This window comes from Flammeovirga sp. EKP202 (assembly GCF_014534745.1).
Taxonomy (GTDB): domain Bacteria; phylum Bacteroidota; class Bacteroidia; order Cytophagales; family Flammeovirgaceae; genus Flammeovirga.
Map to the genome: position 1 here is coordinate 1 of NZ_JACVVP010000041.1, position 57,671 is coordinate 57,671.

The window sequence follows — 57,671 nt, forward strand, 5'->3', positions numbered from 1 at the left end:
ATCACACTACATAGCATTTATGAGTATGTTTTTGAGAAACCGATTAAAAGTTAACTTTAATTTTTAAATGACTTCATAAAAATATCGCATAACTTCCATTATAAATTGAAGAGCGATTGTAATGTTGATAAACTAATGTCCTGATCAAGTGAAATTCATCAACATAAGCAATCATTTTTTGATATATCAATAAGTAATTATTCTTGAAAATGGATTGGAATAGGAATTCTATTTAAGTGTTTAAATCTGTTAAAAATAGACAAAAAGTGTATTTTGTACATGAATTTTGGTAAATAAGTATAGGTATGCTAAATAAGTATATTTAATTGCATTCTAATTTTTATCAGAAATACAGAAGTACTTATTCATTTTTATGAAAATATCAGAATTATCCTGTCCAAAATGTGAGAGTAATAGCTTTATTAAGAGCGGTTTTGTGAAAGGCAAACAACGTTATAAATGCAAGAATTGTAATTATAACTTTTCGGTAGCCAAAAAGGGAAGAGAAGTAGATCGGAAATATGTAATCAAAGCTTTACAGTTATATTTGGAGGGCGTGAGTTACCGAGAAATTGAGCGAATTTTAGGTGTCAGTCATGTTTCAGTGATGAATTGGGTAAAGAAATATAATATTCCACGATTAGAGACAGAAGCCTATGCTCCTTCTTATCAACTCATGAATCACAGTGAATTATTGACCTATATTATCAATAGGGAAAATTTAAAAACAAGCTCTTCTGTCATTACTCAAGTAGGGGATAAGTATATGGTGATTTCATGGCAAAGTAAAAAGTAACTATATCAAATTACCATAAGTATACATAAATCTCTTTTTTTTATTTCTCAGTCTCTATATTCAAATTCGAAAACTTCAGTAATATTTTTAAACACTTAGACTTTAGAGTTAATGTATTTGTGCACTATAATAATGCAAATACATATAGTCTATTACTCAAACTTTTACGACACTAATGATTAGCAGAATTAACAACTTGGAAGACTACGCTGTAGCCTATAGACGCAGTGTGAGCGAACCTGAACGCTTTTGGTCAGAAGTAGCGGAACAATTTGTATGGAGAAAGAAATGGGACAAAACTGTCGAATTTGATTTCGATAATTACAATGTCAGTTGGTTTACAAATGGTAAACTCAACATCACCGAAAACTGCTTGGACCGTCACTTACTTTCTAGAGGTGACAAGACAGCCATTCATTGGGTAGCCAATGATCCTCATGAAAAAGACAGAATTTTCTCTTATCGTGAACTACACGAGCAAGTATGTCTTTTTGCCAATGTTTTAAAGAGAAATGGCGTTGGGAAAGGTGACAGAGTTTGTCTTTACATGCCGATGGTACCAGAATTGGCAATTGCTGTATTGGCATGTGCTAGAATCGGAGCTATTCACTCTGTAATTTTTGGTGGATTCTCAGCTCAAGCATTAGCAGATAGAATCAATGATGCAGGTGCAAAAATCTTGATTACTGCAGACCAAGGTCCTCGTGGTAACAAATTAGTAGAGCTAAAACAAATCGCTGATGAAGCTTTATTCCAATGTCCAGACGTAGACAAAGTAATTGTTTACCAACGTACTGGCGGAGATGTAAAAATGGATCCAGAACGCGATGTATACTGGCATGATGAAATCAAGTCGGTTCCTTCAGTTTGTGATCCAGAAGTAATGGATTCGGAAGATCCGCTATTTATTCTTTATACATCAGGTTCTACCGGTAAACCAAAAGGTGTCGTTCACTCAACAGGTGGCTACATGGTTTATACTTGGTACTCATTCAGAAATGTATTCCAATATCAAGAAAATGATGTGTATTGGTGTACTGCCGATATTGGTTGGATTACAGGTCACTCTTACATTGTGTACGGACCTTTATTGGAAGGTGCAACTTCAGTAATGTTTGAAGGTGTTCCTACTTTCCCTGATGCAGGCCGTTTTTGGAGAGTCGTAGATCGATTAAAAGTAAACATTTTCTACACTGCACCAACAGCAATCAGAGCATTGATGGCACAAGGGCTAGAATATGTTGAATTATATAAATTAGATAGCTTGAGAGTTTTGGGTACGGTAGGGGAACCTATCAACCGTGAAGCTTGGGAGTGGTATCACCAACATATTGGTAAAGGAAGATGCCCGATTGTAGATACATGGTGGCAGACGGAAACGGGTGGAATCATGATATCACCTATAGCAGGCGTTATTCCTACCAAACCTACTTACGCAACTCTTCCATTGCCAGGTATTCAGCCAGTATTGGTGGATGGTGAAGGTAATGAGATTGAAGGAAAAGGTGTAGAAGGAAATCTTTGTGTGAAATACCCTTGGCCTTCAATGTTGAGAACTACTTGGGGTGATCACGAGCGTTGTAAGTCAACTTACTTCTCTACTTTCAAAGGTTTATACTTCACGGGTGATGGCTGTCGTCGTGATGAAGACGGTTACTACAGAATTCTTGGTCGTGTGGATGATGTAATGAACGTGTCAGGTCACAGATTAGGTACTGCAGAAGTAGAAAATGCCATCAACATGCACAATGCAGTGGTAGAATCTGCAGTAGTGGGTTATCCTCACGATATCAAAGGTCAAGGTATCTACGCTTATGTAGTTTGTGATTCAGCAGAATTGGAAGTAAGTACAATTACAGAACTGAAAGAGCAAATTCTTGAAGTTGTAATTGATAAGATCGGTAAGATCGCGAGACCTGATAAGGTACAAATCGTAAGAGGTTTACCAAAGACAAGATCAGGTAAAATTATGCGTCGTATTTTAAGAAAAGTTGCTGAAGGTCAGACTGACAACTTTGGTGATACTTCTACTTTACTAGATCCTTCAATTGTGGAAGCAATTAAAGAGGGTGTAGTAAAAGACGATGGCGTAAAAGCTTAATGTTTGAATACTAAATACGAATATATAATTTTAAGGATCGAGCAGTTTGTTGCTCGATCCTTTTTTGTTATTGTATTATAAGTAGTAAGTAGAGTTGAATTATTATTTTTGATAATAACTTTGATAAGTTTTACTTTGTGGGTGTAAAATTGAACTTAATGATAAAGGTATGGCTAACAGGAATTTGATTCGATTTGATTGGGCAATGAAACGCCTTTTGAGAAATAAAGCTGATTATACTGTATTAGAAGGTTTTCTTTCTGAATTAATGAAAGAAGATATAGTAATTGAGAGTATTCTTGAAAGTGAGAGTAATCAACAAATCGAAATCGATAAATACAATAGAGTCGATATTCTTGTGAAGAATGCCAAGGGAGAACTTGTTATCATTGAGGTGCAAAACCAATTGGAATATGATTATTTCCAACGTATGATTTATGGTTCCTCTAAAGCTGTAACTGAATATATTTCTTTAGGTGAATCTTATAAACAAGTCAAAAAAGTATATTCTGTAAATATTGTCTATTTTGATCTAGGTCAAGGTGAAGATTATGTTTATCATGGAAAAACGCATTTTTTAGGCATTCATAAAAAGGATAGCTTGGAATTGTCAGCAAAACAAAAAATGCTAATGGGAAGCAACGTAACACCTTCTGATCTATTTCCAGAGTATTATGTTATCAAAGTAAATCAGTTTGATGACGTGGCTCGAGATACTTTGGATGAGTGGATTTACTATTTCAAAAACAACGAAATTAAAGAAGAATTCAAGGCTAAAGGGTTACTTCAAGCAAAAGAATTACTTCGTGTAGATCAATTATCAGAAGAAGAACAAGCAAAATATAAACTGCATTTAAAGAATTTAAGAGATGAGGCAAGTCGTCTTTTTACTTTGAAAGCCGATGCCGAATTTAAGCTAATTGAAGAACGAAATATCGCTATTGCAAAAGGGTTAAAGAAAGATGGAGTTCCTTATGAAATAATAGCTAAAAATACGGGATTAACAATTCCTCAAATTGAATCACTTTAATTAAAAAAAATCCCCATCATTAAAAAAAAATAGATTTAATGATGGGGAATGCATTATAAAACACTAAAACTCTTACTCACCAACAAATTCCCCTCTTCATCAAAAGCACTCATTTTATACTCCCCCTCAATCAATTCCTCTTCACTTTCAAAGTGCCATCCCAAGAAAATATTAGAATTACTTAATCCATTTTGCCACCATAAAGTTTGAGCGTAAGAAATTTTTCCATTCTCATCTTTAATTGGGTGATCAATGCGAACCATATGCTGACAAATCTTCGGAGCCTTATCATGATTTTTTACTGTAAATCGTAAACCGATATACTGATTGATTTTAGCTGAAATTTGGTCAGTTTCTTCTAATAGAACAGGCTCATTCGCTGTTTTACGCTCTCCTCCTTCATCAGTATTTCCCAGCATTTTGTAAATGCCAAAATCAACAATAACGTATTCAATGACCTTCTCTTTCAATTGATATTTTTCAATCAGCATCTTTACATGTTCTTTGATTTTAGCAGAGCCACTATTTTCCAAAGAAATGATATATTGATAGTACTTAGGAAGGTGGGCCATGATGGAAAGCATCGGGAGTTTAATCTCTGTTTTTTCACTTTCGATTAATGGAGCACCATCTGTTTGTTTGAATATCTGTAGATAAATATTCGGATTGGAGAGTTTGGTTTGAGATAAAAAGTATCTGAAAATAGTAGAATAGTTCACCTTACTCATTTCTAGTAATTCGAAGTATTCTTGAGGTGATTTTTTTAAGTTAAGAACCAAAGCTTCCTCTGAAATACAGCCTAGTAAATAGAGTACTCTTTTTTGTAAAGCATCGGGAAGGTGGTCAAAAAGATCTTTAATTGAAGTTTCTGAGTAATCATCCTCTTGATTAAATCTCCATTTATCAATTCCATATTGACTTATCAGTTCCACTTTTTCTTTGTCTCCACCGTAAAGTAAAAATGACTTGATACTGTTTCTCCATAGCTCTTCATGATTGAATCGCATTTCAGAAGAAAGTAATTCCTTCAGATAATCAGAAGGACAATTTTGGTCTATGATTATACAATGCGTGTGAGCATAATAAATATTCTCTTGATCAAACCCTTGTTGCAATAATGATAGTACTCGCTCACCATAAATAGGAGTGTATTGATCTCCATTTTTTTGAAGAACAATATATCGCCATCCTTTGATCTTCCACAATTCCTCTTTAGCCTCTTTTGGATTGAGCTCTTCCTCATGTTCAACTTTGATATCTTTTATAATGGTTTGCAACTCCTCCTCATGATGTTGCCAAGTGTCCCATTTGATGTATTCACAAAAGATATTTTCTCCTTCAAGTCTATTCTTAAAATAGATAGGATAGTCCTCTAAAATGAACTCCTTTTGAAGTTTACGATCAAAATAATCGACAATCGACTTTTTATAATTTACCTCTAAAGGAGCATCTCCAATCACCTTCTTTGCCTCAGATAATAATTTGTTTTGAAGTCTAAACGGTAGTTTTTGAATACCTTGAGTTAGGTTAGATTGATGGGGTGTACATTCACATTTTATACTAAAAGCCATGTTTCTTGTACCTTGCCAAATACACAACATTTCTTTGTACTCAATACTATCTTCAGGATTTGAAGAATGGTAAAACTGTTCCATTGCATAGCCCCAATACCCCTCTTCTGTCAAACCAAATTGGAGGAATAGATCAAGCATACTCAAAAACTGCAGAGGAGCATCATGTCGGTAAGGATGTTCTTTGTAAACCTTATCTAGGAAATGTACTGTTTTTACTGGGGCAATTTGAAAGGCTGATTTCAACACAAATCGTAAAGCTTTAATTTGATGGATTTCTTCTTCAAAAATATAATGAATAGCCACTAATAACTTTTGCGTTTTATCAGAAAAATTATCCATCCAATCAATATGAGGTTGCTCTTTAGAAATAGGGCTGTCTTCATCAGTTTTTAGATGCTTTTCCAACAATTGGGAAGTCTCAATACCTAAATTTTCAGACTTTAAATGATCAATAAAACGGTGATAATCATTTGCTAAAACTTCATATTCTAGTCTTTCTTTTTCTTGATAGTAATCAGGTGCTTTTTGAACTTCTCCTTTTTTAATAATCAAATCAGAAAAAGTCATTGAACGTATTAAATCACTCACTACAGATTCATATAAATGCTTGTTTATGAATTCAATAGCATCTATAGTCAACTCATCTTGATATTTCTTTTTTCTATCACTGTTGACTAAATAAGAAGCAAGAACTAATACTTCTACATTTCCATAACTTTTATGTGAGCGACTTTTTTTCTGATGAAATAATGATTGATTTAAAAGTGAAATAGCCTCTTGACGGTTTTCTTCAATTAATAAATAACCTTTTTCAAGTTGTTCTCTCGTTACAGTACTCGAATATCCACCAAATTCATTTAATACAAACTCTAGTTCTGAAAACCAATGGGCTTTATATCTCGATTGAAACGCTGTCACAGAACAAATCTGATGCTTTGCTAAAATTGTTTGTGTATCATTTTCAAAAGGCTTTCTATTTAACCATCTAAAAATAAGGTCTAAGAGTCGAAGAGCCATTTGTTTTTCAGCGTTTTTGATGTTTCCTTTTTTTCTCCAATCAATAAAGTGCCCCTGTAATACTCGATCAAGGTCTTCATATAAATCACCATTACTATGAATGTATTCTTGCTCAAAAAGTAAGATCAAATCAGAGTCATGAGTATCGATTTTTTGATACAGATCAATGGCTTCAACTTCAGAAAAATCAAACAACTGTTCCCCCGTTTTGATATAGTTCCAAATTTGTATTCCATTAGAAAAGGAGTCTATGATAAAAGGTTTCCAACATTCTTCCAAATCAGTTTTAGGTGCACGTTTTTCTTTGATGGATTGAAGGTATACAACGTATTCTTTGTGACTAGGGACAATAGGTTGCTGATTAACTTCTTCAATGTATTGTGTGATTTCATCAATTTCCTCTCTTGCAGATTTATGGATAAAAGTGTTCTCTAGGTATTCTAATTCATCAAAATCATCTCCCTCTTCTGGATGATGAACCATTAGGAGTTCAATGACGATTTCCTTGATTGGATTTTCAATATAATAGCGTTCATCATCGGTATGTTGTAAAAAAGGAAGAGCCTTAAATCTCTCTGCTAATGTCTTCTTGAAAAATTCATAAGAGGAAGGATCATTTCTGAAATGAGTGATTAAATCAAAATGACAATCCACCTTTTCAAAAGAATAACCATAGATATCAAATCCGAGCATCACCTTTCTTGCAGAACTGTTGTCGCAGTAACAGTAAGCTTTGATGGTATCTAAATTAATTCCGAATTGATTACTCCATGAAGAAAGTGATTCAAGTGAATCAGGCATATGTTCATCATCCCAATAAGGAATAAAAAAGCTTCCCAACAGATAACCGTATTTTGGATAAACCGTGGTAAATAACGTCAACCATTCTAAAGCAAAAGGCTCTTCACAATTGATCCACATTTCAGAAGAATCATTCGTTTCTCTTGAGAAAGTTACTACATCTTCGGCTACTGATTTTACAACTTCTTCAAGTTCTGAAAATCGTAACGCATTGGCAAAGAAAAGCGTCTCGGTCAACATACTCTCTTCTAAGTTCTCAGTTGTTGTACCGTACTTAGACTTTACAAGTTTATTCAATTCGACATGTTCCACAAATACATCTTTTGTAATTGCTTCTGAAGGCTTGAATTGAATAACACAATAGTCGTCCCTAAATCCTCTTTTTGAAAGGATTAAGTTTGCATACTTTTTTGATGCCTCAATGATAGATTCTATTTCATTTGGATTATAATCTAGGACATATTTTGCCTCGTATTCTTCGTACATTTTAATGGAGTAATAATTAGGAGAAGTATGGAAATCGTCCCCTTGATTAGAATTTAGTTTATTTATTTCGATGGTACGTATGACGTTTTACTAAAAACGTCCCTACAGTGGTTTTTAATTAATACACCCTGCATTCCATATCTTCTTTAGAGCTTTCACTGACTCTCAAACCATGAAGTGCTTCTTCTGACATAAAAAAGCTGTAAAGATCATTTTCATTACGAAAGAAATGGATTTCGTCTAGTTCAGGTTTTCTTTCAAGAATAAAAGTATTTTCATTAGAACCATCAGATTGTAAATTGTCTTCAGAAAGACTGAAATTCATATAGGCATGACTTACTGTATCAACAATATCACCTTCTCTATCTTCCACTTTGGCAGGGGTGAGTTCACAACCAACATAGAAGTGGATATTCTGCTTTAACCTTCCATAATCAAATACAAAAAGGTTGATGTACGGAGTAAAATTGATCAACATTTCAGGCTCACAACCAAACATTCTTTGCGTTGCATCATCATAGAAATTGAACCAGTTCTCTTTATTTATTTTGATTAATTTTCTCATTTCGATATTTAGTTTGATGTTACTTCTTCTAGTTTTTCTATGATTTCCAAACCAACGATTTCTTGTAGTTCATCTCGGATCACTTTCTTAAATATTAAATTGGAAGTTTGATTTTCTATAGTGAAAATGAGTGTGTTTTGATGAACTTGAGTTTCCCCCGAAGTGAAATAAATAGTGGGTTTAATAAGGTAATAAGGAATCGATTTACCATCCGAAGCATTGATGACAGCAGGAATGAAGAAACACCCAAATGGATGATGTTTTCCAATTGCTTTTACTACTTTTTCAGATGCCAAAACATAATCACAAATAATGATATCATTAAGATCACTTTCTATTACTCCATAACCATCAAATTGAACAGCTTTATAAGGCACAATAGGTTGGTTATTTCTTAACAATTGTTCTCCTTCCTCTATAACAATTCCCTCTGTTTTTGGACTACTGAAAGTGTAGTAACCATCACTTTGCTCTTCCTCATTATGATCTTGTTTTAGTTGAGTAAGCACTTCAGATTCTATTAAGAATGACTTTTCAGCGATAAGATTTCTTCGCCAATCATAGATTTTAAAACTATACTCACCAGAGATTAATTCATCTGCGGTCTCAAAAGTCCAACCTGCAAAAATTGCTTGTCCTTTTTGCCCTTGTTGTGTCCATTCACTCTTTTCTGAAGTCTTGATCCCATCTTTTATAACAGGATGTTGGACATATACCGTATGATTAATAATGTCTCTGTCATCATTTTCGCCAACGACAAAGCGAAGACCGAACGTAGTTCCTATTTTGGCGACAATCTTATCAGTTTGATTCTGAAGTTTTATCTCTAAGGCAGAATAATCATATATCCCAAAGTCATAAAGGTTTTCACACTTCTCTTCATCAGGTTCTTGTATCTTGATTTTCTGAAGAATATGACGTGCTTTATCTTTGATTTTTCTAGAAGAATCATTTTTGAAAAGACCAATAAGCTGTTCTGTTCCAGATTGGTTTTCAAAATGATCGATCAGACTGTTCTTTCTAGATTTGTTCAATTCAGAAACTATACCATCCAACTCACCTCTTCTTCCAAGTTTACCTAAATAATCACCATAAGCTTTTTCATTTTGATCAATACAGTATTTAATCAAACGGATTTTATCAGCTCCTAACGAGAAAACCCTATTAATAAAGTAGTCATGTGCTTGCTCTATTAATTCATCATCTTTAAAGTCAGGATCAATGATATCCTTGAATTTAAGTTTTCCTTCTCTCACTAACTTTTCTTTATAACCTCTTTCTAAACCATTAAAGAGAATGGAGAAAGAGGCAGAAGTACCATTTGATAATAATTTGATTAGGCGATCTTGTTTACTTTCGTGAAGTCCCCAGAAAAATTGTTCAAAAGAATAAGATTTATAGCTGTCCACATAAATATGGAACCTTTTGCCTTTAATTTTTGACCAGAAAAGAGGAGCAAAAGTATCGTGATCCAAATTGCCTTCTAAGTAGTCTATCATTTTTGCGACCATATCAGAAATGCCTTCTTTGGAATCGTCTTTCCAGTTTAATGTGAAAAAGACATGCAGATAATCATGAAATAAGCCTTCCGTTTCCTTTTCAAAATTATACTCTTCATCAGAAACTGACAGATCACGATGGAATTGAACTACATTAATATCATCTGCAGATTTTAAGCCCTCTTTCAATTGTTCCACTCTGTACTGAAACATCTCGAACATTGCATCATTTTTATCCATTTTCTGAGCCATCTTGAATGCATTTATCCAAGGTAAATATCTTTTGAGGTCTTTTACAGTTCCTTTCCCATAGTTATTCTGAGATTTGACAATTTCAAAAGCAAACAGGAGAGAATCGGGAACGCCGACTTCAGAGAGAGATTGGAAGAATGTTTTTTCTTTTTGAGAGGATTCAAATTCAAAATCACCATAGGAGGAGGATGCTGTTTTAAGTATTTTATTCAAGACCCAAAAAGGCGAAAGTGCCAACATCAAATTCCAAAATCTTTTGGCTCTTGGGTCATCTTTGGAGTGCGAAAGTGTTTGTGCCCAGAAAGAGAAAATTAGAACCTTTGATATATTGTCATCGAATCTTAAAATGTAATAGCTTCTTTGTGTCTTTGAAAAATGGTGGACTCTAGCTCCATTATGCTCTTCTTCATAAGGAACAAGTGTATCATTTAACAGTGTCATCATTTCCTCTTGACTTAGTAGAGGAGTATCTACAGAAGTGATATAATTGTTGATTTTCTCTTTGGTATCTTCAGAAATAGGATCTGAAAAACGATCCCTTTCAGTAAAAATAGAAGCTACTTTTTCCCATTGAAACGCTTGTAAATATTCCTTTAGTTGTAGGGTGTATTGATCTTCTATACCATTTTGCTCATCCGTTTTTAGCATATAGCTTGCAAGGGCTATATCACCTGCATTATGCTTCCCTAAATGATCGGTATTATAACATCCTCTTGATGTAGAAAGACAATAATCTAGTTTTTTTAATAGATCAGTATCAATTGAATCTCTATCATAAGGAGTGGAGAACTCTTCCACAATAGAGGCCATTTGTTTCACCAAAAGCGGAGGTAATTTTCCATTTTCTGCATAATTTTCCTCGCTATATCGATTATAAAACTCGGCGGTGGAGAGACAATACTCTTCCTTATCTTCAATGATACGTTCACATAAATCATCCACAAAAGTGGGTTTACCTAATAACACATAGAAGACATCCAACACTCTGAGTAGTTGCTGATATCTTACTTCACCTCTATGCTCAGGGAGTGGATTGAATGCTTGAGGGATATCATCTGCGTAAAGAGATTCATCATTAAATAAAGTAAGATCATCAATGATTTCTCTTAAGCAGTGATCCATTTCATCAACCAGCCCTTTATTTTTATTCAATGGGTTACAATCATCTTCAAGATCTACACCAGGGAGGTGATAACTGATTTTGTGATAAAGTGCAGGACTACTTTTCAATGCCAATCCCATCACATCCACTGTTTCAAATGAATTAATAAGCTCAGCATTCTCTCCATTCTCCACATACTGCCATATTTGATCACCATTTTCTAAGGCCATCACAAATGCCCTAAAATCCATAATACCTTCCCCAGGGGTATAGGTATCTTTATCAGTATATTGTCTTGCTTCTTTTTCTAGTTCTCCCTCACCATCCAATCGCATTAATGGTTGGTCGGTACTATTAAGGATAGAATTGTAAAGATCTGTAGCTTCGTTTTCAATGGTGTCAGAAATGAAGAATTCTGAGATAAATTCCTCCTCATCATCATGGATAGCATCTACACTTCCATTTAATGTATAATAAAGGCTTAGAACGGGATTTTCACTATCGTCTTCCCCTTTATAATAGAGCATTGGTTCATCTAATAACCTATCTTTTATGCTCTCTTTGAACCATGTATATTCTTCTTGGTTTTCTTTTAAGAAATTAAATAAAGTAGGATTTTCATCTTGTGGGAGATTGCCATGATAATACCCTACTCTCATCATTCCAGCCCTGAAATTAGGGTTGTCACAATACAAATAGGCTTTGATTAATGGACGAGTCCAGCCGTGTTGTTTCACGAATTCAAAGAGGTAGCAATCATAGTCACATGTATAGCGTTCATCCCAATACGGAATAAGATATTGGGCCAATATATAAGTATAATTGATGTCATTACAGGCTAAAATATACAAAGCCACCGCACCATAAGCATTAGCATTGAAGGTCCACATGGACTCACTATTGTTATAATGACGACTGATTTCTGCAATTCCTTTTGCTGTTTTTATTACCTCTTCTTTGAGTTCTTCGTGTTCCAAAGCAAGGGAAAACAATAGAGGTTCAGAGAGGAGTGAAGCTTCAAAGTCATCTCTATAAGAGTCCTCTTGTTTCATTTGATCAAAAGAAGGGCTTCGTACAGCAAAGGCTTTTTTAAAGGTTTCGAAATCCTTAATATCTGATGTTTTCAGGTTTCTTGGTTCATCACCAGAGTTTTCCATAAATTTCACATCCATTTCCATGTGAAATCCTTTGTTTGAGATTGCCGTTCGGTTATTTAGTACTACTTGATATTTTTGTAGAGCATTTCTGATTGATTCAACGTTATCTTTCTGTAAATAGATAACTTGGTTTTTGGTGTATTCTCCCACTGTAATTTATTTTTCAGATGTTATTTATTTTAATATTAGGGGTGAATTTATAATGTTATGTGCAAGTGTTGAATTATAATTGATAAGTGTATTTTAAAAATTGATAAGTGCGTTGAAGACCTAATTAATGTTAGTAGAAAAAGCTTTTGGATGTATTTAAACATTTAGAAATAATGAAAGTTTAATCCAGTTGAGTTTTCAATAAGACATGTCTATTAAAAAAATAGAAGCTGTAACTTTTTTTTGATCTGTGATAGCTAAAAATGAATACCTTTTCAATCAAACACCTACTTTTTCTGCCATAATAAAGCACTTAATAAAGTCTAATGTCAATAACTCATAACATATTTTTTAATCAAAAATAAGCCTGTGATATTAGTTGATGAAGTACAACTAACTACAGATACGACTGAAGATCTAAATTATATATGAGAATTTTTTTAACTGTATTGCAAATGTGTTTTGTATTGAGTCTTTCAGGACAAACACTAAGTGATTCTCAATTTGATACACTAAATGATTTAATCCGTAAAGGATCAGCTGATGGAACTGTCGTTCATAAAATTGACAGTCTATTTAAAAATAATGAGAATACAGAACTTGATAAAGCAAGATTGTATTATTTAAAGGCAATCTATTATGCTGATATTGAAAATTCACATGAAGCAATTATACTTTTCAAAAAGTCACTCAATTATTTTATAAAAGAGGGAGACTTGACGTTTGAAGCGAGGATACGTTTAGGCTTGTCAAGAATTTATGCTGATGATAATCTCTTTGTTGAGTCAAGTACGGAACTGTTTAAAGCAAGAAAAAATGCAATTGAAGTAGATGATAAAGTATTGACCGCTAAAATTATTGAAAGCCTTGCCCATTTATATTATAAAAAGGGAGATTTGACACATGCTTTAATTGAATTGGAAAAGGTGATTCCTTATTATGTGGAGTTTGATGATAGTGTGAAACTTTCTAGAGTCTGTAATAACCTGGCTGTATTGTATAAAAATGAAGGGTCTTACCAAAAAGCAATTGCTTATAATGTAAGGTCACTAGAGTACGGAATATCTTACAGCAACAAATGGGAGATCTCTCAGTCTTATAATAATATTGGGACCAATTACCTCAATATGTTTTTAGAGACGGATAGTTTGTACTATGCAGATATTGCAATTTGGTATTATAATAAATCCGCAAAATTAAAAAAGTTATATCCTCACAAATGGAATAATGCACTGGCGAACTTGGAAGAAGTTTACAATGCGATGGGGGAGGGAGATCTTGCAGTGAAGTATGATAAGGAATTAATTAAACATACTTACAATTCTCCAAAATACATGAAAGTGATCTATGAGAAGAGTTTGAAATATGCTATTCAGAACAAGCAGACAAAGAAAGCTTTAATGTATTATTCTAAGTTGGATTCTGTAGAAAATATTCTGAAAGAAAAGATTTCCTATGATTTTGAACAGATGTTGAATACACAAGACCAACTTTTTAAATCGGAAAGAGAGAAAGAGAAAATCAAGCAAGAAGAAGAGGAAAAGCGATTAGAGGCAGAAAGAGAATTTGAGCGAATTATTCTAACATTAACGGCGGTAACTGTCATGGTCATAATTTTGTTCTTACTGTTCCTGCTTTATTACAAGAATATTCAGCATAAAAATGAGCAAGAACGTACTCAGTTGAAAAATACAATATTGAGGAATCAGATGAATCCACATTTTATATTTAATGTGCTTACTGCAATACAAAATACATTATTTGATAATGACCCTTTGACTACTTCTTCGTATATCTCACGTTTTTCAAAGTTGATTAGGCAAAATTTTGATTTGACACACAAAGAAAAAATCTCTTTATCAGAGGATTTGAGTGCATTGACCAATTATATCGAAACGCAACGGATTCGTTTTGGGCATAAATTTAATTATAGAATCTCAGTAGAAGAGCAAGTGGATTTAGAGCATTCAGAAATACCGCCAATGATGCTTCAGCCACTTTGTGAAAATGCCATTGAACACGGACTTCGTAAGATCAAAAAAGATGGATTTTTAGAGGTGAAAGTGACTAAAAAGGAGGAGAAATTAAATTTTGAAGTCATTGATAATGGCATTGGTCTTCAAGGGGTTTCTGATGATAAAAAAGAACATTCACTTTCTGTTTTAAAAGCTCGATTGGCCATTATGGGGAATGGTGATGAGCATACACTTTCCATAAATAATAGAGATGACAGTACTGGAGCTGTTGTCAGCTTTTCACTCACACTAAACTAAAGGACATGTATAAAATAGTAATCATAGAAGATGAGTTCAACGCTCAGGAGGCATTAAGTAAAATGCTCAAACTACTTTATCAATCTATTGAAATTATAGGAATCTTTCCTTCCATTCAGGAAGGTGTTGTTTTCTTAAATCAAAATAAAGATGTAGATCTTATTTTTTTAGATGTTGAGCTTGAAGATGGGAATAGTTTTGAGTTGTTGAACCAGTTGTCTTCTATTGATTTTAAAATCATTTTTACCACTGGATTGGAAAATTATGCTATTGATGCCATCAAGCGAAACGCCGTAGATTACTTACTAAAACCAATTGATCCCAATGAATTGAAAATTGCTGTCGATAAGGCTTTTCATCAGATTGAAGAACAGAAAAAAGCAACTGCCATTATCTCTAAGTTTGAAGAAGAACAGAAGGAAAAAGAACAAAAAATTATCGTTAAAACAGCCGATAATACCCATTTTATTGAAGTTAATTCTATTATACTATTTGAATCAGAAGGGGCTTACACCAAGATTGTTTGTCAAGATCAGACCATACTAGCGTCGAAGCATTTAAAGTATTTTGAGAACATAGAAGAGTTACATTCATTTATTAGAGTTCATCATTCTTTCTTGATTAACCCGTCTCATGTGATCACAATCTCCAAATCAGGGTTAGCTCTTACAGATGGTCATTCTGCTAAAGTATCTACACGAAAGTATACCCAAGTTGTACAGCAGTTAAAAACATCGTAATTGAAGGTTAAATGCTATCTCGTCAATTATTAATTATACCTCTGCATTTATCAATTGTTTTTGGGAACAAATAAATAGACTGCCAAATTCGTGACATCATTAAATACTAATAACAAGTTTACTACTAAATATAAATTATGATTAAGAAATACTTTTTGTTGATATTTTTTTTCATTTCAACTTTAAATATAAATGCCAAAAACCAACCCAATCAGCTTTTAGAAAATATACCATCAGAAGGCCTATCATTCTTATTTTATTATGATGCGGAAAGACTAGCTGAAAGAGAATACTTACAGGATGTATTAGCTTCAGATCTTAAAGAGATTTTTGAGATCAGCAAAGAGGCAGTAGTTTATACACAGGATATTGATGCCTATTTTGGATTGACGGTAAGGTTTAAATTAAATGACGGAGTAGGTTTTAATAAAATCGAGGATATCATTGATCAATCTGAATTTGAGGTAAGTAGTGTAAAAGGAAATTTTATTTACATAAAAGAGGTAAAAGATAAAGTGCGTTTTGGATATGTGATGAATGGCCAAGATTATCTCATCGTAAAGATATTTTTCCAAAAGACAATGATTGATAAAAAATATCAAGAACAGTTTCAAGATGTATTGAGTGATTATCAATTCGATAAAATCAGTTATGAACAGTTTAATGTGTTAAGGGACTCTATTAATAAATTAGATGAAAAGAATATTGCTCCTTATTTCGAAAAATTAATAGCGAATGATGAAAAAGCCATCCTCTCTGATAAAGCGTTGAAGAATAAAACTGAGATTCCAACGGATATTAACGGGAAGCCTTTTATACTTTATTTCAATGAAAAAAGCTTTTTCTCGCTGGCTCATATCTTTGGTTATAGAACTTCAGTAATGGATTTTATTTTGAAGGGGTCACACAATCAAATGTCTGAAATGCTGAGTGATATTCAGAAGATGCAGTGGAATGAATCGACATGGTATGGTGGGGAATTTGGAGAAAAGAAAGCAGAGGTGATTAGTGTGATGACATCAAAAGAAGAATCTCAAAATATAGGGATTGATCAAACATTATTACAATATATGCCTGAACAAGTGACAAGTTTCATGGCATATGGTGTAGACATGGAAGTAATGAAAAATCAGATCATTGACCATATTAGCTATGAACATGAAGAGGTCCTTACTCAAATGAAATTGGGGTTGTTGCTAATGGATGATGACTTTATGAACTTTTTTCAAAGTGGTTTCCTTGCAGTGAATGTGAAGCCTGAGAATAATTCAGAAGATTATAATTTGAAAATGGCTTTTAGAATGTCTAATGAGAGAAAGGGAAAGCAATTCTTAAGATTGTTTAGCCAACTTGGTTACATAGAGAAAATAGAGGAGAAGGAAGAAAACTATAGAATCACGCATCGTGAATTTAGAGATAAAGCTTATTTAGTAATTGAGGGTGATATCTGGATTTTAGGAACACAATCACCTCAAGAATTAAGACAGAAGCGTAAGAAAATGTTGAAGCAATATCCTGAAATGGGTAAAAGTAAAACGGCATTAGTTTCTAAAATTCAAGGTGACATTTTTGGCCGAGATTCTAAGCTAGGAGAAATTTATTCTATTTCAGAATATATTGATAAAAAGACAATGAAAAATACGATTTCCATTGAATTCAATAAAGAAATATTATAGTGTGTATACTTTGCTATATGTCAATTACCTAATTTTATTAGCCCATTAACATAACTACAGAAGCCACCTGCATATAGGGTGGCTTCTTGCTTTTAGAAGGAAATTGAAATTTATTGAAGAACAATATCGTTTTCTGAAGCCCAAGTAGTGATGTCGTTTTTCTGAATTGCTGCCGCCATCATATCGGGAAATAAATCAGGAGTACAAGCAAAAACAGGGATCTTGTTGTCGGCAAAAAACTTTGCATTTTGTTTATCGTACCAAGGGGTGCCATTGTCATCTAAAGCAAGAAGGCAGATGACTTGAACGCCTGACTCTACAAGTGATAAAGCACGTTTTTTCATTTGTTGTAAATCACCACCTTCACACAAATCAGTGACAAGAACAAGGATAGTGTCATCAGGTTTTTCAACTAAAGATTCACAATATTGTAGTGCTTTATTAATGTCCGTTCCTCCACCAAGTTGCACGCCGAAAAGTAAATCAACAGGATCTTCTAATTCTTCAGTAAGATCAGCAATTTGTGTGTCGAAGACTACCATTTTGGTTTTAACATTTGGAAGTGAGGCCATCACTGCTCCAAAGATTCCCGAGTAAATGACAGATTCACCCATTGAACCACTTTGGTCAAGACATAAAATGATGTCTTTTAATGAGCGTTTTGATTTCTTCCCATAACCCACTTTCACCTCAGGAATGATTGTTTTGTATTCCGGTTGATAGTGTTTAAGGTTCTTTTTAATGGTTGCAGGCCAGTTGATCTCATTGTGTCGAGGTCTGAAACTTCTTGTACTTTTATCTAATGCTCCAGATAAACTTGCAATGGTCTTTTGCTCTAATTTATCCATTAGCTCATCCACTACTTTTTTGACCACCATTCTAGCAGTTTCTTTTGTCTTCTCAGGAATCAATTTACCCATTTCCATCAGTGAAGCGACCAAATGAACATCAGCTTCGGCTTTTTCCAGAATCTCAGGTTCCATGATCATTTTTTCTTTCAGGCGGTCATTTTTCATTGCATCTGCTTGCATGACATTCACCACAGACTGAGGAAAATATTTTCTGATATCACCTAACCACCTTGCTATTGATGGAGTACCCTTTCCTTTGCCGCCTTTTCGATGCAATTGTTTACCGTTAGGGTTATAATCAAAACTCCCTTTACGTTCAAACTCATATAAGGCACTCAAAGTTTGATCTAATTCAGTGAGTTCATCAGACAATTGATGTTCTGTTCCATCCGCCTCTTCACCGCCTAGCATTAATCTCCATCGCTCTAAATTTTGATGTTTGCTTTCAGGAGTATCCATTGTAATAGCTTTATATTGGTCCATGTTTTTTAAATTTAAATACCCATCAATTCACTTAACACGGGTAGGATTTGATCAGCTCTCTCTTGATCGAAATCTCTGTTTTCGTTCTCATCAGTAAACGCTTCAGAAGAAGCTATTCCTCTTTTGGCTTTTTGACCAATTTGAAAACGATCTTCAGGTTCAAATTGTGAAAAAGCTCTCCTTAACATTGGTAACATTTCAACAAAAATAGCCTTTGAAAGAGATCCTACCCAAGTATAAAGTAAGTTCCAAAGATGGTTGTCATAGATAAGAATACTAGCATTTCCTCTTAAGAAACCTTCAATCCAAGACGCTACATTTTGAGGAGGATTACCAATAGATAAAGAAGTGGAAATTTCTTTTTCAGTTACCTCTTGTGAAAGAAATTGAGCATCAGAAAGTAAACGGCAAGTGCAACCTCTAATAATAGGATGAACACCTGATGATTGCATTACTTTATGTAAAGCTTGATACCACTGAGCCGTTAATTCTTTATCTTGATAGATTCTAACAGCATTATTGACATCCAAAATCAAGTTGAACATCTTATTGGAGTTCTCTTCATCCAATTGATAACAAGCATTCGGTAAGTTGATGTAAACCTTGATCAATAAATTCTCAACGATATTACTCAAAACCGTGAGATCAGACTTTCTCACATTACCATACCTACTTAGATCTACTAGTTGTGGTAATGCGGACATCAAATCCTTGACATCAGAAGAAATGGCAGAAAGCTCATTAATTCTACCTAAAGTAAATTCTATGGCTTTGAAAAGTTCAGCGGGAATACATGCTTTGAGTAATGAAGCTGCATTAGAAATCTCTTTGAGTTGTTTAGCCTCTTCAATCACTTTACTTTGAGTAGCCGTTTCAATCGAATTTCCTAAGTAAGCATGTTCAATGATTTTGACCATAATCTCAGGTTTCCATTTTAATAACCAAAGCTCTTTAAATGTACCCTTTGATGCCGCATACGTTTTTTGAGCCCAAGGTACTTCAAGCAATTCTAATCTATGGAAGAAGATACTTTTATTGAGATCATTTTCTTTACGAAGATCCAGTTTTACTTCTTTGGCGAGGTCATTTAATTTCAGTCTGTATTTTTTTACCCACTTCTCAAAATCCTCTTGTAATGGAACTTTTGGAACCGCATCAGGAACTTCACCAATTTTCTCAGCCAGTACTAATTGTTCTTCAATCAATTCCATTTTGATTTCATCTCCCATACACATCACAGACAAAACCGCCTCATCTAAAGCTTGTTTATTGACAAAAGAATGCCCTCTTAAAGCCGCTAATGCTACTGCAAGTTTGTAAGCCTCCATGATATGAGCTGTAGACATATCTATGTCTTTCTTACGGTAGGTATGGGCTACTTTGGTGAGCCAGTTGACTTCAATGTCATTCTTGGTTTCCCATTGATGTTCATACCAACCTGGCGATGTGATACCTGCTCCATACCCCGAAGTGTAGCTCAACCTTGAGTTGGTCCATGGAATCCATGTAGATGAAACTTTGAGCTTACGTTTCGGGACGGTTTTTAGTATTTTATTATCCTTTTTAGAATCAGAGAAATCGTCTTTCAAAGCAGGTGCATGCCAAGCACCACATACTATTGCAATTGTTTGGTGCATTTCGTTTTTGGCTTCGCGAATAATATTTCGCATATAAGCTTCACGGATTTCATTTTCAACCTCCATTGTAGATGGAATACCTTCTTCACGTAAAGCTTCCATTGCATACATTACCGCTTCAAAATGTTCTTCAGATGAACTAGCGTTTTGTTCAAACTGCTGATCCCACCATTCTTCAGAATTAGAATACCCTACAGCATCAGCCAAATAGCTCAATGGATCAGTGACGATTGATTTCGGTTCTTTCTCGAACATTTCATCTTCATTACCCTCCTCCAGTTTTTTAAGAAATTCTTCTTCTTTCTTTTTCTCCATCAAAAAAGAAGCTGCAGCAGGTAGATCCATTGCCCTTACTTCTACATTATTTTTTTGTCCATAATTAATGGTAATCCATTCAGGAGAATAAGAAGCGAAAGGGTAAAAACAAGATTGTTTGGGATCAGCAGTGTTATATACCAGCAAAGCCAATGGAGGTTTGAAAGTTTTTTGATCCACTATTTTAAAGAGTTCACTCACTTCAGGAGGACCTTCTACCAAAATAAGGTCAGGTTGAAGTCTTTCTAACTCCTTTTGTACTTGCTTGGCTGAACCAACACCATGATGTCTTATGCCTAAAATATGTATACTCATCTTATTTCGCATCTAATAATTCTTGCATGTCTGCCATCACTTCTGAAAAAAATACAGGAGGAACATCTTTTAAGGTTAGCATATTTTTGTGCTCTGTTGAATAATAATACTGTCCTTTTCTAGTGAAATAGATATCACCTATAAATGCATCATTTTCAGTATAAAACATAGCAGGTCCCGAGATATTAGGGTGGGCAACCACATCTTCGGTAGAATGTTCTTTTGAAAAGTCTGCAGCACCACCATCTGAAGCTTCTTTTCTCCAAAGTTTCTTTTCTAATCTGCTGATTACAAATGGAGCTCCTTTGGGAACCTTTTTGTCTTTGAATAAGCTTGTCACATTTCCATTCAATTCAGCAGTGTTAGGTTTGAAGACTTTTCTTTCAAGTAGTGGGAAAACGGTTTTGATATCATTCTCATACACTAATGTTTCCCAAGCAGAAAGTTGTTCATCAGATAAATAAATAGGGTGGAGGATACTTATAAAATGATCCTCTTCTAACTCAATTTCTTCACCTTCAGCGTTGTAAAAACACATGTCTTCATCACAATAAAAACTATCTACAAAGGCTCCATTTTTATCAAATACACTCCACAATAACTTATTGGCATACACAAATAAAATAGGGTTATTTAAAAAGTATTCTAACCAATTTTCGCTTTTCCATCTTCTTTCCTCAACTAAATACCTTTCTAGTCGAAGTGTTTGTCCTTTTACAGCTTCTCTAATTCCTTTTTCAATTTCTTTTAATTCTTTTTTGGTTTCAGGTGAAGTTGCTTTTGGAATTGATTTTCTGAATTTGTTGTCTTCATTAAGGAAATTGAGTTTAAAATCTGAATTAATAAAAGCTCTGTATTCTTCTCCTTCAACCTCAAAAGCCTTAAAATTATCTTCAAAATCAAAGTTAGGGATAATCCGATCCGCAAGTTCATCTAATGTTATGTTCAGTTCATTAGCTGCAACAGTGAGTGATTCTTGAGCTACTTTAGAAAGTGCAGGTTTCTTGTTGATCATTTTTCTATATACCTGATCAATAATTCGTAAAGCCTTGTTCGTGCTCACCATAGCTAACGCTCCTAAAATGTATTCGCACATTTTCACACGACGTTCCTTTAAACTTTGATTAAAAAGCGTATTCAAAGTTGAAGTCACAGCATCTCCACCCATTAAGCCTGCAAGAGTAAGATAATACTTTAGTTTAGGATCAGCATTGGTTTCTTTGAAAGTTTGAATTAAAACCTTGGCAAACTTTCCACACTTTTCTTTATCTAAAATTTGAATCAACTGCTTCGCTTCAATATCGGAATTCATTCCTTTTGCTCTTTTAACTCTGTAGAAAAGAAAACGAATGGCATTATTGTCTAACGGTCCTCCATCTTGATAGAATAATTTAGGTAGTTTTTCTTCATCTAAGTATTTTTCAGACCATTTTGATAGTTTTTTACGATTAGAAGCAGCTTCAATCATTTTCTTGACTTCTAGTTTAGTAAATGGAGAATTGAATCTTATATCTTGTATTTTCTCCAAAATGCTATCTCTTGAATCATCGTTTTTTTCAAAATCAACAATACTGGCAAGAGCAATAAATGAATCTTCTCCTTCTACTTTACTAAGAACTTGAACTGCAACAGAGCGTTCTTTGGCTTTTTTGCTTTTTGAAAATTCAATACTCATTGCGACTCCTTTTTGTGATTGCCCAATCAAAGAGCAAATAGATTCTGTCGCATCTTTGAGAGTGGAAGAAAAAGCGAATAGAAATAAATCATCTATTACATCATCAAACTGAAGTTCAGATATTGCTTTAGTGAAATTTACAAAGTAATGCCTTTCATTTTTGTAAGTGTTTTTATCTTTTTTGAGGCCTTCTAAAAGGAGTGGTAGACTCTCTTGTCCAAACTGTTCTTGAATAAATTTGAAGAGATGGCCAGGTAAAAAGGAGCTATCCTTGAAAAAAGTTGAGATGCGTTTTAATGCAGCTTTTTCATCAAGTTTTATTAAATATTCGAAGTAGGTATGAAGTAGAGGTTGAGTAGTACTAGCATAATGATGACGATGTTCTGCACCCTGATATTTAGTAAGTTGATTTGTCAAATAACTTTCACCCAATTGTTGAATTACATGATCATTATTGTAATCCATTAGGTGCTTATTCATTAGTAATACTAAACTAAGTTTTTCAGCAATGTGAATACTGTCATCTTTCAAAAAGAGTTCAATAAATAGATTAGAATAGTAATCTTTATCTATTTTCAAGCATAACGATACAACATCGAATTCAATAATTTGGTCATAATAACTCTCTTTTTTCTTTGAAATATCTTCAATTGAATTTTTTAGTAATGTTGGGAAATAATTTGAAAGAAAATAAGTTAGTTCAACTTTTAGTTTAGAGTTATAGGTTTGTGATAATATAAAATTAATAATATTGTGGATAAGCTCAGTTTTGGGATTTTCCTTAACATACGCCATAATAAGTTTTCCATGATTAGAAAGTGGAATCTTATCATCAATTAAATCATTAATAATTTTTTCATTTTCCATTGAAGTATATTCAAAAAAGAAACAATTTCCATATTTAAAAAATACAGTGTAAAACATTTCATTCTCAGAATATCCTAATGATAACATGTAATTTACTGCTTCCAATGCTTCGTCTGTATTCTTGGAAGAGGTTATATATTGGAAATATTGTCGTATATGATATTCATCAACAAGAAGTTGGACTGTTTTTTTATTAAAAATGGATGATAAAAAGTTATATTGTTGAAGCACCCAATTCAATTCATGTTTTTGAATACTATCACTAATAACATTTCTAACATATCTACGAACTTCATAAGAAGGGTTGAGTTTGAGATCTGAAAAAAACGGCTCTTCCAGTCCTTTATTTTTCAGAATATGATCGGCACATATTTGAATGTTTTTTATTTCTAGATGTTTTTCATAATCATCTTTAAAATGATTATTACTTGCTTTCAATTCTGTTATGAATTGATCTGTAAAGAGGTGGAAATGCTTTTCTAATGTTGTCGTATTATCCATTTTTATATTGATTAATAGTGTTACTTTAAGTTTGATGGGATAAAAATTATAACGACAACTCCTTACAAGCTCTATAAATGTCGCTCCACTCTTTTCTTGGTTTCACAATTACTTCAAGGTATTCATTCCAGACAGTAGCATCTTGAACAGGGTCTTTGACAATGGCACCGATTAAGCCTGATGCAATGTCATGAGCATTTAAAGTTCCATCTCCAAAATGAGCAGCAAGAGATAAACCATTGTTGACAACAGAGATAGCTTCGGCTGTACTAACAGTACTTGTTGGGGTTTTGATTTTTGTGCGACCATCTTCTGTAACACCATTTCGAAGTTCTCTAAAAATACTAACCACCCTCTGAATTTCTTTTAAAGTAGGTTCTGCTGCAGGTAAACCTAAGGATTTGATAGATGAAGAAACCCTGCTTTGAACAATATTGATTTCCTCTTTTGCCGTAGCAGGAACAGGAAGAATAACGGTATTAAAGCGTCTTTTTAAAGCAGAAGAAAGTTCATTCACACCTTTGTCTCTGTTGTTGGCTGTTGCAATGATATTGAATCCGCCTACAGCTTGAATTTCCGTATTCAATTCTGGAATCGGCATTGCTTTTTCTGATAAAACGGTCAGTAAAGTATCTTGAACATCAGAAGGAATACGAGTTAACTCTTCTATTCTTGCAATTTTACCATTTTTCATCGCTCGCATCATTGGAGTTTCGACCAATGCACTTTCTGTAGGTCCTTCTGCAAGTAATTTTGCATAATTCCATCCATAGCGAATGGCTTCTTCTGAAGTTCCAGCAGTACCTTGTATCAACATTGTAGAATCTCCAGTGACTGCCGCCGTAATATGTTCTGATACCCAAGATTTTGCTGTACCAGGAATTCCATATAACAATAAAGCTCTATCTGTCGTCAATGTGGCTACTGCAATTTCCATTAGCCTTTGGTTACCAATATATTTTGGGGTGATTTCAAAACCATTATCTAGTTTTCCTCCCATTAGATATTTTACAACAGCCTGCGGTGATAATTCCCAGTTGGTAGGGCGATGGGCTTTATCTTGATTTCTTAATGCTTCTAATTCTTCTGCAAATTGTTGCTCTGCGTGTTGTCTTAATACTGTACTCATTTTTGTAATATTTTTAGGTTGATTATTATGTCTCAATTATTTTGTAACAAACTCTTTTTCTTCTTCCAAAAGAGCTCGAATTTCAATCACTTCTTTGATGGGAATGTAGATTTTATTTTTCCATACTTGTAAAGACTCTTGGTATCGTCCTTCATCAATTTTATAACTAGGTTTTCTTTGCTCTTCTTTCTTATTAAGAATTTCTAACTCTCCAAGTAGGTCTTTAGAAAGTATCAGCCCCAGTGCATCTGTACTATTTCTATAATTCCATTTTTCAGGTTTACCATGAATTTTCTGAAGTAACTTTTTACTCAAATCATAAGAAAAGTTTAGGTCTGGAATTTCAGAACCATAATTACAGATGAGGTCAATAGTGGTATTGTAAATGTTATTTTTAATGATCAAATCTTCAATACCCTCTGATGAAACTGAGAGTAAAATATCTTTTAACTCATAATCGTTATAATTCCTTTTTTCAATAAAAGCTTGAACAAGCTGGACGGAACTTTTGGTTTTATTAAACTTCACCTTATGAGTGAGTTCATTAATGAAAATAGATTCGGTGCCATCACTGTATCTTACTTTTTGTTGTAGTTCTTTACTATCAAAAAGGCAGTTGATAATATGTGTTTCCTTTGTCTTTAAAGCATCCGCAAAAGCTTGGAACGAAATATATTGAATAAAATAAGCCATCCAGCATTCTTCTTTTGTAGAATGATGATGAGCCATGAACCCATCAGTTCCCAGACCGTATTTTTGCAACATATTTTTCTCATTCCAGAAGCCGTCAAGTTGTTCCTTAGGAAAGTTGAGCTTCCATTTTAGTTTGCTTATTAGAGCTCGTTTAGTAAAAAGAGGAACTAGTTGTTGTAATGTTTCTTGGCTTAATTTTGAGGAAGGGAACATTAATAATATCTTAGAAAGAATAGCTCTACCTTCTCTACGTTTTTCTTTCTCAGTTTCTATAAACTTATATTCTCCATTATAAAGATCTTCTAGGAAAGGAACTAGTTCTTCTGATGGATTTTCATAAATGCTATTCAACAAAGAAACTTTACTGTTCAACGTTTCTTGATGCCAAGTTTCTTCGAGAAGTGCAATGGCTTTTAAAACATCTTCTTCTAAAAGCGTCTCTAAAAAGGCTTTTCGTTGGGTCATTTTTCCCGTATACCATTCTTCCTCACTAATAGGTTGTTGGATCCAGTTATTATTTATTTGGTGGAATTGGACGCAAGCTTTCAGAGAGTTTTTAGAAAGTACTTTTGTGATCTTATCTTTCAATGCAACTCCTTTTCTTTCACCAAACTTGACAAGTTCTTTAAATAAAGGATATCCCACTATTTGCCCCTCATTGATAATACAATCCAACCATAAGTGGATCAATTTGGTCTTCGTAAATGAAGTATCAAGGTTATTAATTCTACTAAAAATTAACTCCATATTATGTGGGATTTCAGGACGGCCTTCTTCTACGAAGTCTGTAACGACATCACCATCATATTTCCGGGCAATTTCACCACTTTCATAATAATATTGCCCTAAAGATAAGGCCATTAGAAAGTAGTTTTCTCTGTCTTCATCATTTACTTTTTCAAGTTGTTTCATTAAGTTTTCAGGAAGCAGTTCTTTTTGAATAGACTTGCGTTCTGTTCCTAAAAATCCCGTTTCTACAAGTTGCTTCCACATTATAATTTCAGGTATTTATGTTGATGAAATAATCCAAGAGGTAATAGTTTGCCATTTCTAAATAAACCTGCGATTTTAGAAGGAGAAGAACCTTCTAAAGCATACCAATTTAACAGCACATCTTCAGGGCATTCCTCTTCAATAGTGATATAGTTTTGAAAAGTATCACAAACTACATTTTCCTTTTTCTGAAGTACTAATTGAACAGACTCTAAACACACCAGTTGTTCCAACTCCCAAGGGTTTTTCTTTAGTGTTTCGGCTCTTTGCTGATACACTTCATTGATATTTTCCATAAAATGAGGTAAACAAACAAGTTCGTTTAAGCTTAACTTTTGCTTTGAAACCACTGCCCTCAAAGGAGTGATGGATGGAAAAAACTTAAGTGCTCCTTCAAACAACATTCCTGTTGAAAGGGAGTGGTCAAAGCTAGAGTAATTGGTTTTAAAGCTAAGGATTAACGCATTTCTGTTAGTCTGTAAACCCAACAACCAACTTTTTTGAGTGGTAATGCCCTCCCTTTCGGAAGTTTCTTGGCCTACTACTAACCAATGATCTTCCACGCTTTCCGCTTCTGGATCATCGATTAACTCTTTGGTCGATTGGTTCCACCCCACTAGCGTTTTAATAGTTTGCTGCCATAATGGGGAAAGTTGATCATAGTTGTTAAATGTTTTAATAAGTAGGAATAACCGGGCTGTAGTTTGCATGGCTTGTTCTCTCCATACCTGTTCGTTGTTAAAATTGAATTCGGCATAAGATCTTACCCAAGCTGATAATCGAGTCGCTTTAGCATCAATCATTCTTTTAGATAATGCAGCTATCTTTTTTCTTTGATGAGGTAATTCTAGAAAACCTATACGAACCATATCTTTCAGCCAAAGTTCAAGTTCTTCAATACCAGATTTAACCTCTTCAAATCGTTTTGCTTCAGTTCTTAGTTTATTATTATTTTTTTTAACTGACTCTTCTTCAGTTACTTCTTTTGTTTCATCTGCTTGACTCTTCTTAATAGAACGCTTATCTAGCCATTCTTTCACCCATTCAGGCTCTTCAGTTTCTTCAATTTTCCCTTCCAATCCCACATATAAAAGCATTAAAGCGATGCCATGTTTACAAGGGAATTGCCTCGAAGGACAAGAGCATTTGTAAGCAAAATCAACAATATCAATTTGAGTTTTATAGGGCTTTTTACCACTTCCTTTTAATTCTCCCCATAGCCCTCTTTCACTTTTACCATAAGACAGCCACTTAGCAGGTATTGATAATTTTTTACCTGCATTGAAAGCTGTTGATGTTGGGGATATGGTTTGAATATATTCTTCAGTTATATTCATTTTTAAGTTGTTTTTGTAATCTGATGGGAAAAATATTCTGTTTCTAAAGGATTACTTTTCGTTTGCTTTAAATCCGTAATTAGTTATTTATGGTATGGCTTATTCGATTACTAAGTACTAAGCCAAAAATAAATCATAGTTAATTCTAATTTATTTTTTGTGAGTACAACGCTAAAAAACGTATTAATAGTGGTTCTATTTAAAGTTTTTTGAAGGAAGTAATCGCAAAACAATAAATAGAATTAGTATTAAATAATTTTGTCTTGGTACTTATTACATTTTATTGATTTAGATTAAGAGTTTAAAATGTACAATCAGATAGTAATAGCATTGGCTAAATACCTGTTTGTTTTTTTGATACTACAAAGTAATAGGAGAAGAACGTAAAGTGATTACGTACTTAAATTTTTTTTGAGAAATTTTTAAAAAGCATCTTCCAAATGCAGAATTTCCAAGACTACATTTCTATCAATTATGATACTTATAATGTCATACCTGACCAATTGAGCTGTACCTTGATACGAGTTTTGGAATTGAATAGAAGCGTCTTGAATGCAGTCGATTTGTTTTTGAGAAACGTGTTCTTCTGGGTTGCCAAATGATTTATTTTTGCGTGTTTTAACTTCAACAAAGACTAAAAAATTATCTTTTTGACAGATAATATCAATCTCATTTCTTTTGTATCTATAATTACGTTTTAGGATTTGGAACCCTTTTTTTATTAAAAAATCAGTGGCTATAATTTCACCTTTTGTTCCAGTTTGCTGTTTTTGAGTTTTAGTTGATGTCATCCATATTGTATTTTTTTAGTAAGCGATGCCAAGAGTCTCTATCAATATTATCCACAATTTCTGAATTGATTTTCTTATACATCTTACTATTTCTAGGCATAAAGAAAGAATAATAGTTTTGCTTAAAGTTGGCAGGAGAGATTTCAAATAAGTTACTGGCACCTCTTTCCTTAATAACGTGACGCATGATAGGCTTATCATGAACAAAAGCTATGATTTCACCATTGTTCAAAGCATCTAATCCTTCGTCAGGGTTCACGAAAGTGGCAGGGTTAATTTGGTGTTTTAATAGGTAACTTTCCGCTCCAGAGTGAGCCGTTACGCCAATTTGACCTTTCATTTTTCTCAAATCAGCAACGGATTTTATTTGTGCTTCTAACTGATTAATCGTTAAAGTTGATGTAATCGTTGCCGTAAAACTTGAAATCAAACTGATGGCAACAAACATCCAAACCATTGAAATGACTCTTCCTAATGTGGTTTTTGGGGTTTTGTCGCCATATCCAACAGTAGTAATTGTAACCGTTGACCACCATATACCATCCATTACACCATCAATTCCATCTCTAAAGTCAGTAGCATTGTACTTTTTTTCAACCCACCAAACCAATGTTCCAAAAAGGAAAACAATGACGATTAAAGTGAAAAAGAGTTTCATAAAGCCTAATGAAAATAGGTTACTAAAGAATAATGTAATCTGATCTTGCTCATTCTTTTTAACAACAACGCCTAATGATGTAGTCATAAAAGGGTAGGTAACATCTAACTGTCGTATTCTAGTAGAACTGACGGGCATTGGATTGGCAGAAATATCGATTTGTCGTCTTGAAAGTGCTAAAATAAGACCAGGCATATGTTTATATTCCACAAATTCATAGACCAAGTGTAAATCTTCAGCAACCATATGCCAAAGGTCAATACTTAAGCCATAGAAAGAACCGTCCACACTTTTGATTACAAAAGGAGGGTCTTCTCTTACGCCAACTCTTAAAATGTGATTTTCAAGGATTTTCTTTCTAGAGCTAAGACCATTTTCTTGAGCGATGGAAGTTGTAGAGAAAAATAAAATAAAAAAAAGTAGAAAATGACGAGTCATTTAGGTGTTTTTAATGATGATTACAGATTGAATAGATCTTACTATTTTAAAGATAGAAAAGTATTTATAAAATATCACCTTTCTAAGTTGTTTTAAGCTCTATTTTTCTCTTCAAAATATAATTTTCATATTCAAAGTTAAATTTGAACTTTATAAACCTGTAAAAGCAATTAAATTCCCATTAACTCAAAAGTAGAATAGGGTGTGAAGTGTTAAATGAACAGTTATAAACTCTCTTTTTATTATGATTAATAATTGATGAACGTACTCTATTCAGAGATGTAAATATTGAGCTACATAAGTGGTTCGATAGAATAATAATATGGAGTATCACTAAAAATTAGGGTGGTTTTTTGAATATCACCTAACAAAAAACGCAATAAAAAAAGGGGGATTTTAAGGAATATTGCTATTTATTCTATGGATTGTTATGAAAATGAAGCAATTAGCTGTAATATTGAGATACTGAATGATAGATTATCTACAACTAGCTTTTTAAATCTTACATTAAATGAACTTTTCTAAATTACACAGGCAAAGTCTGTACTTATTAACCGCAATTATTATGATAACCAGCAATAATATCAATGCGGCAGTTTTTAAACCTAACCCAGGTCAATGGGGAAATAAAGCGACTGCTACTTTTTCAAGTTTAGCAGTTTGGGAAGAGCCAAACAATTGGTTTAACGTTACAGAGGGGAAAGTTTCTGGCTTTCCTGGTGATGATGACGAAGTACAGTTTGGTAGTTCGGCACAATATGGAAACAATGGTATAGTAATTACAGGGTTTGATTTAGCAGACGAGTACACTGGAATTACTTTTAATGCTAATAGTTATCCTTCTGTACTTACAATAGGTAGTGGTGCTACGGTTGACGCTTCTTCTTTGAATGAGAATGGTAATAGAATTACTTTAACCATTAATAGTGGAGGAGAATTAACGGTACATAACACGGCGACATTTACTGCTAATCAAACAAGTATTTACAATTATGGTACGATTAGTTTTAACGATGGTTTAAATATGGTGCATACCGGAAAGAATACTATTGTTAGTTCTGGGGACTTTAATGTCACAGGACAATTTAAAATGTTGGGTACAGGCCTTACAGTAAGTGGAGGTAGTTTTGATGTTTCAGAAGAATGGGTGATTGAGACTGCAGATGGACAATCAAATAATGATTTAGATGTAACCAATGGAGCTTCTTTAAATGTTGGAGGGATTGACTTTTATCAGTATGCTATAGGTCCTGAAGATATTGATATTACAGGAGGTAATGTTACTGTTTCAGGTTCTTGTAATCATGCGGCTGTTTGTGCTGAGATTGAAGCTCAAGGCGGAGACCTTCCCGTTGAACTTATTTCGTTATTCGGTATAAAAACTCCAGAAGGTTTCATAGTGAAGTGGACTACAGGTTCAGAAATCAATAATTCCCATTTTATGATTGAAGCTTCAAATACGAAAAATAATTGGAAGGAAATCGCAGAGATTGACGGACAAGGAAATTCAAATGTTGCTACTGATTATGAGATTTTATTAAAAGGAGAACAATACAACTACTACAGGTTAGTTCAATATGATTTTGATAATTCATATGAAATTTTGGGAATTCTGACTCAAAATGTTTTACCTGAAAATGATACTATCAGTATTTTTCCAAATGAACTAACTCAAGGTCAATCTACTAATTTATTATTTTCTAATCCTGACTCAGATATAGCTTTCACGTTATATTTATTTGATTTGGTAGGAAATGAAGTAGATCAACAATCAGCATCAAATTATGCTTCTTCTTTTTATCAATATAAAGTGCCAAACTCTTTGAATAAGGGTTATTACATTTTAAATGTTTTGATTGGTAGTAAGAGATATCAACAAAAGATATTAGTTAAATAGTATATAATCTCGAAATATTACATTAAGCAACAGAAGTTGAAAGCATGGTGACATAATGTTACAAGTAGTACTTTAAAAGGTGTAAAGGTTTGTTAGATAGAGACTTGTCTTTAGTTTTGAGTATCGGAACTAAATGAATTTTAACAGTCTATTTTTTAAATCAATGAACTCTTTACATCTAAACTGCTTGTACCTAATAGCTTTACTTTCTATTTCAACAAGTCAAAATGTTTTTTCTGCAGTCTTTGAACCTTATGTAGGTGATTATGGTACTGCAGTCTACAATAGTGCTTCTGATTGGCAAAATTCCAGTAATTGGACGGAAATTGGTAGTACATCTTCAACAGGTTATCCCGTTTCAGGAGATCAAATAAATTTTGGTAGTAGTACTCAATACCGAAATAATGCTATTCAAGTAAATTTTAATGTAACTGATGATACTGGATATACTGGTTTTATTCTTGAATCTAACAGTTATGAATCGTCAATAACTATTGGTAATGGCGGTAATTTGTCAATTCAATCACTAAATGATAATAATAAGATTTTCATTAATGTTGAATCCGGAGGTACTTTGTCTGTTTCCGATAAGTTAATATTGGATGCAACTAGTACTGAAGTTACAGTTGGAGGAACTTTAAATCTCGATGGAGGTCTTCAATTTGGTGGTGGTGGTGCCCAAATATTCAATAATACAGGTACTACAAATGTGACAGGTGACTTTACAATGGAAGCAGGAGATATTAATATTACCTCGGGAAGTTTCAATATTTCAGGAGCGTGGATCATTCCTTCTTCAAGTGGTAATGGTACTAATGCTATTGAAGTAGCAAGTGGTGCATCCATGGATGTAGGTGGAGGAATCGATTTTGTGAATCAAGCAATAACTGGGGACCTAGATACAAAAATTCAAATCTCAGGATCTTTTAAAGCTAGTGGTTGTGATGATAGTGGTAGTTCTGTATGTACAAAGATTGAAGCTTCAGGTGGAGATCTACCAGTAGTTTTAATTTCTCTCTTTGGAATTCAAACCGATGATGGTTTTTTAGTGAAGTGGACAACGGCTTCTGAACAAAATAATTCCCACTTTATGATTGAGGGGTCTAATGATAAGAAAGATTGGATGGAAATTGCAGAGATAGATGGACAAGGCAATACTAATGTTGCTACGGATTATGAAATATTGTTGACGGGAGAACAGTATAGCTATTATAGATTGGTTCAATATGATTTTGATGGAGCTTTTGAAATATTTGGGGTTTTAAATCAAAATACTTCAAATACAGATAGCGAGGTAAAGGTTTTTCCAAATGAGTTGGTACAAGGGCAATCCGTAAATCTTTTATTTTCTAATATTGATTCAGATTTGTCTTTAACCTTACAGCTTTTTGATTTAAATGGAAATACGATTGAATATTACTCTGATCGCAATTTCTCTTCTTCCTTTTATCAATTTGAATTGCCTAACGCTTTGGAAAATGGGATATACTTTTTATCAATAGTAGTTGGACAGGAAAAACATGTACAGAAGATTTTAGTACGATAGTCTTTTAGAATTTAGTTTCTTAAGAAATGCCTTCATTGTAATTCAGTGAGGGCATTTTTTGTGGTGTTAGAAATTATTTTTTTGAGTTTTAAGTTTTCAATTTAAATAAATAGAATTCATACCTCAAAGAGCATTTTTTGAAAAATTAAAGGCCTGTCAAAATAAAATTATCCATAAATAACCTTCTCTTTTCGTTGTGTTCAATACTACTTATTTGAAGGAGAAAAAAAGTGGAATTGAAATATTTATTTATTTTCTAGAGTACAGAGAATACGTCTTGAAAATAATACAATAGATCATCTCTTATTTGAGAAATTTGTAATTATTCTATAATAAATAGTAGTAGTTGATGCTAATAGAAGTAAATGATAATTAAAATTTCAATCGTAATGATATATTTGAATAGTTGCGTAAACAAATATTGTAAATAAAATTGTTTTAGTATGTTTGTCCCGGAGCAAGTAAATAACCTCAACAAACACATGGACAAGTATTCTTATATCGCTAACGCTCATGGAGATTACATCGAACAGATGTACGAGTCGTATAAGCAAGATCCAAGCTCAGTAGATGAGTCTTGGAGTAGATTTTTTGAGGGTTTCGAATTTTCTTTAGAGAAATTTGGTGAAAACCCTGAACTGGACAACAAAGCATCCCACTCAAACGGAGTAGCTTCAAAAGCTACTGGAGGTGTTTCTGAAGAAATGCTTCAAAAAGAAGTTGCGGTAAGACAGTTGATTAATGCTTACCGTTCTAGAGCTCACTTGCTTTCTGATACGAACCCAGTTCGTAAGAGAAAGGATAGAAAAGCACTATTGGATTTAGAAGATTTCGGTCTTTCTAATGCTGACTTGAATACAAAATTCTCAGCAGGTTCTTATTTAGGTATGGGAACTGTTCCTTTGAAGGATATCGTAGAGAGATTGAAAAAAATCTATTACGGTAAAATCGGTTTTGAATTTATGTCGATCCGTGAGCCAGAAGTATTGGCTTGGATCAAAGACAAGATTGAAAACGAGTATCCTGGTCATGAGTTCTCACAAGAGGACAAGAAAAGAATTCTTAGCAAGCTAAATGAAGCTGTAGTATTCGAAAACTTCCTACACACAAAATATGTTGGTCAAAAGCGTTTCTCATTGGAAGGTGGTGAATCAACAATTGCAGGTTTAGATACAGCTATCTTTACAGGTGCTGATCTAGGTGTAGAAGAAGTTGTAATTGGTATGGCACACCGTGGTCGTTTGAATGTATTGACAAACGTCATGGGCAAGACTTATGAAGAAGTATTCAACGAATTCGAAGGTCAAGCAGTACCAGAAGAAACAATGGGAGACGGTGATGTGAAATATCACTTAGGTTTCTCATCTCAAATTGAAACACATAATGGTAAGAAAGTACGTTTGGACTTATCGCCAAACCCATCTCACTTAGAAGCAGTTGATCCTGTAGTTTTAGGTGTGGTACGTGCGAAAGTAGATTCTATCTACGATAAAGATTCAAAACGTATTCTTCCAATCTTAATACATGGTGATGCGGCCATCGCCGGTCAAGGTATTGTTTATGAAACAGTACAAATGTCAAACCTTGCGGGTTATGACGTAGGTGGTACAATCCACTTCGTGATTAACAACCAAGTAGGTTTTACAACTGACTTTGACGACGCTCGTTCATCAATCTACTGTACAGACGTTTCTCAATTAATTGAGTCTCCTGTACTTCACGTAAATGGTGACCACCCTGAAGAAGTTGCTTATGCAATGAAATTAGCGGTTGAATTCCGTCAACGTTACAACAGAGATATCTTCGTTGATATGGTTTGTTACCGTCGTCATGGACACAACGAATCAGATGAGCCTAAGTTCACGCAACCGAAGCTTTATAATATCATTGCGAAGCACCAAAACCCTCGTGAGATTTACATCAAGAAATTAGTCGAGCAAGGTGAAATGAACGCTCAGTTAGCGAAGTCAATGGACAAAGAGTTCCGTCGTTTGCTACAAGATCGTTTAAATAACGTACGTCAAAATCCACTTCCATACAGACCTCAAGAATTAGAGATCCAATGGAAACAATTGAAAAGAGGTAAAGAGGCAGATTTCGATAACTCTCCTGATACTTCTATTTCAGAAACAACAATTGAAGCAGTTGGTCACGCTTTAACTTCAGTGCCTGACGGTTTCAAACCATTAAAGCAAATTGATAAGTTAATCGCTGAGCGTAAGGAGATGTTCTTCGATAAGAAGGAATTCAACTGGGCGGCAGCTGAATTATTAGCTTACGGTTCAGTTCTTTTAGATGGTAAAATTGTTCGTTTATCAGGGCAAGACGTTCAACGTGGTACTTTCTCACACCGTCATGCAGTATTGAACGATGCGGAGACAAACGAGAAGTACAATTCATTAGCGAACATCAGTAAGCTTCAAGGTCCTTTCTACATCTACAACTCATTACTTTCTGAGTACGGTGTGTTAGGTTTTGAATATGGATATGCAATGGCCAATCCTGGTGCATTGACAATTTGGGAAGCACAATTCGGTGATTTCTCAAACGGTGCACAAACTATGATTGACCAATTTATTACTTCAGGTGAAAGTAAGTGGGGTAGAAGTAATGGTATGGTGATGTTATTGCCACACGGTTACGAAGGACAAGGTCCTGAACACTCAAATGCTCGTCCTGAGAGATATTTACAATTAGCGGCACAGTCGAACATTGTAGTAGGTAACTTCACTACTCCAGCCAACTTCTTCCACGCAATCAGAAGACAGTTAACTTGGGACTTCAGAAAGCCATTAATCGTAATGACTCCTAAGTCAATGTTACGTCATCCGAAGTGTATTTCTTCATTAGAAGACTTTACAAAAGGAAAATTTGAAGAAGTTTATGATGATGCAACAGTAAAAAATGCCAAGAAAGTAGAAAAAGTACTACTTTGCACAGGCAAAATTTACTACGACTTATTGGAGAGAAAGGAAAGAGACAAGCGTGACGATGTTGCGATTGTAAGAGTGGAGCAAATCCATCCTTTCCCAGAGAAGAAAGTAAATGCCATTTTAAAGAAATATTCTAACCGTAAATCATTGAAGTGGGTTCAAGAAGAGCCTGTGAATATGGGATACTGGACCTTTATTATGAGAGCATTTAGAAACGAGGAGGAGTTGATCAACTTGAAGTTAGTTTCACGTAAACCTTCAGCATCTCCAGCGACTGGTTTCCCTAAAATTCACAAAGAGGAGACAGAACGTATTGTTTCGGTTGCTTTTGACAAAGAGGACCTATAAACATTAAATTATGATTATTAAAGAAGTAGCTTTTAATTCCGCTGACCACAAATTAACAGTAGCATTACGTGACGAAGTATTACGTAAACCACTTGGATTACAATTTTCAGAAGAGGAATTATCTGAAGAGTTCGATAGCTATCACTTAGCAGCTATGAACGATAATGATGAAGTTGTTGCTTGCCTAGTATTAAAACCGATTTCTCCAGAAGAAATTAAAATGAGACAAGTAGCTGTTAGGGAAGATCAGAGAGGCAAAGGCTTAGGTTCTTTAATGATTCAGTTTAGTGAGTTTTTCTCAATGGATCACGGTTTCGAAACAATGTCTTTACATGCGAGAGCAGTGTCAAAGGAGTTTTACGAAAAAATGGATTACGAAGTAGTCGGTGATCAGTTTGAGGAGGTAGGAATCCCTCATTATAAATTTATAAAAAAACTAGTTTAGAACTCTCGCGAGGAATCGCAAAAAATATAAAATTATGAGCTTACAAATGAATGTTCCAGCTGTCGGTGAGTCGATCACTGAAGTAACTATCGCAAGATGGTTAGTAGAAAGCGGCGATACAGTTGAATTGGATGATGTCCTTTGTGAATTAGAATCTGACAAAGCTACTTTTGAGTTAGTAGCAGAAGCAGACGGTGTAATCACAATCGCAGAAGGTGCTGAAGAAGATGCAACTTTAGAGATTGGTGCATTATTATGTACTATCGAAGAAGGTGCAGGTGGTGCTCCAAAAGCAGCAGCTACTGAAGAAGCAGCTCCAGCAGCAACGTCATCAGAAGGTCCAAAAGCAACTGGTGAAGTAATGGAAATGGTTGTACCTACAGTAGGTGAGTCTATTTCTGAAGTTACAATTGCTTCATGGGCGAAAGAAGACGGCGATTATGTGGAATTAGATGATCTTCTTTGCGAGATCGAATCTGATAAAGCAACGTTTGAATTGACAGCAGAAGAGTCAGGTATCTTAAGAATCATCGCTCAAGAAGATGAGACTTTAGAAATCGGTGCTCCAATTTGTAAGATCGAAGTAATGGAAGGTGGTGCTCCGGCAGCCGCTGCAAGTTCAGATGCTCCAGCAGCATCAGCTCCTTCAGCAGCAGTTTCAGGTGACACTACTTATGCTACAGGTCACGCTTCTCCAGCAGCAGCGAAGATCTTAGCTGAAAAAGGTATTGATCCATCTACTGTAAAAGGTACAGGTGTTGATGGTCGTATCACGAAGGAAGATGCAGAGAAAGCACAAAAGCCTGCTGCAGCTCCTAAGAAATCTGCACCGAAAGCGGCTGAAGCTCCGGCTCCAGTAGCAGCTCCAGGTGAAAGAGTTCAAAGAAGAGAGAAAATGACTGCTCTTCGTAAAACAGTTTCCCGTCGTTTGGTTTCAGTGAAGAACGAAACAGCTATGTTGACTACTTTCAACGAAGTAGACATGAAGCCTGTAATGGATCTTCGTAAGAAATACAAAGAGATGTTCAAAGACAAGCATGAGATTGGTTTAGGTTTCATGTCATTCTTTACAAAAGCTGTAACTGTAGCCTTACAAGAGTGGCCGGCAGTAAACGCTTACATCGACGGAAACGAATTAGTATACAATGACTATGCGGATGTTTCTATTGCGGTTTCTGCTCCAAAAGGATTAGTAGTGCCAGTAATCAGAAATGCGGAGTCATTAAGTCTAGCTGATATCGAGAAAGAGGTAAGACGTTTAGCGTTAAAAGCTCGTGATAATAAATTGACTATTCCAGAAATGGAAGGAGGTACATTCACTATTACAAACGGTGGTGTATTCGGTTCAATGTTATCAACTCCAATTATCAATGCTCCACAGTCGGCAATCTTAGGAATGCACAACATTGTGGAACGTCCAGTAGCAATCAACGGTGAGGTGCATATTAGACCGATCATGTACGTTGCTTTGTCTTATGATCACAGAATCATTGACGGACGTGAATCAGTGAGCTTCTTGAAGCGTGTGAAAGAATTGCTTGAGGATCCAATCCGTTTATTATTAGACGTATAGATCTAAGCTATTGAGCATTGTTGGAACAAGCTCTAACCGTAGATTTAATTACTTTAATTAAACTACTAAAAACAAACTTACTAAAATAAACACTAAGGAATGCTGGAAACATTTCTAGCATTCCTTACTTTAAATACCTTTTTAGGATCAGATATGACATATGATTTAACAGTGATCGGTTCAGGTCCCGGCGGTTATATTGCTGCCATCCGTGCTGCTCAATTAGGAATGAAAGTAGCATTAATTGAAAAATACTCAACTCTTGGTGGGACATGTTTGAATGTTGGATGTATTCCTTCAAAAGCATTGTTAGACTCTTCAGAATTGTATCATCAAGCGGTGCACCGTTTTGCTGATCACGGTTTAGAAGTAGAAAAGCCAAAAATTGACTTTGGTAAAATGATCGCAAGAAAGGGTGAGGTAGTAAAACAAACTACGGACGGTATCGCTTTCTTGATGAAGAAAAATAAAATTGACGTTTACGAAGGTTTTGGTTCATTTGTAGATAAAAATACAATCAAAATTGACGGTGAAGAGTCAAAAGTAATCAACACTCAAAAAACAATTATTGCAACAGGTTCTAAGCCTACAATGCTTCCTTTTATTGAGTTTGATAAGAAAAGAGTAATTACTTCTACAGAGGCTTTAAAACTACAAGAAATTCCTAAGCACCTTATCGTAATTGGTGGTGGTGTAATCGGATTGGAATTAGGTTCGGTTTATGCACGTTTAGGTGCTGAAGTAACAGTAGTAGAATATGCTGATTCTTTAATCCCTACAATGGACGTTTCTTTAGGAAAAGAAATGCAGAAGGTATTGAAGAAAGAAGGTTTCAAATTCAACTTGAAGACTAAAGTTGAGTCTGTAAAAGTTGAAGGAGAAGAAGTTGTAGTAAAAGCAACAGATAAAAAAGGGAAAGAGATTGAGATCAAAGGTGATTACTGCCTAGTTTCTATCGGTCGTCGTCCTTACACTGATAAATTGAATTTCGAAGAAATCGGTGGTAAAATGGATGATCGCGGTAGAATTGATGTCAACGAGCACTTACAAACTTCAGTAGAAGGTATCTACGCTATCGGTGACGTTGTGAAAGGAGCAATGTTAGCACACAAAGCGGAAGAAGAAGGTGTTTATGTTGCAGAGCACATTAATGGTGAAAAGCCACATATCAACTATAAATTAATTCCTGGTGTGGTTTACACTTGGCCAGAAGTGGCTTCAGTAGGTTACACTGAGCAGGAGTTGAAAGAATCGAAGCGTGCTTACAAAGCCGGTTCATTCCCATTCAGAGCGTCAGGTAGAGCAAGAGCCTCTATGGATATTGATGGTTTGGTGAAAGTTTTAGCTGATAAAGAAACAGACGAAATCTTAGGAATGCACATTATCGGCCCAAGAGCGGCAGATATGATTTCTGAAGGTGTAGTAGCAATGGAATACAGAGCGTCAGCAGAAGACATCTCAAGAATGTCTCATGCCCACCCTACTTATTCTGAAGCAATCAAGGAAGCTTGTTTAGCAGCTACAGGTGACAGAGCATTGAATATGTAAAAAATAAATATCCTATATTTTTTAAGGCTACTCGAAAGGGTAGCCTTTTTTTGTGGAGGTTTATTGGATGGTAATTAATAGTTATTAACTATATTGACACGTGTTTTAGTACTTGAAAAATAGATTTACTGGCAAATTATTGACATACAGAACTTTACCGTTTTATTGTATAAATATTTAACAAATGAAAATCAATAGAATTCTATCTGTTGATTCATTGAAACTATTGTAATACTTTAATTTATTGTGAATCATTCATTTCTACTAAAAACTAAATTTTATTACTTTTTCTTAAGCTAGAATAAAACAAAATGATTTTTAAATCTATTAGCAAACTTATTGTATTTACTGTATATCTCCTTCTAGGTACTACAGTTGGACAGGAAATCTATGCACAAAAAAGTATAGATTCAAGTGTGATACCTCAAGTTGTAAGGGTGAAATTGAAACCTGACGCTGAGCGTGCTTTTTTGACATTACAACAGTCTAAAAGAACAGATGGTACATTACAAATGGGTCAAGTCACTTTAGACGAAATCTATGTAAATCATAATGTTCTTCAAATGAAAAGGGTATTCCCTTATTCTCAAAAATTCGAGGAAAGACATAGAAAACATGGTTTGCATTTGTGGTATGAATTCACATATAGTACCAATCAAAATCCAGAAATCGTGGCTCAGTCTTTTAAAAAATACGATGGGTTTGAGATTGCTAAATGTGTGCATCATATGGCAAGACCTAACGAAAAACCAAAGCCTATAGACCCATCAGAGCTGGTCAAGCGTATGACTACAGATGACCTTTTTTTAGAAGCACAATGGCACTATCATAATACTGGACAAACGAATGGAACAGAAGGTGCTGATATTAGTTTGTTTGAAGCATGGGAGACTACAATGGGATCAGATCAAGTAATAGTTGCTATTATGGATGGAGGTATTGATTACAACCATACTGACCTTGAAAATAACATGTGGATTAACACTGGTGAAATTCCAGGAAATGGTATTGATGATGATGGTAACGGCTATATTGATGATGTTTATGGGTTTAATTTTGTAGATAATAATGGATCTATAGATCCAGATCCTCATGGAACTCACGTAGCAGGAACTGTTTCAGCAAGTAACAATAATGGTATTGGTGTTGCGGGTGTTGCAGGAGGTGATGGAGTAATTGGAGGAGCAAGATTAATGTCTTGTGAAGTGTTTAGTCCTTACAATAATGGAGGGTTTGCTCAAGCATTTGTTTATGCTGCTGATAATGGGGCCGTTATTGCTCAAAATAGTTGGGGACATACGGTTGCAGGAATATATGATCAAGAGATTTTAGATGCAGTTGATTATTTTATCGAAGAAGCAGGTCAATATGAAGGAAGTCCTATGCAAGGCGGTATCGTTTTCTTCGCTGCCGGAAATAGTGATTCAGATGCAGACTATTATCCAGGTTATTACGAACCAATTGTAGCTGTAGGAGCAACAAATCATGAAAATCAAAAATCTTGGTACAGTAACTATGGAGATTGGGTAGATGTTTCTGCTCCTGGTGGAGAAACTTTTGTTTCATCAGAAGGAATATTAAGTACATTACCTTTTAATTCATATGGTTTCTATCAAGGAACATCAATGGCTTGTCCACATGTATCGGGTGTAGCAGCCTTAGTTTTGTCTAACCTTTCAAGTCCGATTACAAGTGGAGAGTTAAGAGAACTTTTAGAAAGTTCAATTGATTCAATTGATGATGGTTTACCAGTGATTTATAAAGGCAAGATGGGTACGGGACTTTTAAACGCTTCTAAGGCTTTAGATGCAGCACCAGTACAATTTGATATTTCACCTTTACACCATACTGTAATAATTAAGCAAGGTGAAACTCAAACACAAACCATTAGCATTCTTAATGAATCGGATACAACTTTTACTTTTGAATTTAGTTCGTTAGCACCTTTTGCTTCAATTAGCTCTGATCCGATTGAAGTGGCACCAAACACTTCTGCATCGATTGATATTGTGATAGATGTGGCAAATTTATCGTTGGGAAGTTATGATTTGGATATTATTGCATCAATCAATGAGACAGGAAAAAGAGTTTTAAGGTGGGTGGTAGAAGTCGTAGAAGATCCACAATTTGTAGCTGATACTGAAGCAAGTTTTGGTGATATTTATTTAGGGTATAATCATACTCAGTACATAGAATTTGTTAATACAACATATTCATATTTAGTATTAACGGATTTTAATGCAAGCCTTCCTGATTATATGGTTGGTGTTGATTCCTTAATTATTAAGCCTAATTCGAATGCAATGTTAGAAGTGGTATTCACTCCAGTAGCTTCAGGCAATCGATCAACTTCTTTGACAATGCGTACCAATGATCCAAATCAACCTACTTATGCTGTAAACCTTTATGGAACAGGTAATGGAAACATTCCACCAACAGCAGTTGTACCTGATTCTATCATATTACATCAATCGGAACCATCAAGCGATTCGTATACTTTTCAATTAGCAAATGAAGGAGATGATCTTTTATCCTATTCCATTAACACTGTTACTGAATTAGAAACACAACCGCTTTTAGCTTCTAAGTTTTTAAAAGAAGAATTACATAAAGGGCAAGAAAGTAGTATCCAAGGAAGGCCAACATTATTTGGTTTTGGTACAGATACTGAAGGAGAATATAGTTGGGTTGATAGTAAAGAATCAAGCAATGTAACTTTTGATTGGATAGACTTGTCAAATGACCCAGAAGCTACTGTTTATGGATCTGGAGATGATCATACTAGAACATATTACTTGAGTAATTTTCAGTTTACTTATTATGATAATATTTTTAGTAGACTTGAAATTTCATATAATGGTACAATTGGTTTTAGTAATTCATATAGTTCTTTTGATTACAAAGAACTACCTAGTACTTATGCCCAGGGTAACTTGCTCGCACCCTATTGGAGAGACCTTTATGCAAATGCAATTTATGTAAGGGAATATGACAATTATGTAGTTATTCAATTTGATGGTTATTACTTTTCTAATACTTCTCAAACAGTAGAATTTGAAGTTATTCTTCATTCTAATGGAAATATTAAATTCCAATACAAAGATGTTGGAGAGATAGGTTATTCTATTGGAATGCAAAATGAAGATAGTAGTAAAGGCTTTAGTATTGCTTACAATACAGAGTATCTTGAAGAATCAATGGCAATTTTAATTAGGAATAACACTTTCATTAAAAGTATTAACCCTGAAAATGGTAATGTAGCAGGACACTCTTCGCAACCTATTCAGATCAACTATGATACGGAACACACTTATGAAAAAGGGTCATCTTCACAAGCTATTTTCATGGTTCGATCTAATGATCCTTCTGAGGCTATTAAAGAAGTGTTTTTTGAGGTTCAATATGGAGGACCAATTGTAAAGTATCATGATTCTTCCTTTTCATATGTTTCTTATGTAGATAGCGTAAAAAGTGGTTCATTAAAATTATATAATGATGGTTATTTACCCTTGGAAATAACTGATATTGTGTCAAGCAGTCAATATATTACTATTGAACAAACAGAGCTAACTATTGCTCCAAAGGATAGTATGACGTTATCCTATAATTTTTGGGCTCCTTTGAAAGGAAAGTACACAGAGACAATTAGTTTTTCTACGAACGATGAATCGAAATCTTCAGTTAGCATTGATTTAGAATATTTTATCTGGAATGCTTATCCTCATTTAGTATTAAGTCATCAACCTGATTCTATATTTGCAACTGTATTAAGAGATAGTATTACAACTCAAGAATTTACTCTAACAAACGAAGGAGAAGATATTATATCTTATAAACTTGGAGTTAGAAAGATTCAGAATGTGACAGAGGATGAATTTAGCTTACCAAGGGCAATTCGTACTACAAAACAATCGATTAGAAAAGGTGTAAGTAGCAAACAAATACCTGAGGAATATAGAAGAGGTACTTTTACCAATACTAGAAAACAAAATATTAATCAAGATTTTGTTGTTCCTGAAAAGGCTGCATTTGGTTATCTCTATGATTATTCTTTGAGTGAATTTGGGCATGCTTCGATGATTCCTGAGGAAATTTCAAGTCTTACAAAATACAGTACTGAAAATTATTTTGAAGATTTTATTGGTGCTGGTGAGTACATTACCTCTCTGAATAAATACATCGAATTTAGTATTAATGGTGATTACTATTTGATTGATCCCGAAACTGAGGAGGTAGTAAATCAAGGCAAAATTAATTTATATAATATAAATGGTGCGGCCTATAATGTGAGTAGTGATGAACTTTATTTGTGTAATAGTAACCAACTCTATAAGTTCAATTTACAGGATCATACATTAAGTGAAGTTGGAAATTTTGGGTCATCACAACTATTGATGATTAGTTTGTCTTTTGGTGCCACAGGTGACTTATATGGTATTGATATAATCAATAGTGTATTGATGAAAATAGATCCATCTACAGCTGAGACCGAGGAGATAGGCTACATTGGCTTTGAGACTAACTTTGGCTCAGGTTTGGCTTGGGATGGTAATCGTATGATCATGGCTGCTTACAATTGGGATACCGGTAATTTTGATTTTAGACAAGTAGATCTTCAGTCAGGCAATACTGAAATTATAAATGGAGAGTTAGGTGGAAATTATCAATTTGGATGGATTGCATTTCAACTTCAAGGGACTGCCGAGTTAGATATAACAGAAGGTACTTTGTTACCTGGTGCATCACAGAAAGTATCATTTAGTTTAGTTACTAATGGAATGCAAGCAGGCGATTATCTTTATGGCATTGATGTTAATAGTAATGATCAATTGAACCCTTATAGACAAATTCCTGCTCTTATCTCCGTATTAGACTTAACACCATCTAGAAATGTATTAGATTTTGATAGTGTGGCAAATGGTTATTATAAGACATTAGATATGTATGTAATGAACCAGTCCTCTCAAGCTATTAATTTGGAAAAAATACTTTCAACAAATAGTGTTTTTACGGTTGAATCTCAATCAGGTATATTACAACCTAAAGATAGTGTGGCGTTGACTGTAACCTTTAAACCTACTGAAGATGGAACAGTAGTATTTGATGAATATTTAGAAATTTATTTTGAGGGCGTAGTAAATAGAATACCGCTGAAAGCCAAAAGTTACGACAATACACTACCTGAGGTGTATCATTCTATTCCAGATCTTGAAATTGAGAAAAATGCTTTTAAAGTAATTGATTTGAGAGAACATTTTTATGATTATAATGCTGATACAATTCATTATGATATAGAAATTTACAATGTACAATCTGTAGAAGCAGCTATCGAAAATAACAATCAACTTGTCATTTATGGAAAGCAACAAGGAGAAATAGAATTGACAGTAAAAGCATCAGATATTTTAGAGACAATAACAGAATCCTTTATGGTAACTGTTACAGATCCTGGATATAGACCACCTGTAATAATCAAGGAAGTCTCTAAGTTAGTTTTCAATGCAAACTCCTCTATTGATTATGATATATCAGAGCATTTCAATGAACAAGAAGAAGGGTTATTCTCTTATACTTTTGAACTTCAGAATGATTCAAATCTTGATGTTCAAATTGATTCAGTAGGGAAAATTACTATTAATTCGTCAATCTCTGGGGATGAAGTCCTTTATGTTAAAGCATCGGATGGTCAAGTAGAAACTACGCTTTCTGTCCCTGTAGAAGTGTTGCCTGAAAATGAGCCAAATATTTTACTTATTGGAGAAACTTTCTTGATTGGATTAGATACTTTGATTGAAGAAGAAAATCTTGAATATTCTTATAGTTTTGATACAACAGGAATTGTAGCACTTTACGAAGAAAATAATCTTTTAAATATCTATGCTTTGGAGGAAGGAGAAGTGAATGTAAGTATTTTAGCTACGAATGGTATGTATACTGCAAGTTTGGATTATACATTTAGTACTTATAATAAATTAGAAGTTACAAATGATAATGCATTCATCTCACTTCGAGAAGGAGATTCAACGACATATGACTTTACTGATCATTTTATTTATAATGGAGAGGATACAGTGCAGGTAGAGTGGGAAAATTTGGGAATCGATAATGTTGAGTTCACCAATTTAGATGACAGTAAAGTGTCCATATTGGGAATACTTGAAGGTCTTCAAAATTATACGATAACGCTTTTAGTTGGAGATCAAAGTGTATCAATTAACCTTGAAGTAGAGGTGACAGAAAAAAACTATGCACCTGAATTATCTCAAGACTTTAACGATTTAGTTTTAGAACTTGGAGAATTTAGGATCGTAAATCTTGATGAATATTTTACAGATCTAAATGGAGACTCTATAGAATATTCAATCGGGGATTTTGATACTACATTAGTTGATGCATCTATCACAAATGACAATCGATTAATAATTTTCACTTTGTTAGAAGGAACAGCGACGTTACCTTTAAATGTGACTGATGGTGAATTATCGTTAGAACTTGAAGTCACCGTGATCGTTAATAAGCCAATTATTAACGGTATTATTAATGAATCACCAACTAGTGTTCGTTTATATCCAAACCCTGCAACTACAACTGCTACATTAATTTTAGAGGTTGAAAAACCAACATCAATTTTGTTAGAGTTGATGGATTTAACAGGTAGAAAAATACGCTCAGAGAGTTGGAATACAGTGCCGCAAGGAGCATTCCAGTATTCGTTTGATGTTTCAAATCTTGTGTCAGGAACTTATATCATTGGGTTGACGGCAGAAGATGGTCAGACATTATTTAAGCGTCTTAGTGTTCAATAATTAGAGCTATTCAAAGAAGCTATACATGAGTCATCTCTATAATAAAGGGGTGGCTCATTTTTTTTATAAAGAATAAAATCATTAGCTAATGAGCATTTAGTATGGGTTTTTAGTGGGGTATGTCTTATTTTTTCTGACTGATTGTAAATAATTTTCGCATTTTTTATTTATAAAAAAGTTCATTTCTCAAAAGTCCATATCCTTGAACGTTTTGTCCATTTTCTAAAAAGTTCTATCCATGATATTTGTATCATAAGAAAAACAAAAAAGAAAAGAAGATGAAAGTTTCAGAAAAAATAGCGACTGCATTTATAGCCTTGTTTTTATTTATGCCTGGCTTGGTGAAGTTTACAGATCAGTTTTCTTATAATTTTGCTACACAGATTGAGACAGTGGGATTGCCATTTCCAAAGTTATCCTTCTTCATAGGTCAAAGTAGTGAAATTATAGTGGGGGCAATCGCTCTTCTATTACTCTTCTTTTACAATAAAATAAAACCCGAATTGGCAGATAAGCTTTTTTATGGTATGAGTATCATGGTGCTTCCTATTATGATTGTAGCCTTATTTGTGCACTCTGATCCCAATGTGCCTGTTGAAGTGTTGCCTTTTGAAAGTAGACCACCTGTATTGGCTGTTTTATTAATATTGGCCTCAACACTAAATCTATCAGTCCACAACCGAAAGATCACATTATTTTAATTCATTAATCAATTTCATTCTTAAGGCCTCTATAAAGTAGGTCTAGGAATCTAACACCCTAAATTTTATTAGATCATGGCAAATTTTAAAATTCACAACTTTGAAACAGCTCCAGAAGCAAGCAAAGAATTATTAGAAGGAAAGAAAAAGGCGTTTGGTTTTGTACCTAATTTAATTGGTACACTGTCAGATTCACCTCAGTTGGCCAAAGCTTATGATTACCTACATGAAGCATTTGCAAGTACTTCTTTTAACAATGAAGAATTGACAGTGGTATGGCAAACCATCAATGTTGAAAATGAATGCCACTATTGTGTTCCTGCACATACAGCAATTGCGAATGCAATGAAGATTGCTCCAGAAATCACGGAAGCTTTAAGAAATGAGACGCCTTTGCCTAATGAAAAATTGGAGGCGTTAAGAACTTTTACAGTGGCATTGGTACGAGCAAGAGGTTTTGTAAAGGACGAACAATTAGAAGCGTTTTTTAATGCAGGTTACACTCAAACAAATGTTTTGGAGATTATACTTGGTTTAGCTCAAAAAACAATAAGTAATTATACGAATCATGTGGCAAAAACACCACTAGATAATGCTTTTCAGCCCTTTGCATGGGAAAAGAAAGGTTTAGCAGTTTAAATTTTAAAAAAGAGGTGGTTGATTGATCACCTCTTTTTTTGTTAGTTATTTTCTATCTTCACTTTATGAAAATGCAAGAAGCGATTAGTTTTAACTATCAAGGAAGACCTCTAATTGAGAAAAATATTTTTAAAGTTCCTTATACGAAAGAAAGAGTTTTTCAAAATGAAGGGTGTTTTTTGTATATGAAAGATGCTCACATTAAGTTACATTCTCCTCAAGACAACTTGGAGGTAAAGAAAAAGGAAGCCATTCTGCTAAGGTGTGATACGTATTTTTTAGAGTTCTTACACAAACAGAAAGAACAAGAAAGTGTAGAGGTGATTGCAGTTCATTTATTTCCCGAGTTACTTAAGAAATTGTACATCAATGAGCTTCCAAAGTTGATTGAGAAACAAATGAGTAACCCCAAAACAAGAATAGTTGAAGATGAAGCCATCATTGCACGTTTTATTGATTCCTTAGAGTTTTACTTTGATAATCCTTCGTTGGTCAATGAAGATTTATTAGAGTTGAAAATTAAAGAATTGGTCTTGTTGCTCATTCAGACGAATAATGTTTCTTCGGTAATGGAATTAATCAATGATCTTTATTCTCCACGTACTTCACAATTGAAGAAAGTTATTGAATTGCATACGTTTTCTAATTTATCATTGGAAGATTTAGCAAAACTATGTCATTTAAGTTTGTCTTCATTCAAAAGGGAATTTCAAAAAGTATATGATGAAACTCCTTCTAAGTACCTTTCTATTCAGAGAATAAAAAAAGCAAAAGAACTATTACAGTCAACCACATTGCCCATTAACGAAATTGCCTATGATGTAGGGTATAATGACCCTCTTTATTTTACAAGAATATTTAAAAAGAAGGAAGGTGTGTCTCCTTCTCAATACCGAAATGCTAATTCATAAGAATTGTATTATTATAGTATGAGTAGCTAAATAGTTGTTTTATTGGGTGGTGATATGGTACTTTTTTGTAGTTGGTGAAAAGATTTTGTAAATTTTATATCTACTTTTTACATAAATTTTTCAAAAAAAGTATCTAATAATTGGGTACAACGGTATGACGTACCCCTTTAATGGATAGATATTGATTGAAAAATAACCATTATTCCATTTTTACTATGAAAAAAGCTTATTTAGTGACTCTACTATTGTGTATTTTTTTAATGAATTGTTCGACGAGTAATGAAGACGATTCTGATGTCACACCACAAGATGAAACTCCTACTGCTGATGACGATACTACAAACGATGATTCATCTGATGATGATTCTAGCGTAGATTTATCTGTTTATAAAAAAATATATGGTGCTTCGGATATATATGTTGAAGGCGATTTTGTAGTGATTGAAGTGGACGGTTTACCAGATCATGGAAGTCCTTATTATCAAGATACAGAGTGGAGTAGTCGTTACGAGGCATATAATAGTAATGATTTTCATTTGAATCCTAATCGTATTTCTTCTTTTGATCGTGTAGTCAAACTACCTTTAGATCCTCAAGAGGCGACAAACCATCAACCTACTTCTTTAGGAACAATGGGAATTGCGGTCAATGGGGTTTCTTTTTATAACCAATATGCAGGTCCTAACAATGAACCATTGACAGATGAAATTTTTAGTTTTGATCAATACAATGGTCATCCGCAGAGATCTGGGGAGTATCATTACCATTTAGAGCCTGTTCATTTAACAAGCCAAGACACCATTGGATCAGAAGGTTTATTGGGCTTTTTATTGGATGGTTTTCCAGTTTATGGACCTAGGGAGAATGGGGTAGCAGTTACAAATGACGATTTAGACGATTATCACGGTCATTCACACGCTACTGAAGATTACCCTGATGGGACATATCATTATCATATTACTGCAGAAGACCCTTACATTAATGGAAATGGATATTATGGAACGCCAGGTACTTCAACCAACTAATTTTATCTTACTTCTCTTCATTTTCTTATTTTCATGTGCACCACAGAAACATGAAAATAAGAAAGTGTTATCTCTTGAAATGGTTAATGCCCAAGAGGTGATGACAAAATCTTCTAAAGGGATCTTCTATGTGAATGGGAAACGTTTTAGTGGAATGATTTATTGGACTTACCCTAATGGTACTGATACACTTCGTGTAAGAAGATATCATGATGGTGAAAAGGAAGGGAAGTGGGTGAAGTATTATCCTAATAATATTTTAGAAGAAGTAAGGTATTATAAGGAAGGGAAAAAAGAGGGAGAGCAAATAGGCTATTATCCCAATGGAAAGATTCGTTTTATTACCAACTTTCAAAATGATCTTTATGAAGGAAATGCGAAAGCTTGGACAGGTTCAGGTCGCTTAATAAGGAACCAGAATTATCATATTGGGAAAGAAGAAGGAGTACAACAGGTTTGGTATGATAATGGAAAAATCAAAGCGAATTATGTAATCAAAGAGGGGAGGAGATTTGGATTGTTAGGAACGAAAAATTGTATCAATGTATCAGATGAAACGTTTTAGTTGGATCATACTTGTGATTAGTGGTATTATAAATTTGAGTTGTGTAGAAAGTGAAAAGCAACTCCCTTTTTATAATACACCTGATTTTACTCCTCATTTTTTGAGCTCTGATCAAGAAGTTGAATCTAAAATTACGCACTCTATTGCTGATTTTGAGATGAAAAATCAACATAATCAGACTATTACTCAAAAAGATATTGAAGGGAAAATACATGTAGCGAATTTCATATTTACAAGTTGTGGAAGTATTTGCCCTGTAATGACAGAAAATATGAAAATTGTAGATGATGAGTTTTCTGGTGATAATGATATACAGTTGATGTCCTATACTGTTACTCCTTGGATAGACAATGTGGAAGTTTTAAATGAGTATGTAACGGCTAAAGAAATTACCTCTGAAAATTGGCATTTTTTGACGGGAACCAAAGGGGAAATCTATCAATTGGCAAGGCAGTCCTATTTTGCTGAAGAAGACTTAGGTTTTACAAAAGATAGTACTGAATTTTTACATACAGAACATTTCATTTTGGTAGATCAAAATAAAAAAATAAGAGGTATTTATAACGGTACCTTAAAGTTGGAAATGCGTCAATTGGTTAAGGATATTCAAGTCCTAAAAGAAGAAGCTTAAAACGTTTTTTCTATAGCCAAGAATTGTTTTAATTAGATATACATAAAAAAAATTCCCATTTCTTATAGCTTTAATACTAGAAATGGGAATCTTTTTGTCTACTTAAAAGACTTTGAAAAGAGCAGTTTTATTTTGCTTGATCACCACAAAGTTGGTCATAAACATATACGTGCTCTGCAAAATCTCTCCAGGCAAATTTATCACCTCCGTAATATTTCTCGAAGATGTCAGGGCATTTAGTAAAGATGACAGTTTTCGCTTCTTTCTTATATTTTTTCTTTTCTAAGTAAACAGCTCTGTTTGACCCCGCATCACATACTAAATAAGATTTGTCAATACCGCCAGTGACTTTTATACCACCAACACCAAGTCCTGTAGTTTCTTTGGCATTTGGGTCTTTGTATACTTTTACAACATGGTCAAAACCAGGGTTTAAAAGTTGCATCAAGGCAAATTTGTTTTTCTTACCAGGAAGCAATGCTTGCTCAAAGTAGAAGTATTCTTGATCAACAACTTTATTGAAGTCTCTTCCAGACAATTCAGTGATAGAATTAGCAGTAATAGCTTGTGTGTAGGTCTGAATTTTAAGAGTTTTAATTCCTACTTCTTTCACATCTTCTGCTTTGAATTTAAATTTCTCCCCACTTTCAGTTTTAAAGGTGAAACTTTTCAATACATTTTTTACGAGATAGGAAGAAGTTACTTTTCCTATGATTTTAGTGCCATCATTTTTGATCACATAGGAGTTTTTAGCACCTGACATAGCAGATGAAGGTATTGCTGGTACAAATTGTTGACCAAAGCAAATGAAAGAGCTTAGGCATAGTAGCGAAATGAGTGTAAGAGTTTTCATAGTATATTAAAATGTAAAATATTTGTTTGGTTGCAGTAACGACACTAAAAGGAATATCCCACTTGTATCACAAACCGAAGACCTCCAGTCCATGTCCTGAAATCTCCATTGGTATTGACTTCTTCTCCATCTAGTAAGCCATCAAGCCCAGGGAATTTTTCAATTAATCCATTTTTTATTTCCTGTAAAACTTCAGCTTCTTCTGGGATTTCCACATCACTATCCAACTTTAGTTTTCCCGTATAAATTCCATAGCCAGGACCTATCATTATAAGGTCTACAGCAATTCTTTTTTTTATAATAAATTGATACCCCAATTCAATGCCAATATTCAGAATATCAGCACTTCCTTTCATTTTTGCTTGAATAGGTTCTCCTTGAACAGGTTGGCCTCCAAGGCTATCGAAACTAATGTTATTGCTTAAATTGTATCTGTAATAAGCAATATAGGGGCCCCAATACAAACCATCAGGGGCAAAGCCTCTATTTCTTTTCTTAAAATAACGTCTATAATCTGCTGCAATGCTATAACCTGTATTTTTAAAATCTCTTGCAGCACCATTACCCAAAGGTAGAGTGACAATTTTTGGGAAAGTAAGACTTCCTACATTTAAAGAAACGGATTGGAAATCATTGATTCTTCGTTCATATCCTAAAACATAATTTCCGCTTCCCCAAAGTAAATAAGGAGTAAGGTTAAAACGTACTATGTTTTTACGCATCATTGTGATGCTTGAGTCATGCTCAATGTCTAACGTTTTTTTTTGCTTTTGAGCAAAAGTAGTATTGAAAAACAATAAGACTAAAAAAGAGAGTATAAAGGTAGCTTTCATTTTTGAAATTGGTTTTTGGTCAATTCAATTTACTCTTTTAAGACTAAAGAAACTAATTGAATCAAACCAAAATCTAACATTGCTCCAATCGGCAATCCTAAAAAGAATCCATATATAATTAATCTTCTGAAATACATGCCTGCAAAACCATAAAAAAGTTCCTCAATCTTGGCAGGGTCCATTTGATTAATCTCATTGACCACAATTCCTTGGAAATCTATAGTTTTAATCAATGCACTTGTATGTGGAGAGGCAGATTGCATCAGTCCATCGAGCGTCTTACTCAGTAGGTAATTCTTGGTCTCGGTAGTGAGGCATTTATTGAAATCATTCAAAAATATTACAGAGAGATTTTTGATCAACTCCCTAATTACTTCTTGATTTTTGTTATTTTCCAAAGATTTTGCAATTCCTTTTTCTACATCATAGATCAATTGTTCATGATTGACGATCTCAGAGATGCCATTTTGTTCGAGGTATTCAGCAATATAATGTGCTATAGTACTGATAAACTTTTGAGACGATCTTGAATTCAATAAAATAGTAAACGTGCTTCGAATACCTTCACGTAATTCTTGTTCATCTGTATTCTTAAATATGTCTTTTACTTTTTTAGAAAGAATAACCTTCTTTGATATTTCTTTGATGATGTCCGATAGTTCATTGACAATGTTGTCTTGCTTGACTTCGTCAGAAATTCTATCAGCAAGGTGGTTTCTTATAATTTCTATCTCTGGAGCTAGATTTAGGCTAAGTTGATCATACAATTCACCTTCAGAGAGTGTCCCCACGCTTAGAATTTTTTCAATCTTTGTTTCAAAAATTTCATCAACAATTCTATTCAATACAAATTGCACACTTGTCAATAATCGATGATTTTGAAGTAAACCAAGTACAGTCTCTTTTATTGGCTCATTATTGATGGCCACATTAAGGTCTTTAATCTTAGTTTTTCTTGAAATAATAGAAATCCTATCTTGTATCTTTTGAGTAATATCAGGAAGCCCTCTCAACAATAAATCGGGAATTTTTTTGTTGGTCAATGCCATAGAGGTTCTTTTGATATTACCCTCATATAGAGCTGCCATTCTTCTTTTATTCACTACAGAAGTATAGACATCTTGAGCAATTTTTTCATCATTTTCATTAAGATGATTGATCACTCTTTGTATCAATTGCTCAACGATATGAATGCTGTTTGCTTGAAGTGCCTCATAAGGTTTTCCACCAAACAATGTCCTAATAGGTTGTTCTTGATTGGAAATGTCCAGTAATTGTTTTTCAAAGAAATGTAATATTTTGTTTTGGAAATCCTCTTTCCCCAATGTTTCCATCATGAGTTTCCAAATACTTTCTTTGATTTTTACCTTATTATTACTGAAGATCGGAATTTCATTCAACGACTTCGTTCTATATTCAATCAGTTTATCCCTGAAAACTTTCTTCAGTTGATCAAATAAATCATCTTTTAATATCCATTGATGAGCTTTGTCTAATTGCTTTTTGAGAATTTGTTTGACAGCGTCAAACATCTGATCGACAAATTTATCAGGAATTGCATCATTGAGCATTAAGTCATTGTTGAATAGATCAATCACCTTGTCGGATAAAAACTTGGACAGGGTTTCATAAACCGCATCTTTATGTGCAAAATCAATGAATTTAGTTTGCAATGAACTTGATGGAAACGAATCGATTTTTACAATTTCTTCTTCTATTTTATTGGCAAAAGTTTGAGCATACTCATACCTTTTTGAAAACAAATTGTGAGTGAAGTCTTTACTTACCTTCTTTGCAATTCCTTTCTTTTCAGTTTCTAAAAGAATATCCAACGTACGGTAATCGGTTTCTACAAAGGTATTGTAAATACTATCTTTGAGTGACGTAAGTTTTCCTTGAATATCGTTGCCTATAGACTCTTCATTAAGCAATTGTTGCCCTACAAATTTACCCATATTGTTAGCAAAGTTTTCCTTATTCGCTGAGACAACACTAGGCGTAAAAGGTACTTTAATACCCATTACATATTTTGCAGTATACGGCCTGAAGATCATTTTAATGGCAATCCAGTTGGTCGCTAAACCCGTAATACCATAGACTAAGGCGATGCTTAACCCTAAACTGATAGGGTTTTCACCCATAGGGACATAAGCTGTTAATCCTCCAGCAATAGCACCTAGAAATGCACCAAAATAAGTGATCGGTTTCATGTTTTCCCCCATAAATCCTTTCACCATTTCAGGCAATTTATTATGTTTATTTTGAAGATTATCAGCAACAATTCTACTCACTTGCCCCTTCATCAGTCGGTTGATATTTCTATCAATATATCCTACTATGCCTGATGTGAGTTTCTTGGGGAGTGAAGCACTTTTTTGAGCTATTTTTACTAAATCATGAATAGGGCGTTGTTTCCCTTTTTCAAATTCATCTCGAATAAAAGCTACTGAAAGTTTTTTCAGCTTTGGAGTCCACTTCTCAACGGTATTAGAGCTGATTAAATTTGAAAAGGGTTTATTTGTAATTTCTTTATCAATAATTCCTTCCAAAGCCTTAGAAATGGCGACTTTTTCAGAAACCATAACTTCTTCTGAAAAACTTTGTGTTTTATTCCCAAACTTGGCAATGGTAGCGTCTGTAAATAACGAATACAGAGGTTGTTCTTTGATGCGGTCCAAACGTTCGCTGACAATAATCTTCGCTTTCTCCGTTGATTTTTTCTGATAGATGAATTTTGAAATCAGTTGTTCATCAATAAGAAACTTAAAAAGTCTAGAAAGATCTTCATGTTGCCTGTCTGATGACCAAATACTTTCTATTCTTTTGTCCATGATGGACGACATCGATTCAGCTCCTTGTCCCAGTAGTTTCTCATCAATGAGCGTTTTTAATAATGCATGAAGCGTATTGATGAGTCCTTTTTGATCGAACTTCTGAATTAAACTGCCGATGCTATTTTTCTTAAGATAATCTAGCATAAACTCAGCACCTTGTTCTGCAAGTGCCTTTGAGTTTTGATCCGTTTTTTGATCATTGGCAATATGAATGATCTCGTCAACGACTTTGAAACGTTCACTAACACTATCAACGAAAAGCCCCATTAACCAGCGACCGATTAAACTAGCTTCCTCTTCGAAGGCCTCATTAACGAGGTGATTGATTTCTTCCCGGTTTTCTTGAATCCATTCAACTACCGCATCAAGAATAATTGGAATATTGCTTCTTAGAAAATTTTCGAAATTTTCAGCAATGGTAGGAGGAAGAATATCAAAGATGGTCGTTTCTTCTTGACTGATTACGTCAATAAGAATATTAATAAGCCTTTTAATGGGTGCATTATCACTCTGATCTTGTAATTCTTTATCCAAGATGCGATGCACTTCCTTGGCGATATTCACATGATCTCCCGATCCTAACAGTTCACTAATACTTTTCTGAGAGATAGATTGACTAAGCTTTAATATCAGTTCGTCATTCTCAATCTGCTTTAAAAAGTTATCAATAAAATTATTCAGAGGTAATTCGTCATTTTTGATCAATTGATGTAATTCATCAAAAAAATCACCTGTATATTGATCAATTGCTTCAAAAAGAATAGGGGATACAACACTCTTCACTTGTTCCCTTTTGAATTCATGCCAGATGTCATTTGTCAATACTTCAATAAGATTTTCTTTCTTTAAAATTGAAAGAATAATATCGAAAGATTGATCACATACATAGCGGATATGTTGTTTGGAAGTGAAATCCGTGATATGAGAATTCATTAATAGCCCGTTCAATCCTTTACGAATCGTTTCTTTCGATTGCTCATCAATCAGGGCTAAAAAACGATCTATAGAAGTATTGATTTCAGGAATATCTGCAATCAGTTCATCTTCTTGAAAAGCTTCTTTTAAATGCGTTTCAATAAATTCAGTCAGCATGACTTGTAAAGCATTTTGAAATGCCTCTTTTTTCACTTCCTCACTGATGTTGTCGTGTCTGATAATTTCAGATTCAACGAGTTGACTGATATTATTAATGAATTGATCCTTTGTTTGTTCTACTATACTAGGGATACCCATCACCTTTTCAAATAACATTCTAAGGGCGAGATCATTAGTAGTATAACCTACAACAGAACCTGAAAATATTTTTAATAGTACTTCACTGATCATAAAATAAAGTTGCAATAAACTCCATGGAATACAAACATTTTTTGAATAGAATTAGAAAAAGAAATATAATTCGATTGAAAAAGGGTTTCAAAGTAATTTTCAATAAATGTTTTTATTTGTTAAAATGTGACTCTAAAATGATGATATTGGATAAAACTGATAAGTGTCATTCTTACTTTCTAAATTCTAAATCTATATTGCAAACGGTTTAGGTTTTTTAAGGGATAATGAATTGAAGTATTATTCGTCCTATTATTTTGATCACTAATTAATTCCACTTAAAACACTTTTTAATTAACAATTTTGTCTCAAAACGATGAGTGAAACTATAGAAAAAACGATTGTGAAAGACGTT

At 34.1% G+C, this 57,671-nt stretch carries 34 protein-coding genes (1 of these 34 running past the window's edge); 20 read left to right on the forward strand and 14 right to left on the reverse strand.

Translation table 11 applies throughout. From position 1 onward, the window contains the following. Nucleotides 1–373: 373 nt before the first annotated feature. From IC221_RS21020 to IC221_RS21030, 3 genes are all read left to right on the forward strand, one after another. Entirely contained in the window at nt 374–796 is a 423-nt protein-coding gene (locus IC221_RS21020) for a helix-turn-helix domain-containing protein (protein ID WP_188170845.1), read from the forward strand. 175 nt (nt 797–971) lie between these two features. Beyond that, on the forward strand, nt 972–2,897 hold the full coding sequence (acs, locus tag IC221_RS21025) for an acetate--CoA ligase (RefSeq protein ID WP_188170846.1): 1,926 nt from the start codon (nt 972–974) through the stop codon (nt 2,895–2,897). Between the two features lie 169 nt (nt 2,898–3,066). Then, entirely contained in the window at nt 3,067–3,927 is an 861-nt protein-coding gene (locus IC221_RS21030; protein WP_188170847.1) for an Rpn family recombination-promoting nuclease/putative transposase, read from the forward strand. A 53-nt stretch (nt 3,928–3,980) separates the two neighbouring features. Here IC221_RS21030 and IC221_RS21035 read toward each other — a convergent pair whose 3' ends face one another. The 3 genes from IC221_RS21035 to IC221_RS29945 form a co-directional block, all read right to left on the reverse strand. Further along, nucleotides 3,981–7,805, reverse strand: a complete 3,825-nt coding sequence (locus IC221_RS21035) for a DUF3859 domain-containing protein (protein ID WP_188170848.1) — start codon at nt 7,803–7,805, stop codon at nt 3,981–3,983. Nucleotides 7,806–7,923: 118 nt separating this feature from the next. Further along, nucleotides 7,924–8,370, reverse strand: a complete 447-nt coding sequence (locus tag IC221_RS21040; protein ID WP_188170849.1) for a hypothetical protein — start codon at nt 8,368–8,370, stop codon at nt 7,924–7,926. Between the two features lie 8 nt (nt 8,371–8,378). Then, the gene (locus IC221_RS29945) at nt 8,379–12,530 is read right to left on the reverse strand and encodes a DUF3859 domain-containing protein (protein ID WP_188170850.1); all 4,152 of its coding nucleotides are present in this window, start codon (nt 12,528–12,530) and stop codon (nt 8,379–8,381) included. Nucleotides 12,531–12,958: 428 nt separating this feature from the next. On the opposite strand from IC221_RS29945, the gene IC221_RS21050 reads away from it, so the two are divergent. The 3 genes from IC221_RS21050 to IC221_RS21060 all read left to right on the forward strand — a co-directional run bounded on the left by IC221_RS21050 (nt 12,959) and on the right by IC221_RS21060 (nt 17,219). Continuing rightward, nucleotides 12,959–14,803: a histidine kinase gene (locus IC221_RS21050; protein WP_188170851.1), complete on the forward strand. Its 1,845-nt coding sequence runs from the start codon at nt 12,959–12,961 to the stop codon at nt 14,801–14,803. A gap of 5 nt (nt 14,804–14,808) precedes the next feature. Then, a complete protein-coding gene (locus tag IC221_RS21055; protein ID WP_188170852.1) occupies nt 14,809–15,543 on the forward strand; it encodes a LytTR family DNA-binding domain-containing protein in 735 nt (244 codons plus the stop codon). A gap of 137 nt (nt 15,544–15,680) precedes the next feature. Beyond that, complete coding sequence (locus IC221_RS21060) at nt 15,681–17,219, forward strand: hypothetical protein (RefSeq protein ID WP_188170853.1); 1,539 nt, start codon at nt 15,681–15,683, stop codon at nt 17,217–17,219. A gap of 110 nt (nt 17,220–17,329) precedes the next feature. Here the strand turns inward: IC221_RS21060 and IC221_RS21065 are convergent, their stop codons facing one another. From IC221_RS21065 to IC221_RS21100, 8 genes are all read right to left on the reverse strand, one after another. After that, entirely contained in the window at nt 17,330–18,553 is a 1,224-nt protein-coding gene (locus IC221_RS21065; protein WP_223241451.1) for a VWA domain-containing protein, read from the reverse strand. Nucleotides 18,554–18,564: 11 nt separating this feature from the next. Then, nucleotides 18,565–20,820, reverse strand: coding sequence for a DUF5682 family protein (locus IC221_RS21070; RefSeq protein WP_188170854.1), 2,256 nt, complete (start codon nt 20,818–20,820; stop codon nt 18,565–18,567). A gap of 1 nt (nt 20,821) precedes the next feature. After that, the gene (locus tag IC221_RS21075) at nt 20,822–23,863 is read right to left on the reverse strand and encodes a DUF4132 domain-containing protein (RefSeq protein ID WP_188170855.1); all 3,042 of its coding nucleotides are present in this window, start codon (nt 23,861–23,863) and stop codon (nt 20,822–20,824) included. A 46-nt stretch (nt 23,864–23,909) separates the two neighbouring features. After that, nucleotides 23,910–24,992 (reverse strand): AAA family ATPase, encoded by a 1,083-nt coding sequence (locus IC221_RS21080; RefSeq protein WP_188170856.1) that lies wholly within the window; start codon nt 24,990–24,992, stop codon nt 23,910–23,912. Nucleotides 24,993–25,028: 36 nt separating this feature from the next. After that, the gene (locus tag IC221_RS21085) at nt 25,029–26,678 is read right to left on the reverse strand and encodes a DUF5691 domain-containing protein (protein ID WP_188170857.1); all 1,650 of its coding nucleotides are present in this window, start codon (nt 26,676–26,678) and stop codon (nt 25,029–25,031) included. Then, nucleotides 26,678–28,015, reverse strand: coding sequence for an SWIM zinc finger domain-containing protein (locus IC221_RS21090; RefSeq protein WP_188170858.1), 1,338 nt, complete (start codon nt 28,013–28,015; stop codon nt 26,678–26,680). Before IC221_RS21090 ends, IC221_RS21085 begins: the two co-directional genes overlap by 1 nt. 422 nt (nt 28,016–28,437) lie before the next feature. Next, entirely contained in the window at nt 28,438–28,806 is a 369-nt protein-coding gene (locus IC221_RS21095; protein ID WP_188170859.1) for a YraN family protein, read from the reverse strand. Next, nucleotides 28,793–29,902, reverse strand: coding sequence for a transporter substrate-binding domain-containing protein (locus IC221_RS21100; protein ID WP_188170860.1), 1,110 nt, complete (start codon nt 29,900–29,902; stop codon nt 28,793–28,795). The genes IC221_RS21095 and IC221_RS21100 overlap by 14 nt, the downstream gene beginning before the upstream one ends. Nucleotides 29,903–30,467: 565 nt before the next feature. Here IC221_RS21100 and IC221_RS21105 point away from each other — a divergent pair. The 13 genes from IC221_RS21105 (at nt 30,468) to IC221_RS21165 (ending at nt 51,470) form a co-directional block, all read left to right on the forward strand. Beyond that, complete coding sequence (locus IC221_RS21105) at nt 30,468–31,799, forward strand: T9SS type A sorting domain-containing protein (protein ID WP_188170861.1); 1,332 nt, start codon at nt 30,468–30,470, stop codon at nt 31,797–31,799. Nucleotides 31,800–31,962: 163 nt separating this feature from the next. After that, nucleotides 31,963–33,345, forward strand: a complete 1,383-nt coding sequence (locus tag IC221_RS21110) for a T9SS type A sorting domain-containing protein (RefSeq protein ID WP_188170862.1) — start codon at nt 31,963–31,965, stop codon at nt 33,343–33,345. Nucleotides 33,346–33,827: 482 nt separating this feature from the next. Further along, nucleotides 33,828–36,626 (forward strand): 2-oxoglutarate dehydrogenase E1 component, encoded by a 2,799-nt coding sequence (locus IC221_RS21115; protein ID WP_188170863.1) that lies wholly within the window; start codon nt 33,828–33,830, stop codon nt 36,624–36,626. A gap of 10 nt (nt 36,627–36,636) precedes the next feature. Beyond that, nucleotides 36,637–37,071, forward strand: a complete 435-nt coding sequence (locus IC221_RS21120; protein ID WP_188170864.1) for a GNAT family N-acetyltransferase — start codon at nt 36,637–36,639, stop codon at nt 37,069–37,071. A gap of 34 nt (nt 37,072–37,105) precedes the next feature. Next, the gene (odhB, locus tag IC221_RS21125) at nt 37,106–38,644 is read left to right on the forward strand and encodes a 2-oxoglutarate dehydrogenase complex dihydrolipoyllysine-residue succinyltransferase (protein ID WP_188170865.1); all 1,539 of its coding nucleotides are present in this window, start codon (nt 37,106–37,108) and stop codon (nt 38,642–38,644) included. A 153-nt stretch (nt 38,645–38,797) separates the two neighbouring features. Continuing rightward, on the forward strand, nt 38,798–40,192 hold the full coding sequence (gene lpdA, locus IC221_RS21130) for a dihydrolipoyl dehydrogenase (RefSeq protein ID WP_188170885.1): 1,395 nt from the start codon (nt 38,798–38,800) through the stop codon (nt 40,190–40,192). Between the two features lie 311 nt (nt 40,193–40,503). After that, nucleotides 40,504–46,998, forward strand: a complete 6,495-nt coding sequence (locus IC221_RS21135; protein ID WP_188170866.1) for a S8 family serine peptidase — start codon at nt 40,504–40,506, stop codon at nt 46,996–46,998. Between the two features lie 278 nt (nt 46,999–47,276). Further along, on the forward strand, nt 47,277–47,699 hold the full coding sequence (locus tag IC221_RS21140; protein WP_044201904.1) for a hypothetical protein: 423 nt from the start codon (nt 47,277–47,279) through the stop codon (nt 47,697–47,699). 75 nt (nt 47,700–47,774) lie between these two features. After that, a complete protein-coding gene (locus IC221_RS21145) occupies nt 47,775–48,338 on the forward strand; it encodes a carboxymuconolactone decarboxylase family protein (RefSeq protein WP_188170867.1) in 564 nt (187 codons plus the stop codon). A gap of 65 nt (nt 48,339–48,403) precedes the next feature. Next, complete coding sequence (locus IC221_RS21150; protein WP_188170868.1) at nt 48,404–49,249, forward strand: AraC family transcriptional regulator; 846 nt, start codon at nt 48,404–48,406, stop codon at nt 49,247–49,249. A gap of 215 nt (nt 49,250–49,464) precedes the next feature. Continuing rightward, nucleotides 49,465–50,274: a YHYH protein gene (locus IC221_RS21155; RefSeq protein WP_188170869.1), complete on the forward strand. Its 810-nt coding sequence runs from the start codon at nt 49,465–49,467 to the stop codon at nt 50,272–50,274. Beyond that, nucleotides 50,246–50,839 (forward strand): toxin-antitoxin system YwqK family antitoxin, encoded by a 594-nt coding sequence (locus IC221_RS21160; RefSeq protein WP_188170870.1) that lies wholly within the window; start codon nt 50,246–50,248, stop codon nt 50,837–50,839. Before IC221_RS21155 ends, IC221_RS21160 begins: the two co-directional genes overlap by 29 nt. Further along, nucleotides 50,826–51,470, forward strand: a complete 645-nt coding sequence (locus IC221_RS21165) for an SCO family protein (RefSeq protein ID WP_188170871.1) — start codon at nt 50,826–50,828, stop codon at nt 51,468–51,470. Before IC221_RS21160 ends, IC221_RS21165 begins: the two co-directional genes overlap by 14 nt. Before the next feature lie 127 nt (nt 51,471–51,597). Here the strand turns inward: IC221_RS21165 and IC221_RS21170 are convergent, their stop codons facing one another. The 3 genes from IC221_RS21170 to IC221_RS21180 are packed head-to-tail and all read right to left on the reverse strand — an operon-like array spanning nt 51,598 to nt 57,316. Further along, complete coding sequence (locus IC221_RS21170) at nt 51,598–52,323, reverse strand: hypothetical protein (protein WP_188170872.1); 726 nt, start codon at nt 52,321–52,323, stop codon at nt 51,598–51,600. A gap of 44 nt (nt 52,324–52,367) precedes the next feature. After that, a complete protein-coding gene (locus tag IC221_RS21175; RefSeq protein WP_188170873.1) occupies nt 52,368–53,156 on the reverse strand; it encodes a DUF3575 domain-containing protein in 789 nt (262 codons plus the stop codon). A 29-nt stretch (nt 53,157–53,185) separates the two neighbouring features. Further along, a complete protein-coding gene (locus tag IC221_RS21180; RefSeq protein ID WP_188170874.1) occupies nt 53,186–57,316 on the reverse strand; it encodes a DUF445 family protein in 4,131 nt (1,376 codons plus the stop codon). A 316-nt stretch (nt 57,317–57,632) separates the two neighbouring features. On the opposite strand from IC221_RS21180, the gene IC221_RS21185 reads away from it, so the two are divergent. Then, nucleotides 57,633–57,671: the 5' portion of an MFS transporter gene (locus IC221_RS21185; protein WP_188170875.1), read on the forward strand. It continues 1,239 nt past the right edge of the window; only the first 39 of its 1,278 coding nucleotides appear in the window; it begins with the start codon at nt 57,633–57,635; its stop codon lies off the right edge, out of view.

Excerpts from the sequence above, each read along its gene's own strand:
- IC221_RS21020 (WP_188170845.1), top strand. The coding sequence starts at position 374 with ATGAAAATATCAGAATTATCCTGTCCAAAATGTGAGAGTAATAGCTTT.
- acs (WP_188170846.1), top strand. The coding sequence starts at position 972 with ATGATTAGCAGAATTAACAACTTGGAAGACTACGCTGTAGCCTATAGA.
- IC221_RS21030 (WP_188170847.1), top strand. The coding sequence starts at position 3,067 with ATGGCTAACAGGAATTTGATTCGATTTGATTGGGCAATGAAACGCCTT.
- IC221_RS21035 (WP_188170848.1), bottom strand. The coding sequence starts at position 7,805 with ATGTACGAAGAATACGAGGCAAAATATGTCCTAGATTATAATCCAAAT.
- IC221_RS21040 (WP_188170849.1), bottom strand. The coding sequence starts at position 8,370 with ATGAGAAAATTAATCAAAATAAATAAAGAGAACTGGTTCAATTTCTAT.
- IC221_RS21050 (WP_188170851.1), top strand. The coding sequence starts at position 12,959 with ATGAGAATTTTTTTAACTGTATTGCAAATGTGTTTTGTATTGAGTCTT.
- IC221_RS21055 (WP_188170852.1), top strand. The coding sequence starts at position 14,809 with ATGTATAAAATAGTAATCATAGAAGATGAGTTCAACGCTCAGGAGGCA.
- IC221_RS21060 (WP_188170853.1), top strand. The coding sequence starts at position 15,681 with ATGATTAAGAAATACTTTTTGTTGATATTTTTTTTCATTTCAACTTTA.
- IC221_RS21065 (WP_223241451.1), bottom strand. The coding sequence starts at position 18,553 with ATGGACCAATATAAAGCTATTACAATGGATACTCCTGAAAGCAAACAT.
- IC221_RS21070 (WP_188170854.1), bottom strand. The coding sequence starts at position 20,820 with ATGAGTATACATATTTTAGGCATAAGACATCATGGTGTTGGTTCAGCC.
- IC221_RS21075 (WP_188170855.1), bottom strand. The coding sequence starts at position 23,863 with ATGGATAATACGACAACATTAGAAAAGCATTTCCACCTCTTTACAGAT.
- IC221_RS21080 (WP_188170856.1), bottom strand. The coding sequence starts at position 24,992 with ATGAGTACAGTATTAAGACAACACGCAGAGCAACAATTTGCAGAAGAA.
- IC221_RS21085 (WP_188170857.1), bottom strand. The coding sequence starts at position 26,678 with ATGTGGAAGCAACTTGTAGAAACGGGATTTTTAGGAACAGAACGCAAG.
- IC221_RS21090 (WP_188170858.1), bottom strand. The coding sequence starts at position 28,015 with ATGAATATAACTGAAGAATATATTCAAACCATATCCCCAACATCAACA.
- IC221_RS21095 (WP_188170859.1), bottom strand. The coding sequence starts at position 28,806 with ATGACATCAACTAAAACTCAAAAACAGCAAACTGGAACAAAAGGTGAA.
- IC221_RS21100 (WP_188170860.1), bottom strand. The coding sequence starts at position 29,902 with ATGACTCGTCATTTTCTACTTTTTTTTATTTTATTTTTCTCTACAACT.
- IC221_RS21105 (WP_188170861.1), top strand. The coding sequence starts at position 30,468 with ATGATAACCAGCAATAATATCAATGCGGCAGTTTTTAAACCTAACCCA.
- IC221_RS21110 (WP_188170862.1), top strand. The coding sequence starts at position 31,963 with ATGAACTCTTTACATCTAAACTGCTTGTACCTAATAGCTTTACTTTCT.
- IC221_RS21115 (WP_188170863.1), top strand. The coding sequence starts at position 33,828 with ATGGACAAGTATTCTTATATCGCTAACGCTCATGGAGATTACATCGAA.
- IC221_RS21120 (WP_188170864.1), top strand. The coding sequence starts at position 36,637 with ATGATTATTAAAGAAGTAGCTTTTAATTCCGCTGACCACAAATTAACA.
- odhB (WP_188170865.1), top strand. The coding sequence starts at position 37,106 with ATGAGCTTACAAATGAATGTTCCAGCTGTCGGTGAGTCGATCACTGAA.
- lpdA (WP_188170885.1), top strand. The coding sequence starts at position 38,798 with ATGACATATGATTTAACAGTGATCGGTTCAGGTCCCGGCGGTTATATT.
- IC221_RS21135 (WP_188170866.1), top strand. The coding sequence starts at position 40,504 with ATGATTTTTAAATCTATTAGCAAACTTATTGTATTTACTGTATATCTC.
- IC221_RS21140 (WP_044201904.1), top strand. The coding sequence starts at position 47,277 with ATGAAAGTTTCAGAAAAAATAGCGACTGCATTTATAGCCTTGTTTTTA.
- IC221_RS21145 (WP_188170867.1), top strand. The coding sequence starts at position 47,775 with ATGGCAAATTTTAAAATTCACAACTTTGAAACAGCTCCAGAAGCAAGC.
- IC221_RS21150 (WP_188170868.1), top strand. The coding sequence starts at position 48,404 with ATGAAAATGCAAGAAGCGATTAGTTTTAACTATCAAGGAAGACCTCTA.
- IC221_RS21155 (WP_188170869.1), top strand. The coding sequence starts at position 49,465 with ATGAAAAAAGCTTATTTAGTGACTCTACTATTGTGTATTTTTTTAATG.
- IC221_RS21160 (WP_188170870.1), top strand. The coding sequence starts at position 50,246 with ATGGAACGCCAGGTACTTCAACCAACTAATTTTATCTTACTTCTCTTC.
- IC221_RS21165 (WP_188170871.1), top strand. The coding sequence starts at position 50,826 with ATGAAACGTTTTAGTTGGATCATACTTGTGATTAGTGGTATTATAAAT.
- IC221_RS21170 (WP_188170872.1), bottom strand. The coding sequence starts at position 52,323 with ATGAAAACTCTTACACTCATTTCGCTACTATGCCTAAGCTCTTTCATT.
- IC221_RS21175 (WP_188170873.1), bottom strand. The coding sequence starts at position 53,156 with ATGAAAGCTACCTTTATACTCTCTTTTTTAGTCTTATTGTTTTTCAAT.
- IC221_RS21180 (WP_188170874.1), bottom strand. The coding sequence starts at position 57,316 with ATGATCAGTGAAGTACTATTAAAAATATTTTCAGGTTCTGTTGTAGGT.